This window comes from Caulobacter sp. SRI_008 (assembly GCF_057586355.1).
Genome location: NZ_JBYCZS010000014.1, coordinates 109,145 through 158,191 on the forward strand (window position 1 = coordinate 109,145; position 49,047 = coordinate 158,191).

Sequence of the window (49,047 nt, forward strand, 5' to 3'; positions counted from 1 at the left end):
CGCGGCTGAGCAGCTGGTCGCGGGCCAGGGGCGAGCTGGCCAGCTCCTCGGCGTGCAGCGACAGGCGCACGACCGCCTCGCGCGCGGGCTTGCGGGTCCAGGCGTCCTCGACCACGTCGGCCGCCGCGATCAGGGCCGCCGCCGCCGCGGTGGACAGGCCCTGGCCGGGGCTGGGGCATGGTCCGGGGTCATCGATGTTGGCGGTCATGACGTCGGGAGCCATGACATCGGGAGGAAGGGCGTCACGCGTCATTGCGCACCGCCAGGATCTCGATGGTGCGCGCGCGGCCGTCGGCCTGGGTCCATGAAAACCGCTGGCCGGGCGAAAGGCCCAGCAGCGCCGCGCCGATCGGGGCGGTGACCGACACGCGGCCCTCGTCATGGGCGGCGTGGGGCAGGGCCAGGACCACGGTGCGCACCCTGTCGCGGTCGAGGTCGCGATAGGTCGCCCGCGAGCCCAGCCGCACGCGGTCGGCGGCCGGCGCGCCCTCGACCAGGGCGGCGCGTTCCAGCTCGGCGGCCAGCAGGGCGTGGCCCGGAGCGGCGTGCGGGCCGCCGGCCACCAGCAGGGCCAGGCGGTCGTAGTCCTCGCCGCAGACGGCGATCGGCGGGCGGTCTTCAGGCTCGCGGGCGGGGATGGAAGCCGGCATGTGGGCGCTCCTTTGCGGACGCGCGGCCGCGGCCCGCCGGGCGGCCATGCGTCATCGCATGGCGCGGCCAGGGATCAGGTCGCGGCGCAGTAATCGGATGAAAGGCGCAAGATCGCGAAGCCTCGAACGTTGATGCTCGAAGTCTTGCGCAACGAAAATGTCGCGTTGATTTTCGTCCCGAGCCCGACGTCTAGGCGTCGATGGGGGCTCGGGACTAGGCTCCTGCGATGAGGTGGCCCGCCCGATGCTGGTTGCGATTGAACAATTCGATCCGATACATGGCGAGAAGCATCATAGGCGCGGCAGCGCTGCTGTCAAATCGATCAACAGGCGCCGGCTTTTCGAGCGGTGGTGGGGCGGGGGATCGGCGGAGATCCCGCACGCCATGTGCGATTTAGCACGGCGATTTCGACGGCGCCGTGCGCGTGTTTCCCCAAAATCCGGGCGAGGGGCGCATGGACGAGCTTTACAATCAATTGGGCAATGACCGGATCACGTCGCGACAGATCGATGAGTTGATAGGGCTGGCGCGCGGCGTCGCCGCCGATGGTGATCTGAACGTGGCCGAGGTCGAGTTCCTGCAGAAGTGGCTCGCGGCCAATACGGTCGTCAGCGAACAGCCGCTGATCCGCAGGCTCTACGAGCGCATCAACGAGGTGCTGGCAGACGGCGTTCTCGACAACGAGGAGAAGGCGTCGTTGCTCGACACCTTGAACAGTTTCTCCAGCCGCGATTTCGAACTGGGCGAGGTTTTGAAGTCGTCGACCCTGCCGCTCTGCGATCCGGCGCCGACGCTCTCGTTCACGGGCAAGGTCTACTGCTTCACGGGCACTTTCCTCTATGGGCAGCGGAAGTTCTGCGAACAGGCCGTCGAGGAACGCGGCGGCTCGTGCGGCGGGCTCCGACGTTCGACCGACGTGCTGGTGGTCGGCGCCTACGCCACCGACTCCTGGAAGCATTCGTCGTTCGGCAACAAGATCCTTCAGGCTTGCGAGTGGCGCGACGACGGGCGGTCGATCGCGATCGTTTCCGAGGAGCACTGGACCAGACACCTTTGATCGGAACGGAGCGGCGTGGAGGATATGAGGCGGGCGCCTTACGTGGTGGAGCGCCGCCCGCTATGAACGCCGCATAAGCTGGCGCTCAGGACCCCGCATGCCCTCTTCCCACACTCCATCCCCCCGCGGCGGCGCGCTGGTCACCGGCGCGGGACGTCGGATCGGGCGGGTGTTGGCGCTGGAGGCGGCGCGGGCGGGGTATGACGTGGCGGTGCACTACCGTTCGGCGCGGGGCGAGGCCGACGAGGTCGTGGCCGAGATCGCCGCCCTGGGCCGTCGGGCCGTCGCCGTGCAGGGCGAGCTGTCGGACCCGGACATCGGCGCGGCCCTGGTCGGGGCGGCCGCCGAGGCGGTCGGGCCGCTGACCCTGCTGGTCAATTCCGCCTCGACCTTCGAGGACGACCGCATCGGCGCCGTCACCGCCGACAGCTGGGACCGGCACATGGACGCCAACCTGCGCGCGCCGGTGCTGCTGGCCCAGGCCTTCGCCGCCGCCTTGCCGGCGGGGCTGAAGGGCCTGGTGGTCAATCTGGTCGACCAGCGGGTGCTGAAACCCAACCCGCAGTTCTTCAGCTACACCGTCTCCAAGGCCGGTCTGTGGTGGGCGACCCAGACCCTGGCCCAGGCCCTGGCGCCGGCCGTCCGCGTCAACGCCATCGGCCCCGGACCGGTGCTGGCCTCGGTGCACCAGGCCCCCGGCGAGTTCGAGGCCGAGGCCGCCGCCACCCCCCTGGGCGCGGCCGTCGATCCGGCCGAACTGGCCGCCGCCATGCGCTATCTCATTGACGCGCCGTCGGTCACGGGCCAGATGATCGCGGTCGATGGCGGCCAGCACCTGGCCTGGCGCACGCCCGACGTCCTCGGTTCCTGAAAGCCTCCGCCGTGTCCGCCTCCCCCCGCTCCGAAACGCCGTTCGCGGCTCCCGTCGCCTCAGGCGCTCCCGCCCCGATCGTGAAAGTGATCGTGACCAAGGTCTTCGTGCGCGGCCTCAAGGTCGAGGCCGAGATCGGCGTCTACGACCACGAGCACGGCCGCGTGCAGCCGCTGGTCATCGACGTTGAGCTCGACGTCGCCGCCGTGCACTGCGAGCAGCTGGGCGACACGGTGAACTACGAGACCATCCGCAACGCCGCCCAGGACATCGCCGCCGCCGGCCATATCGACCTGGTCGAGACCTTCGCCGAGCGCCTGGCCCAGGCCTGCTTCGACGACCATCGCGTCACCCGCGCCCGGGTGCGGGTGGAAAAGCCCCTGGCCCTGGCCCCGCACGCCGCCGCCGCCGGCGTCGAGATCACCGCCGTCCGGGGGTGAGCGCGCTTCTGCACAGCGCTCGCCTCGCCCCGTTCCAGCCCGAGACGGCCTGGAGCCTGGAGGGCGGGACGCTGGTGGAACGGCGCGGCGGCCGCGAACGCCGCTTCGACCTGCAAGACCTCACCCGCTACCGCCTGGCCATGCCGCGCGGCGGCGGCCGCCAGCGCGCCCTGATCCTGAGCTTTGGCCGCCGCAAGCTGGCGATCGCCTCGCAGAGTTGGCGCGGCCCCGGCCGCTTCGACGACCGGCTGGAGAGTTTCTCGCTGCTGGCCCGCGCGCTCGCCGCCGTCGGCGCCGACCTTGCGCCCCGCGCCCGCTTCGAGACCGCCGGCTTCAAGCTGGCCGACGCCGTGACCCTGGTGGCCGGCCTGCTGGCGATCGGCACGCTCGCCCTGCTGCTGCTGGCCGTGTCGTCGTCGATGCGCGGCATGGCCATCGACGTCGCCGCCCGCATGGCCTTCCTGCTCCTGCTGCTGTTCGCCGCCGTGCCGTGGCTACCGAGGGGCGAGACCCTGGATCCGCACGACCTGCCGACGCGGTGGCTGCCTTAGGAAGGCGAGCGCAGGCGCCTCGAGGCGCGCCGCTACGTCAGCCTGGGAAGACGCAGTTCCCGTGGTCGTCACACGTGCAGACGACCATGTTTCCGTTTGAGCCGGGATAGACCATGCAGGGCGTTCCGGCCGGCTTGCCCTGGCACGGGTTGCCGGCGGGCGAGGTCGCCAGGGCCGTTTCGAAGTCTGTCCGCGCCGGCGTCGCGTCCAGGTGCAGGTCGCCGGGCAGCAGCGCGGCGCTCCTCAGGGCGGCGTGCAGGTGGCCTTTCTTCTTGCTCATCGCTTGTTGCTCCCGGGTTAGGGTGTCGGCTTGCCGATCGCGTCGGCGACGGAAAGACCGATCAGGCGCGCGAAATGGGCTTGCTCGGCCTCTTGCGCCGCCTTGCCGTTTTCCACCTTGCCCAGCGTCAGCAGCAGGCCGTTGGACTTGGTCCGGCTTCCCGAGAACAGGTTGGCGGCCTGGTTGATCGAGACCGGATAGAGTTTCCAGCTCGGCGCCGCGCCCGCGCCGTTGGTGATCAAGAAGTTGATCTCATAGGTGAAGGTGTCGAAGGGGGACTTTCCGTTTTCGCCGGGAATGACCCCCTGCACGCCGGTGGCGCGCACCTTCGTCCGGATGAAGTCGCCGATCTTCAAGTCGCCCTCCAGTCGGACGCCGTCCGAAGCCGGGCATTTGCTCGCGAGATAGGTGTCGCGCTGGCTTTTGCGTGCGCGCGCGTCGTAGGGCTGTCCGGGGAATGCGGCTTTGGCCCGCGCCTCCCAGTCGTCCTCGGCGTCCTTCTTCAGGTCGGCGAAGGGAAAGTAGAAACCGATCTGTTCGGTGCGGGTGGCTTTGGCTGTGGTGCTCACCGACAGCGGCAGGGTCGATGATCTGCCGAAGGTGACGTTTCCGCCCTCGGCGAAGGTCGAAATCTTGTTGGGCCTGTTCTTGAAGAGCGTGATGCTCGGCGCGAAGACGGAGCCCTCTTCGACCTGGACCTTGAGGGTGACCCGCGATCCCCACTGTTCGAGCCAGCGCGTGCTGCGGGGCGCGGGAGCAGGCGTCTCGCCACGCGCGATCTGAGCCTGCCGATAGGCTTCGATCGTCTCTTCGTCGCGTTCCAGTTGGAAGAGAGCCTGGGTCAGTTCGCACCTGACGTGGGCCACCAGATTGCCCTGGCGGTTGACCTCGAGATCCGGATTTCCTCCGGCCTCGTAGATGTTGGGAACCTTGGTGGCGCAAGCGGCCAAGCTCACGCTCAGGCCCGCCGCGACCAGGAGCCTGCTCATTGTCCGTTTCATGCCGCGCCCCCGCCGCCTCCATCTTGGCATAACGCTGTCATGCGGGTTTGGGGCGCGCAACTTTTAATTGTGAAGCTCGCGTCGCTCCTGTCTGCGTGCTTCTTAAGAGACCTTCATTTGCATCGCCGCGCGTTTTTGGCGAGCATCCGCAAAACATCGCTTTTCAATGAAGGACGCCCGTGACCGATCCCGTGCAGGACCCCACAGTCCCTCCTGCTCTGCAGGACGACAAGACGATGCCGATAGTCGTCTACGCGCTCTATTTGGCTGGGGTGCTGTCGGCCGGCACGCTGGCGGTAATCGGCGTGATCCTGGCCTACGTGGCCAAGGGCTCGGCTCCCGAATGGCTGCGCAGCCACTACATCTTCCAGATCCGCACCTTCTGGCTGTCGCTGCTGTTCGCGGTGATCGGCTGCGCAACCCTGATTATCGGCGTCGGCGCTCTGATTCTGGTGGCCATAGGTATCTGGATCGCGGTGCGCTCGATCGTCGGCCTGTCGTGGCTGCTGAAGGGCCAAGCCTATCCCACGCCGCGCAACTGGATGCTGTGAGCCGATGAGCGACTTCATCCAGGCCGACCTCGATCCGGGCGCGGAGCGTCACTCGGAGGACAAGATCCTGCCGGGCGTGGTCTACGGCCTCTACCTGCTGGGCTTCACCAACGGCCTGACCTTCTTCATCGGCCTGATCGTCGCCTATGTGCAGCGCGGCTCGGCCGGGCCGATCAACGAGAGCCACTACACCTTCGCGATCCGCACCTTCTGGCTGTCGATCGCCTGGTTCCTGATCGGCGCGATGCTGGTGCTGTTCGGCATTCCGCTGGTGCTGGTGCTGATCGGCGTGCCGATGCTGATCGCGGGGGTGGCGATCCTGTCGGCGATCAGCCTGTGGTTCGTGATCCGCTGCATCGCCGGCATCGCCTATCTGGTGAGGGGCGAGGCCTATCCGCGTCCGCGCGCGTGGCTGATTTAGAGGCAGACTGCGCCGTGGGCGCCTGCACCGGCGTCGTACAGGTTATCGGTGTTCCCCTGACAGGCGAGCGGGCTCGACGCGACCCCCTCGCTCCTATGACTTTCCGCCCCTGGCGGACGGACGTCGTGGAGGGGGCGACATGCTGGCTCGCATCGTAGGGATCATCTTGGGGCTGATCCTGACGACGTCGGGATACGTGATTTCGGGTCTGGGCGCGCTGGGGACGTGGGCCGCGGACTGGGATCTCGGCCCGTTCGAGCCGCACCGGCCGTTCGCCGGTTGGGCGGCGATGACGATAGGGGGGATCCTTCTCGTCGCCGCCCTAACTCCTCGAAAGGGGATTCCGCGAAAAGGTGCGAGCCGCACCGAGTCGCGGACCAAGAGGAGCGCCCGTGGGGACGGGCGCTCCTCGGCCGGTCCGGCCGTGCTGGATCTGGGGGAGCCTGTCGCGACGCCGGTGGTTCTGGCCGAGTCGGTCGCCGCCGAAGCGCCCGCGCCCGTCGCGCCTGAGCCGGTCGCGCCCGAGGCTTTGGAAGCCGTCCCGCAACCGGTCTTCGAACCCGCGCCCGAGCCTGTCGCCGCCGCGTCCGTCGTCGCCGAGCCCGTGGTTCAGCCCGTCGCCGCGCCAGTCGCCCTGCCGCCGGCCGAGGCCGACTTCGAGACCCTGCGCGCCGAGCTTCTGAGCCTCACCGCCGCCGAATCCTGGAACCCGGCCGCCCGCGTGCTGGCCCGGATGGTCCGCGCCGCCCGCACCGACCGCGAGCGCGCCGTCGCTCACCGCGACCTGGGCGACTTCGCCGCTGGCCAGGGCCGCCACGACGACGCCGCCGAGGCCTATGAGGAAGCCGTCTCCTACGCCCGCTCGGTCCGCAAGGCCTCGCCGGGCGATCCGTCGGCGGACGAACTGCTGGCCGGCGCCCTGGCCGGCATCGGCGACGTCGCCGAGGCCGAAGGCCGCCTGAACGAGGCCCTGTCGGCCTTCGAGGAGGCCCTGGCCCTGCGTCGCTCGCCCGGCGGCCGCGAAGCCGTCGACCCCGGCGCTCAGCGGGCGCTGTCGGTGGCGCTGGAGCGCCTGGCCGACCTGCGCGAGGACCGCGGCCATCGGATGCGCGCGCTCGACCTCTATCGCGAAAGCTACGACGTCACCGCCCGCCTCGCCGCCGCCGACCCGGCCCGCTTCGGCCTCGACCTCGCCGCCACCCGCGCGAGGCTGGCCGAGATCGAAGCCAAGGTGGCGGGGTAATAAATCCCTCTCTCTGTGAGAGAGGGAGGGGCCCACGCCGCAGGCGTGGGAGGGTGAGAGGTGACAAACTCTCCGATCGCGCACCCACCATCGTCATCCCGGCCGCACGCCCGCGAAGGCGGGCGGAAGAGCCGGGACCCAGGGGACTGGGCGCGGCGTCTGGGTTCTCGGCCCGGCGTTGGCCGACGCATGGCCGGCGGCCCCTGGGTCCCGGCTCTACGGTCCGCTTCGCGAACCTTCGGCCGGGATGACGAGGAAATGGCGTCGGGGGTCATAGGCCGGCGGTGAAACCTCTCACCCTCCCGCCGCTTCGCGGCGGGCCCCTCCCTCTCTCTCAGAGAGAGGGAATATCATTGCGGTTCCACACGCGTGGCGACGTCTAACCCTGGTCTGGTAAACTCCCGGGGGAAAACGCGATGGTCTACATGCGCTGGCGACGGTTCGTCGAAATGGCGTCGCTGGACCGTCCTTGGCTGGGCGACCTGATGGAGAAGCGCAAGGGCGAGGCCTTTCGCGCTGCGCCGGTCGAGCGCTGGGACCAGGAATATCGCGACGGCGTCTACGACCGCCTGCACCGCTCCGACCAGCGTCATCATCACCGCCTGCTGGCCGCCATGATCGCCGACCGCTGGCCAAAGGCGCGGGTGCTCGAGATCGGGGCCGGCGAGGGGGTGTTCTTCGACGCCCTGCGCGCCCACGGCCCGGCCCGCTATGTCGGCGTCGACTTCTCCGCCCCCGCGGTGGCCAAGGGCGTCGAGCGTCTCTCGGCTGAGATCGCCGCCGGCCAGGTCGAGCTGTTGCTCGGCGACGGGCGAACCTTCGCCACCGACGAGCAGTTCGACGTGGTGGTGTTCTCCGAGTGCATCGAGCACCTGGGCGAGGTCGAGCCGCTGATCGCCCACTACCGATCGATGCTGGCCCCCGGCGGGGCGGTGGGCCTGACCATGTGGCTGTCGCTCAAGCCCCTGCGCCTGTGGCGGCGGCTGAAAGCCCTGGGCGCGGTGCTCGACGAGGCGGTGGTGAATACGCCGTGGGGCGGGGGCTGGCTGGTGGCGACGGTGGATCCCCGCTGAAGCGGGCCCCCCTCCGGCCCTCTGGGCCACCTCCCCCAGAGGGGGAGGATCTAGCAAGACAGATGCTCCCCCTCTGGGGGAGCTGTCGCGAAGCGACTGAGGGGGTCTTCCCCGGCCAAAGAAAAACCCCGGGACATCGCCCCGGGGTTCTCGATCTCAAAGCTCGCGACCCAGCCTTACGCCGGCACGACCTCTTCGCGGCGCACGAGGGCCGCATACGCGTCCATCAGGCTCAGCGACAGCTTGCCGGGCGTGAAGGTGAACTCGCCGATCTCGGCGACCGGGGTCACCTCGGCGGCGGTGCCGACGATGAAGCACTCGGTGAAGCCCGAGAGCTCCTGCTTCTCGATGTGGCGCTCGACCACCTCGATCCCCTTGCCCTTGGCGATGTCGATCACCGTGCGGCGGGTGATGCCGTCCAGGAAGCAGTCGGGCTTGGGCGTGTGCAGCACGCCGTCCTTGACGAAGAACACGTTGGCGCCGGTCGCCTCGGCCACGTAGCCGCGGTAGTCCAGCATCATCGCGTCGGTATAGCCGTCCTTCTCCGCGGCGTGCTTGGAGATGGTGCAGATCATGTAGAGACCGGCGGCCTTGGCGGCGACGGGGGCCGTCTTCGGATCCGGGCGGTTGTACTTGGCCCAGGTCAGGCGGATGCCCTTGGCCTTCAGCGCCGGGTCGAAATAGCTGGGCCAGTCCCACACGGCGATGGCCACGTGGATCTTGGTCGCTTGCGCCGAGACGCCGATCATCTCGCTGCCGCGCCAGGCGATCGGGCGCACATAGCAGTCCGACAGGCCGTTCTTGGCGGCCGTCGCCTTGCAGGCCTCGTCGATCTCGGCCACCGTGTAGGGGATTTCGAAGTCGAGGATTTCGGCCGACTTGAACAGGCGCTCGGTATGCTCGGTCAGCTTGAAGATCTCGCCGCCGTACATGCGTTCGCCCTCGAACACCGACGAGGCGTAGTGCAGGCCGTGCGTCAATACGTGCACCTTCGCCTCGCGCCAGGGAACGAACTGGCCGTCCAGCCAGATCCATCCGTCGCGATCATCGAAGGGAACGAGAGACATCGGTCCAAGACCTCCTTATTTGGAACCCGGTCCTTAGACGCCCGAGGAGCCGGAAGGTCAAACAAAATGGACGCGCCCGCATGACGCCGCACGCCGATCCCCGCCTGATCCTGCGCGAGGAGGAGCTCGATGGAGGCCTGGAGTTGATTCTCCTGGCCGAGGCGGCGCTGTGGGCGGCGGTCGACGGGGTGCTGGAGACCGAAGGGCCGGGCCTGGGGCGCTCGCACTGGCGCGCGGCCTTCCTGCTGCGCCGGCGTCCGGGCATCGGCGTGCAGGACCTTTCCAAGCTGACCAGCCTGTCGAAACAGGCCGCCAGCAAGACCTTGAGCGACCTGCAGAAGCTGGGCTTGGCCGAGAAGGCCGCCGGCGATCTGGACGCCCGCCGCCGGCCCGCCGTGCTGACCGAGGCCGGCAAGGCCTTCGAGGCCCGGGTCAGCGAGCGGTTGCGCGCGCTCTTGGGTCGTGCGTACCGCACGGGGGGGCTCGATGGCGTGCCCGGCGCGCGGCGGATCCTGGCGGCCCTGGCCGGTCCGCGCCAGGGCGTCGGCGTCAATCGGAGGGAGGCCCTGTGAGCCCCGAGGAAAGACGCGAGCGCCACCTGCTGGTGGTCGACGACGACGACCGCATCCGCGACCTGCTCAAGCAGTTCCTCAGCCGCGCCGGCTTCCGGGTCAGCGCCGCGGCCGACGCCGCCCATGCCGACCGGCTGGTGGCGGTGATGGACTTCGACCTGCTGGTGCTCGACGTGATGATGCCCGGCGAGGACGGGTTTTCGTTCACGAAACGCCTGCGGGCCAAGGGCGGCGAGATCGGCAAGGTGCCGATCCTGATGCTGACCGCCCGCGACCAGACCGGCGACCGCATCGAGGGCCTGACCCACGGCGCCGACGACTACCTGGCCAAGCCGTTCGAGCCGCAGGAACTGCTGCTGCGCATCGAGTCGATCCTGCGCCGGGCCGCGCCCAAGCCGATCGGCCCGCGCGAGATCGTCATGGGCGACTGCGCCTTCGCCCCCGATCGCGGCGAGCTGACCAGGGCCGGCGTCCCCGTGCGCCTGACCGAGGCCGAGGTCGCCCTGCTGCGCCGCCTGGCCCGCGCCCTGCACGAACCCGTCGACCGCCTGGAACTGGCCCGCGACACCGCCGACGCCACCGGCCGCGCGGTCGACGTCCAGGTCACCCGCCTGCGCCGCAAGATCGAGCCCGACCCCAAGAACCCCCGCTACCTGCAGACCGTGCGCGGGGTGGGCTATCGGCTGGCGCCGGATTGATGGGGACGCGTCAAGGAACCTCCCCCCCTGGGGGAGGCGGCCGTAGGCCGGTGGGGGGGCGTTTTCAGCCTCCGCAGCGCTTGGCCGATCTCGCAAGAACTCCCCCCACCGATCGCTGCGCGATCGCCTCCCCCATAGGGGGAGGTTCCTTGTTTACGACCCTCCCCCTGGAGGGGGAGGTGGCGCGAAGCGCCGGAGGGGGAAGTATCTGCGAGGTTGGGGAATTCACTCCCCCCTCCGTCGGCTGCGCCGCCACCTCCCCCTTCAGGGGGAGGATCTAGGTCATGCGCCTGCGCACCCGCCTGTTCATTCCGCGCCAGATCAAGCGCTGGCTGCCGACCTCGCTGTTCGGCCGGTCCCTGCTGATCATCGTCCTGCCCGTGGCCGTGATGCAGATCGCCGTCACCTGGGGGTTCTTCGACGCCCATTGGGAGACGGTGAACAGCCGCCTGTCCGAGGGCCTGGCCGGAGACATCGCCTGGGCCGTGGCCACCTATCAGGACGATCCCAGCCCCGCCGCCGTGGCCCGCATGGCCGATCGGGCCGAGCAGACCATGGACCTGTCGATCGCCCTGCTGAAGGGCCGCGAGCTGCCGACGGGCAAGCGGCCGGCCATGTTCGCCTCGCTCGACCGCTCGATGCAGCGGGCGCTGGAGGAGCGGCTGGACGAGCCCTTCTGGTTCGACGCCTCCAACCGCTACGCCGCCCACGTCGAGATCCGGGTGAAGGTGCGCGAAGGCACCCTGCGGATCTTCGCCCCGCGCGACCGCGCCTTCGCCACCCAGGGCCACATCTTCATCCTGTGGATGGTGGTGGCGACCATGCTGCTGACGGCGATCGCGATCCTGTTCATCCGCAACCAGGTGCGGGCCATCGAGCGCCTGGCCGACGCCGCCGACGCCTTCGGGCGCGGGGCCGAGCACGAGTTCAAGCCGCACGGCGCGCGCGAGGTGCGCCAGGCGGCCCAGGCCTTCCTGTCCATGAAGGCCCGCATCCAGCGCCACATCGAGCAGCGCACGGCCCTGCTGGCCAGCGTCAGCCACGACCTGCGCACCCCGCTCACCCGCCTGAAGCTGGAGATGGCCCTGGCCGAGCCCGGCCCGCAGGTCGAGGCCATCAAGCGCGATCTCTCCGAGATGGAGCACATGATCGACGAGTACCTGGCCTTCGCCCGGGGGGAGGGCGGCGAGGCCCTGCAGGCCGTCGAGCTGGCGCCGCTGATCGCCGGGGTCTGCGCCGGGGCCGAGCGCGGCGGGGCCAGAGTCGAGACGGTGCTGGAGCAGGGGCTGAGCGCCAACCTGCGCCCCAGCGCCTTCAAGCGGGCCCTGACCAACCTGGTGGACAACGCCGCCGCCCACGGCGAGGCCGTCCGCGTCACCCTGGAGCCGCGCCTGACCGGCGGGGTGCTGATCATGGTCGACGACGACGGCCCCGGCATCCCCGAGGACCGCTACGAAGAGGCCTTCAAGCCCTTCAACCGCCTCGACGAGTCGCGGAACCAGAACGAGAAGGGCGTCGGCCTGGGCCTGGCGCTCGCCCGCGACATGGCTCGCGGCCTCGGCGGCGACCTCGTCCTGGAGCGCTCGCCGATGGGCGGCCTGCGGGCGGTGATGCGGCTGCCGGGGTAGGGCGCGGACTTCCGGGGCCTCGCATGGTCCTTGCGCCATCGGGACCCTCTTCACCGAGCATCCCCGCGAAGGCGGGGACCCAAGCCGAATCCGCGGATCGCCCGCAGACGCGCCTCATCCTGAAAGTCAGCTTGGGTCCCCGCCTTCGCGGGGAAGGACGGATTGGGGAAGGGGGATCCGGCTGGGGGGCGCGACCGCTTCCGACGCAGCGGCGATGTAAGGATTACGGGCAATCCGTGAAATACACTCCATGATTGACTCATGGCGCGGCTTGTCGTTCGGATAACGCCGCTACGCGACGGAGTTGCGGTCATGAAAATCAAGGACATCCAGCAGCAGCTGGCGGCGCGCGGCTATACGCCCGGGCCGATCGACGGGGTGTGGGGACGGGCCACGGTGGCCGCCGTCCGCCGCTTCCAGCTCAAGCACGGGCTCGAGCCCGACGGGGTGGTCGGCCCCCTGACCCTGGCGGCCCTGTTCCAGGGCGCCCCGGCGGTCAACGCCCCGACGCCCCTGACCCTGGCCGATTTCGACGATCCGAGCCTGGTCTGGTTCCAGGAGGCCCGCCGGCTGATCGGCACCCGGGAGAAGCCCGGCCGGGGCGACAATCCCGAGATCATCGACTGGGCCTCCGACCAGGGCCTCAAGAGCATCTACACCGGCGACGACGTGCCCTGGTGCGGCCTCTTCGTCGGCCACTGCGTCTCGGCCACCCTCGACCGCGAGCCGACCCCGGCCGGCCTGCTGTCGGCCCGCGCCTGGGAGCGTTTCGGCATCCCCACCGCTCCGACGCCGGGCGCGGTGATGGTGTTCTGGCGCGACGGCCGTGGCAGCGGCAAGGGCCATGTCGGCTTCTACGCCGGCGAGGACGACGGGGCCTATCGCATCCTCGGCGGCAACCAGTCCGACAGCGTCTCCCTGGCCTGGCTGACCAAGGAACGCTTCGTCGCCGCCCGCTGGCCCGCCACCGTGCCGCCCCCCGTCGCCCGCGCGATCAAGGTGGCCCGCAACAGCAGCCTGTCGTGGAACGAGGCCTAGGGGGAGCGAGGCTTGAAGGAGAGGCTTAGGCAGGATCGACATTCACCGGCCTGAGCTCATTTTTCACCGAGCCTCCCCGCGAAGGCGGGGATCCAAGCTGAGGTTGCGGTCGATCCACGGCCGAGCCTCATCCTGAAATCCAGCTTGGATCCCGCCTTCGCGGGGATGCGCGGATTTGAGGGTCGCAAATAGCTGAATGTCGATCCGACCTAGGCCGCGACCAGCGGCTGGATCGCTTCCAGGTCGGCGCGGCGTTCGATCACCGTCCGCGACAGGTCGTGCTGGGCCTGCAGGTTCATCCAGAACCGCGCGTCCATGGAGAACACCCGCTCCAGCCGTAGGGCCGTGTCGGGGGTCACGGGCTGGGTCTCGCGGGTCAGGCGCTCGATCCGCGTGCGGTCCTTCAGCCCCATGGCCTTGGCCAGCGCGCCGGCCGTCAGGCCCATCGGCGCCATGAAGTCCTCGCGCAGAATCTCGCCGGGGTGCGGCAGCGGCGAGACGAAGTCGAGATCGAGGAAGGTGTCGCTCATCGCGGATCTCCGGTCGATCAGAGTGTAGCGTATTGCGCTACATCAAGCGAGCGGTTACCTGCACCCGGGCGTCTCTCAGAACCCCGCGCCGACCTTGCCCAGCTGCTCGGCCATCTGTTTCAGGCGCTTGTCGAGTTCGGCCATGGTGCGGTTCAGGGCGCCTTCGTCGTCGCGCCAGACCTGCAGGGTGCGGGCCCAGACGGCGGTCATGGCGGCCAGGCGCACCGGCGTGGCGTCGATGCTCGCCGCCTCGAGGATCGCCCGGGCGGTCTTGGGGAAGCGGGCGGCCGAGCGGGGCAGGCCTTCGGCCTTGGCGATGGCGATCAGGGCGTGGCGGTGCGGCTCCATGGCCTCGATGCGGGCCATGGCGGCGTCGAACAGGCGGTCGTGGGTTGCCGCGCCTTCACCGGCGTCGGCGTTCAGCGCCGCCTGGTCGAAGCGGCGCGACAGGTGGCTGAGCACCTTGGCCTTGCTGTCGGCCCGCGCATAGAGTTCGGCGAACGGCGCGCCGGCGGCGACGGCGATGTCGCGCAGGGCGATCTGCGGCCAGGGACGGTCGGCGGCCAGCGACAGGGCCGCGGCGGCCGCGCGGTCGAGCAGGTCTTCGGCGGGCGTGGTCATGATCAAAGAGATGGCCGCGTGAGGCGGGCATGGCAAGGGCGGGCCTTGCCCCGCGCGGCGCGGCGAGGGAAAGGAGCGGCCATGAGCCTTTCCCACTACCGCTGCGACTGGACCCACGACCACGCCGACGAGCCCGTCACCCTGTTCTACGAGGTCGACGAGGACGGCCGCGTGCTGCGCATGGTCGATGTCTTCCGCGACGGCCGCCGTGAGCGCGACAGCGTCGCGAACTATTTTGGCCCCGAGGCTGACAACCTCACCGACGGCGACTTCTACGAGAGCACCGAGAACCTGCGGGCCGGCTACGAGGCCGTCGAGGGCGACGAGCGGATGTCGCTGATCCAGATCGAGGCGGCCGCGTTCGAGGCCGCCTGGCGGCCGGACGCCTGAGGGGGTCTTTCTCAGCGCCCTTCCACCGTCATCCCGGAAAGCCCGCAGGGCTTATCCGGGACCCAGGGGACTGGGCACGGCGGCTGGTCTGGCCGCCATGAGCGTTGGCCGCCGCATTGCCGCCCGCCCCTGGGTCCCGGCTCTTCGCTTCGCGGAGTTTACCCTCGGGCGCGCCTCGCGCGACCCGGGGGGCCGGGATGACGGGCTTGGGGGGCTACCCCAGCAGCCACCGCAGCCCGCCGGCCGCGACGATGCCGATCGGCACCACGGCCAGCATCGGCAGGCGCAGGGCCGCGACGAAGGTGATCGCCAGGGCCAGCAGGTCGGCGGGGCGGGGCGAGACGAAGTGCGGGGCGATCACCGCGATCAGCACGCAGCCGGGCGCGGCCTCCATCACCGCCGTGGCGCGCGGCCCCAGCGTGCGGTTGCGCAGCACCAGATAGCCGCCGATCCGGGTCAGGTAGGTGACGCCGGCCATGGCCAGGATGGTCGCAAGGACGGGCAGGGAGATCATGCCGCCGCGCCTTCTTCTTCCGGCTGCTCGCCGCCGGCCCACAGCCAGGCGCTCAGCAGTCCCGCCAGGGCGCCGGCCGCCACGGTCCAGGCCCCCGGCGCCAGCAGGTGGCCGGTCGCGGCGACCGCCAGGCTGACCAGCCAGGGCCGGGCGGCCGAAAAGCTCTTCCACATGCCGCGCAGCAGCACGAGGAAGATCGCCGGAAAGGCCATGTCGAAGCCCAGGGTCTCGACGTTTCCCAGCACTGGCCCCACCATCGCGCCCAGGGCGGTGAAGGCGATCCAGGCCAGCCACATCGGCAGGGCCACGCCCATGTAGTGGGCCAGGCTGAAGGTCCCGCGCGCTTTCGCATCTGCCAGCGCCATCGCCCAGCTCTCGTCGCACATCAGGAACAGGGCCGGCAGCACCCGGCGCTTGGGGAGTTCCTTCAAAAAGGGCGTCAGCGCCGCGCCCATCAATAGGTGGCGGCTGTTGATCATCAGCGTCACGGCGGTGATCAGCAGCAGATGCGGCGGCGAGGTCCACAGGCCGATGGCCGCGAACTCCGAGCCGCCGGCGAAGTTGAGGCCCGTCATCAGCGGCGTCTCGGCGACGCTCAGCCCCTTCTGGGCGGCCTGGGCGCCCAGCACCAGGGCGAACGGTACGAAGCCGGCCGTCACCGGCAGCGAGGCGACGACGCCCCGCCGGAACTCGGGCCAGAGTTCAGAACGCAGTTCGGAGGGCCCGTCGCCAGGCATGGCGGCGGGAGCGCAGGTTTCGATTGTCATGGGCGACCGGGGGGAGGAGCGGTTGCGGGAAGGATTGGCAGCCTAGCGCAAACCTCGCGCAATCGGGTTGCGATCATGCTCTCATATGATCAATGATTGGCATCCAGGTGATGCTGATCGCCAAATGCTGGCAGCAGATTCCATGAAGCTCGACGACATCGACCGCCGCATCCTGCGCGAACTGCAGAAGGACGGCCGCATCCAGAACGCCGAGCTGGCCAAGCGCGTCGGCCTGTCGCCCTCGCCCTGCCTGCGGCGGGTGCGGATCCTCGAGGAGACGGGGATCATCGAGCGCTATGTGGCGGTGATCGACGCGGCCAAGGTGGGCCGGGGCCAGACCTTCTTCACCCGCATCTGGCTGAACTCGCAGAACGAGGACGCCGTCGAGCACTTCGTCGCCGAGATCGACAAGATGCCCGAGGTGGTCGAGTGCTACGTCATGCTCGGCGACTGCGACCTGCTGCTGCGGGTGGTCGCCGCCGACATCGCCGCCTATCGCCGCTTCCAGGCCGACCACCTGACCCGCATCCGCGGCGTGCTCAACGTCAAGACCGACATCCCGGCCCAGACCATGAAACAGACCTTCGCGGTGCCGCTGTAACTCACCTCTCCCGTCCCCGAGGTCGTCATCCCGGCCGAAGCGCGTAGCGCGTAGAGCCGGGACCCAGGGGCTAGCGACGTGACGGCGGCGGCTGAAGGCGTCAGCCAAACCGCGATGCGCCGGCCCCTGGGTCCCGGATAAGCCCTGCGGGCTTTCCGGGATGACGAGGTTTGGGGTGGGAGAAGGGGTAGCTACTCAGCCGCCTCCGCCAGCTCCGTAGCCGGACGATACTTGTCCAGCCAGTGCGCATAGGGCGCGGGCAGGGTTGCCCAGGTCGGGCGCGGAACGCCCAGTTCCTGGGCCAGCTCGTAGGCGTAGTGCGGATTGGCCAGGTGGGCGCGGCCGATCATCACCAGGTCCATCTGCTCCTCGGCGACCAGGCGCTCGGCCAGGCGCGGGGCGTCCAGGCCCCAGGACGAGGCCACCGGCAGGCCGGCCTCCTCGCGCACCCGCCGGGCGATCGGCCCCAGGAACGGCGTGCCCCACGGGATATTGGTGTTGGGAATGGTGAAGCCGACGCTGACGTTCAACAAGTCGAGGCCCCCGGCCTTCATCCGGCGGGTCAGGTCGATCGACTCGACCAGGGTCTCCTCGTCGTGGCCGTCATATTCCAGCACGCCGAAGCGGGCGGTAAGCGGCAGGTTTTCCGGCCACTCGGCGCGGACGGCCGCCAGGGTCTCTTCCATGAACCGGCCGCGCGCCTTGGCGTCACCACCGTACTGGTCGGTGCGGTGGTTGGAGTGACGCGAGAAGAAGCTCTGGGCCAGATAGCCGTGGGCGAAGTGCAGCTCCAGCCACTCGAAACCGGCCTCGCGGGCGCGGCGGGCGGCGGCGGCGAAGTCGGCCTTGACCCGCTCGATGTCGGCCAGGGTCATCTCGCGCGGAACCTTGGGCAGGCCCTGGCCATAGGCGATGGCCGACGGGGCGATCGTCTGCCAGCCGCGCGGATCGCCGCCCTCGATGTGATCATCGCCCTCCCACGGACGGTTGGCGCTGGCCTTGCGGCCGGCGTGGGCGATCTGGATGCCGGGCACGGCGCCCGCCGCCTTGATGGCCGCGGCGATCTTGGCGAGACCCTCGGCCTGCTCGTCGCTCCAGATGCCGGTGCAGCCGGGCGAGATGCGGCCCTCGGGCGACACCGCCGTCGCCTCGACGATCACCAGCCCCGCCCCGCCGCGCGCCAGGCCCGCATAGTGCGGCAGGTGCCAGTCGGTCGTGACGCCGTCCTCGGCGCTGTACTGGCACATCGGCGGGATGGCGATGCGGTTGCGAAGGGCGGCGTCCTTCAGGCGGAAGGGCGTGAACAGGGCGGACATGAAGGGCGTGCTCTTTCGGCGGGGAGGAAGGGCGCAGATGAGGGCGCGGGCGGGGCGGCTCAAGGGCGATGGTGGAAAAGCAGCTGTGCCTTGGGGGCACAGGTCTTCCCCTTTCCCCTTTCCCCTTCTCCCGTCATTCCCGCCCTTGTGGCGGGAACCCCTCTGTTAGCCGCAAGGGCGGGAGGGGCGGACCGCTAGCGGTCCGCCTGCGCTTCACGTGTCAGCGGAACCAGGGGTTCCCGCCACAAGGGCGGGAATGACGGGAAGAAAAGGGAGGGCGCTGAACTCCGCACCGCTTTCGCCAGGCCGTCCATCCACCGTCACACCGAAGTGCAGTTGTCTCGGCTGCTGAATTCCTACTCGGTCAATCCGCCTGATCGGGCGGGGTCCTACGACCGAGCGCACCATTCGGCTTCTTGCCAGGTGGCGGCCTCCGGCCCTCGTCGCGCCCCCAGATGAGTTGCACGAAATCAACCGGCGCGTTTTCCGGATTGGCGGCGTGCTGAGAAACAATCGCGCGGATGATACGCAGTCGTTCATATTCCAAATGCCAGCGACGGATAATGCGTGCGAGAATGCACAGCGTCGCGATTGCAGTTGCCAGGACGTGCAAAGGGCCTAAATCAGAGGTCATAAGCGCGTTCATCGCAGTTCCTCGGTTGGGCAACCGCGAAGTTGAAATTGCCCGTGTGGGCACAACGAGTGAGCTGAGCTCCAGTTCCATCACTTACTATTGTGTTGCCAGAATGCCGGCCCCAGCTCCAAGCTAGCTCAGCTTAGTTGTGCCTGACGCAGGCGGCATGTCCCCGCGTGAAGACGCAGGCTCCATGGCGAAGCTCATGGTTGGCTGGATCGCAGAACGAAAAAGGCGGCCTCCTCGCGGGGGCCGCCTTCCGATCTTTCCGGATGGGGAGGGGCGCTTTACGCCACCTTCACCCGGGCGGCGCTTTCCGGCAGGTCCTGGCCGAAGGCGCGCTGGTAGAACTCGGCGACGGTCGGGCGTTCCAGCTCGTCGCACTTGTTGAGGAAGGTCAGGCGGAAGGCCAGGCCGATGTCGCCGTCGAAGATCTCGGCGTTCTGGGCCCAGGTGATCACCGTGCGCGGGCTCATGACCGTCGAGATGTCGCCGTTCATGAAGGCGTTGCGGGTCATGTCGGCGACGCGGACCATGGCCGCCAGGGTGCGCTTGCCCTCGGCGTTGTCGTAGGACGGGTTCTTGGCCAGCACGATGGCCGCCTCGACGTCGTGCTCGAGGTAGTTCAGCGTGGTGACGATCGACCAGCGGTCCATCTGGCCTTGGTTGATCTGCTGGGTGCCGTGATAGAGCCCGGTAGTGTCGCCCAGACCGATCGTGTTCGTCGTCGAGAACAGACGGAAATACGGGTTGGCGCGGATCACCCGGTTCTGGTCGAGCAGGGTCAGCTTGCCGCCGGCCTCCAGCACGCGCTGGATGACGAACATCACGTCCGGACGGCCGGCGTCGTATTCGTCGAACACCAGGGCGATCGGGCGCTGCAGCGACCAGGGCAGGATCCCTTCGCGGAATTCGGTGACCTGCTTGCCGTCCTTCAGGACGATGGCGTCCTTGCCGACCAGATCGATCCGGCTGACGTGGCTGTCGAGGTTCACGCGCACCAGCGGCCAGTTCAGGCGCGCGGCGATCTGCTCGATGTGGGTCGACTTGCCGGTGCCGTGATAGCCCTGGACCATCACCCGGCGGTCCTTGGCGAAGCCCGCGCAGATGGCCTTGGTCGTCTGCGGATCGAAGCGGTAGGCGCTGTCGATCTCCGGCACGTGGCTGTCGCGATGGCTGAAGGCGGGAACCTTCATGTCGCTGTCCACGCCGAAGGCGTCGCGAAGCGTCACCCACTTGTCCGGGGCCAGGGTGATCAGGGGATCGGCGGCGTGGCTGTCGGTCAGTTCGGGCATGTTTTCCGATTAGCGCTTCGACCCCCGGGAGGGGAAGGGGGAAAAAGAACCCTTCTCCCCTTGCGGGAGAAGGTGTCGGCGATAGCCGACGGATGAGGGGTCTCTCAAACCCATCCGCTCCGCTTCTCCTCTCCCCGTTTCTCGGGGGAGGCGTAAACGCCGAACGCCGCGACGGCTTTGCAGCTGTCGCGGCGTCCAAGGTCGGTGCGACCCCTCACCCGACCCCCTGGCGGGGGCCACCCTCTCCCGCAAGGGGAGAGGGATCGGTGGAGGCCTTAGTGGTTGGCGATGATCACCGAGGCGATCAGGCCGGTGGCGACGGCGGCCAGGACGTACTGGTCGTTGACGCGCTGCCAGCGGTAGCCGCGCGGCGGCTGGCGCAGGCCGTGACGGCGGTAGTCCTTCACGTAGTAGCCGTCGCCGCGATAGTGGGCGTCCAGGCGCTGGCCCTTGGCCCAGCGGCGGGCTTCGCGGCGATCGTCGCGACGGTCGTCACGGCGTTCCTGGCGGGCCTGGTCCTTGCGGCCCTGCTCGTAGGCGCGCTGCTGCTGATAGCGGTCGTCGTGACGTGGCTGGGCCATGGCCGTACCCGACAGGGCGGTCCCGGCCAGCAGGGAGGCGGCGACGGCGGTAATGATGAGACGCTTCATGGCGTAGTCCTTTCGTTCGATGTCCCCACCTTAGACAGGTCGTTTTGGACTGGTGATGAACGGCGAAGATCAGGAACGGTTCATGTTTCATTCATGAAATATTGTAGCAATACCTGCGCTATTCGAGTTGCACCGATCGGCGATTTCGCGCGTTGAGGGCGCATGACCCTGAAGCTTCGCCTCAACCCCCGCCGCGACCTGCCCGTGCTGTTCAAGGCCGCCCGGCGCGAACTGGCCGCCACCGCCGCCCTGCTGGTGGCGGGCCTGGGCCTGCTGGCTTTCCTGAACATCGCCGACGAGGTGGTCGAGGGCGACACCCGCCGGCTCGACCTGCAGGTCCTGCAGTCCTTGCGCCTGCCCGGCCAGCCGCACCAGCTGATCGGCCCCGAATGGCTGCACACCGCCGCCGCCGACGTCACCGCCCTGGGCTCGGTGACCGTGCTGACCCTGCTGGTGATCCTGGCCCTGGCGGTCCTGGCCAGCCTGCGCCGCTGGGCCGAGGCGCTGGTGGTGCTGGTCGGGGCGGCCGGCGGGGTGGCGATCAGCCAGGGCCTCAAGCACCTGTTCCTGCGCGAGCGGCCCGACCTCGTCTACCGCGCCGTCGAGGCGGCCAATCCGAGCTTCCCCTCCGGCCACGCCATGCTGTCGGCGGTGGTGTTCCTGACCCTCGGGGCGCTGGCCGCGCGGTTTTCGCTGAAACGCCGGCTGAAGGCCCTGGCGCTCGGGGCGGCGGTGTTCTTCTCGGTGCTGGTGGGCCTCAGCCGGATCTATCTCGGCGTCCACTGGGCCAGCGACGTCCTGGCCGGCTGGTGCGTCGGCGCCGCCTGGGCCATGGCCTGCTGGCTGGCCGCGTGGGGGTGGTCCAGGTTCTTTCCTTCTCCCCTTGCGGGAGAAGGTGGCGGCGAAGCCGACGGATGAGGGGTCGAAAGACCTCTCCGCAACCTTCTGAGAGACCCCTCACCCGACCCCCGCCTTCGCGGGGGCCACCCTCTCCCGCAAGGGGAGAGGGAACAGGTTACGCCGCCGCCACGGCCCCGGTCTTGCGCCGCATGCGCCAGAAGCGGATCGTCCGCAGGGCGCTCTCGCGGGGCAGGGCGGCGTAGAGTTCGCCGTACGCCTTGGCCTTGCCCATCACCTCGTCCGACGGATCCAGGATCAGCAGGGCGAAGGTCAGGAACAGGGCGCGGTCGAAGTCGGCCGCCTTGCAGACCACGGCCAGGCCGTCGAGCTCCTTGCGCTCGAGGATCTTGCGGGCGGTGTGGAAGTCGATGTCGGCCATGTCCGACAGGGCGCCGAGGAACAGGGTGGTCTGCTTGGCGCGCAGCATGCCGGCCAGGGCCTGGGGCGTGACGCCGCCGCGGGCCTTGATCTTGGCGAACTCGGCCATGGCCGCGTCGTAGTCGGCCGGCAGGGCGCCGTCGCGGGTGGCCAGGCGGTTGCGGCCGGCGGCCAGGGCCGCTTCCAGCACCGCCGGGTCCAGCGCCTCGTTGCGGGCCATGATCCGGTCGCGCAGCCGGGCCTCGGCCACGAAGTACATCTCGTTGAGCAGGTCGACCGGCAGACTCTGGCGGTCGATCACCGCCTCGTGCAGGGCCGGATTGGCCTGGGCGCGGTCGACCACGGTCTCGTGCGCCGCGCGCGACAGTTCCGCGCCCTCGTTGCGGATCAGCACGCCCAGGGTGTCGTCGTCGCCGCGCGCCACGATGGCGTCGGAGACGGCGCTCGACACGCGGGCCCGGCTGGAGATCGCCCGCAGGTGCTCCTGGCCCTGCGTCTGGGCCACGTGCAGCAGGTCGGCGTCCGACAGCGTCGCGGCGCCCGACAGGATCGGGCTGGCGACGGCGATGCTGTCGCTGATCAGGTTGCGGGTCAGGGCCGGCGGCGGGCTGGCGGACTGGCCCAGGCGCTCGGCCAGCTCGACCCGGACGGCCTCCTCCATCTCGCCGGCCAGCTGGCCCATGACCTGGTCGAACAGGCCCATCTCGACGGCCCCGTGGTCGTCGGCGGTGAAGAACAGGTCGGTCACCCCGCGCAGCAGGTCGCGGCGGCGGGCGCTGGACGGCTCGTCGGCGAGGGCGATCAGGTCGTGCAGCCGCGATTGCAGCATCAGAGGTCGCTCTCCTCGGCGGTCTTTTTCTTCTTGGTCGGCGCGTCGCGGCCGGCCTCCTGGGCGGCCTCCGCCAGCCACGCGGCCGAGCCGTGGTCGGCCTCGCCATCATCGGCGGGCGCGGTGGCGACGGCGGCCGGGTCGACGGCCATCAGCACGGTGTTGGGCGGGCCGGGGGCCTCGATGCGGTCGGGCGTCAGGCCGAACATCCGCCCGACCGAATAGGTGCGCGGGGCCAGGCCGTCCGGGGCGCGGGCGTTGGCGGCGTAGGTGGTGGTCTGGGCCTGCGGCAGTGGCGTCTGGGCGGGCGGACCGCCGGCCAGCTCGCGCGGCGCGGCGGGGGCGATCGGGGCCGAGGCCACGGGCGGCGAATAGAGGCTGGTCGGCAGGGCGCCCTGCTGGGGCGCTTGCTGGACGGCCTGCGGAACGGGCGGGGCGTAGACCGGCGCGGGAACGGTCCGCTGCGGGACGGGCGCGGCGTTGGCGTAGCCGGCCCAGGCGGCGACCGGAGCCGGACGGCCGTTGGCGCGGGGGTCCTGGGCGTCGGGCGCCGGAGCGGCGGCCTTGCCGGCCCAGCTCAGGGTCGGACCGGTGTAGTCGGCGCGGGCGGCGGTCTCCACGCGCTGGCTGCGCGGCCCGTAGCGGCTTTCACGCGCGTCCTCTGCGCGCGCCGGAAGGGCGACGCTGGCGAGCAGCAGCAGGGACAGAACGAGGCGCATGCCGGTCCGGACGTGGGTATTGCAGTCTGCAACCCTTAGCCGACGCCGCTTAATCGCCGCCTAACGGCGAGGCTCCAGCGTCGGGCGTGCGACATTTTGGGTGGAGCGGTCCGGCGCCTCTTCCTCCGCCGCCATCCCTTTATGTCCCGTCATTCCCGCCCTTGTGGCGGGAAGCCTTGGTTCCGCTCGCAGGTGAAGCGCCAGCGACGTGCTGAGCACGTCGCCACTACCGCTCTTGCGGCTGACATAGGGCTTCCCGCCACAAGGGCGGGAATGACGGGAGTTATAGGTGGGGGAAGGGAGCGCTCTACCGCCCCCGCCACCACGCCAGCAGCCGCCGCTCGGCCACCGCCAGGGCCGCGTGCAGAGCAACGCCCAGCAGGGCCAGCACCGCCAGGGCCGCGAAGCCGCGCGCGGTCTGCAGGCGGTTGAAGCTTTCCAGCATCCGCCAGGCCAGGCCCTGGCTCGAGCCCGAGCCGGCCACGAACTCGGCCGCCACCGCGCCCACCAGGGCCAGGCCCGCCGCCACCTTGAGCCCCTCCAGGATCGCCGGCAGGGCCGAGGGCAGGCGCAGTCTCAGCAGCCGCTGCCAGGCGCTCGCGCCATAGAGGTCGAACAGCCGCGACAGGTCCGGATCGGCCGCCTTCAGGCCCGCCACGGCGCCCGAATAGATCGGGAAGAAGGCGATCACGGCGGCCAGCGCCGTCACCGCCCGGCCCGGATGGTCGATACCGGCCCAGATCGTCACCAGCGGCGCGATGGCGATCACCGGCGTCACCTGCAGGATGGCGGCCACGGGGCGGAACGCGTCCTCGACCACCGGCCGCAGGGCCGCGGCGAACGCGAGAGCAAGAGCGACGAGGGCGGCCAGCACGAGGCCAGCCAGCGCGGTGGAAAGCGTGCCCCAGGCGCTCAGCGCCAGCAGGGGACCGGCCTCGACCAGGGCCTTGGCGATCTCCGACGGGGCCGGCAGCAGGTAGGCCGGCACGTGCAGGAGGCGGCAGGCGCCTTCCCAGGCGGCCAGCAGGAAGGCGATGAACAGGACGGGGGCGAGGAGGCGGGTCATGGCGCGGACCCCCTCCGGCCCTCCGGGCCACCTCCCCCAGAGGGGGAGGATCCGGAGACGCCGGCGTCAAGATGCTCCCCCTCTGGGGGAGCTGTCGGCGAAGCCGACTGAGGGGGCCGCGCGAGCAGCGCGGAAACCGCCTCCACCGTCTCGCGAAACTGAGCGGTCGTCCGAAACCCCGCCGGCCTTGCCAGCGGTCCCTCGACCACGACCTCGCCCGCCACCACCCCCGGACCGCGCGTCAGCACCACCACGCGGCCGGCCATGTAGACGGCCTCCTCGACATTGTGGGTGACGAACACCACGGCCGGCGACAGGTCGGCGCACAGGGCCAGCACGTCGTCGGCCAGGGCGCGGCGGGTGATCTCGTCCAGGGCCGCGAACGGCTCGTCCAGCAGCAGCAGGCGCGGCCGGGTGACCAGCGCCCGGGCCAGCGAAGCCCGCATGGCCATGCCGCCCGACAGCTGGGCCGGCCGGGCGTCCTGCGCCCCGTCGAGGCCGACCTGCGCCAGGGCCTCGCGCGCTCTGCTCCGCGCCTCCCGCGCCGGAACGCCCGCCAGCTCCAGCGGCAGGGCCACATTGGCCGCCGCGCTCATCCACGGCGCCAGGGTCGGGGCCTGGAACACCACCGAGGTCTCGCCCTTGCCGGCCGCCCGGGCGACGCTCCCCCGCGTCGGGTTTTCAAGCCCCGCCAGCAACCGCAACGCGGTCGACTTCCCACACCCCGACGGCCCCACCAGCGCCACCACCTCGCCGGCGGAAAGCGCCAGGTCGACCGGCCCGAGGGCGCGACCGCGCGGGTAGTCGACTTCGACGGCTGAAAGAGAGGCGATCACGCTCACTTCTCCTCCCCCTCGATGGGGGAAGGGCAGGGGTGGGGGTGACTACGGCGGTCGATGGAAATCACGCCGCGTCCGGTCTGGCCGCCGCGCCACCCCCATCCCCGACCCTTCCCCCATCGAGGGGGAAGGGAGTCGCTCCGAGCCCCGCACATCACTTCGGCAGGAAGCCCAGGCTGTAGGCCTTCTTGTAGTCCAGGCCCTTGTCGTAGACCCCCTGGTCGGCCGCCACCTGGAAGAACTCGGCCCAGCGGGCGTCGGTCATGGCGCCGATCCCGTCCTTGGGCACGATGCCGTAGCTGCGCATCTTGTCCCGGGCCTGGTCGAGCAGGTCCTGGGTCATTTCGGGGTTGTCCTTGAGGATCAAGGCGTCACCCGGCTTGGCGTCGCCGTAGAGATAGCTCTTCCAGCCCGCCGCCAGGGCGTCGCTGATCGCCTGCACCTGGGCGGGCTTGGCCTGGATCATCGCGTCGCTCACCAGGGCGAAGCTGGCGTAGGCCGGGTAGCCGTCGTCGGCCAGCAGGAACACCGCCGGCTTTTCCCCGCCGGCCTTCTCGATCAGATAGGGCTCCGACGTCGCATAACCCTGCTGGATCAGGCTTTTGTCGGCCAGGAACGGGGCGACCGAGTAGTTGTACTTGCGCACCTGGGCGTCGGTGAAGCCGTGCTTGGCCTTCAGCCACACCCAGAAGGCCGTCACCGAGGCGTCCGACAGCAGGATCGGCTTGCCCTTCATGTCGGCGATGCTGGCGACGCCCGCTCCCGGATGGGCGATCAGCACCTGCGGATCCTTGTCCATGTAGGCGGCGACGGCTTTGACCGGCACGTTCTCCTTGGCCAGGTTCAGCACGATGAAGCTGTTGGAGCCGACGCCGATGTCCACCGCCCCGGTGGCCAAGAGCTGCGGCACGTTCACCCCCGGCCCGCCCTGGACGATGCTGACGTCCAGCCCGCGCTTGGTGAACTCCCCCGTCGCCACGGCCTGGTAGTAGCCGCCCAGCTCCGCCTGCGCCCGCCAGTCGGTGGCCAGCTTCAGCTTGGTCAGGCCGGGCGCGGCGTCCTTCCTGGCGGGCGAACAGGCGGCGGCGAGCGCGGCGAGGCCGGCTGCGGTCACGGCGCGGCGCGAAAAGGTCATGGCGGATCCCCCGGTACGATGCGGCGCGGAGGTTAGCGGGGGCTGTCCCGCAGGCAAAGCCTTTCAAAACGCCCCGTCATTCCCGCCCTTGTGGCGGGAACCCCTCTGTCAGCCGCAAGGGCAGGAGTGGCGACGTGCTCAGCACGTCGCTTGCGTCTCACGTGTCAGCGGTACCAGGGTTTCCCGCCACAAGGGCGGGAATGACGGGAGGAAAAGGGAGACGCCGTTGCGTGAAGCCTCGCCGCCGCCCGCCCCGCTCTAATCCCCCGCCTCCAGCCAGCGCCCGATCTTGGCGTACAGCACCTCGCGCTGCACGGGCTTGGCGATGTGGTCGACCATGCCGGCGGCGAAGCAGCGTTCCACCTGCTGGGGCAGGGCGTCGGCGCTCATGGCGATGATCGGGACCTTGCCTGCCGCGCCTTCCAGGCCGCGGATGGCCCGGGTGGCGGCCAGGCCGTCCATTTCGGGCATGTGGATGTCCATCAGGATGATGTCGAAATGGCCGCGCGCCGCCGCCGCCAGGGCCTGGCGGCCGTTCTCGGCGGTCTCGACATGGCAGCCGGCCAGGCGCAGCAAACCAACCCCGATCTCGCGGTTCATCGGATGGTCGTCGACCAGCAGGATCCGCGCCGCCCGGGGATCGCGGGCGGCCTCGGGCGGCGGCGCGGCCAGGGGCTCGGCCTCGGCGGCCGGCAGTTCGAACCAGAAGCACGAGCCGTGCCCCGGCGCGCTGTCGGCCCCGATCCGCCCGCCCATCAGCTCGACCAGCGACTTGCTGATCGCCAGCCCCAGCCCCGCGCCGCCGTAGGCCCGGGTCGCGCCGCTGTCGAGCTGCACGAACCGCTGGAAGAGGCGCGCCTGGTCCTCGATCGGCACGCCCACCCCGGTGTCGATCACCTCGAAGCGCAGGCGGTCCTCGACCTCGCCGGGCTCGATGACCAGCCGGGCGACGATCTTGCCGCGCTCGGTGAACTTCACGGCGTTGTTGAGCAGGTTCAGCAGCACCTGGCGCAGGCGCAGGGCGTCCAGGTCGTGCAGGCCCTCGACCGGATCGACGACGTCGATCTCGACGCTGAGGTTCTTGCCCTCGGCCTCCGACTGCACGATGCCGACCGCGTCGTGCAGCACCGCGCTGGCCGAGGCCGGCTGCAGCAGCAGCTCGACCTGGCCGGAATCCACCCGCGAGACGTCGAGGATGTCGCTGACCACGGTCAGCAGGGCCGCGCCGGCGGTGTCGATCATGCCCACCTGCCGCTGGGCGTCGGCCGGCAGGTCCTCGCGCCCGGCCAGCAGCTGGGCGAAGCCGAGGATGGAGTTCAGCGGCGTGCGGATCTCGTGGCTCATCGTGGCCAGGAACTCGGTCTTGGCCTCGGCGGCGGCCAGCGCCCGGGCCCGGGCCGAGCGGGTCAGCTGCTCGCGCCGCACCAGCAGGCGCCGCAGCCGCTCCTGCTGGGCCAAGGCCAGGCCCGCCGCCAGGGCGGTGACGAACACCACAGTGACGAAGCACTGGATCAGCCGGGTCATCTGCGGCGGGTTCCACGGCGCCAGCAGGTGGCCCTGCCAGATGTTCCACACCCCCAGCGGCAGGGAGACGACGGCGATGGTCAGGGCCGCCTCGGCCGCCCCGCGCGGACCCAGCCGGAAGGCGCACAGGATGGCGGCGGGGAACAGCACGAAAGGCAGGGGCGCGCGGGTGTCGTGGAACACCGCCGCCGTCAGCACCGCCATCAGCAGGAAGAGGCCCGCCCGTTCGCCGGCCGAGCGGTGGAAGGTGCGCCGGTGCTCGGAATCGATCAGCACCAGCACCGCCGGCACGATCAGCGCCATGCCCAGCGCCCCGCTGACGAACCAGTCGCGCCACACCCCCAGGAACGGCTGGCGCTCCAGCAGGCTCAGCAGCCCGGCGGCGACCCCGGCCGTGACCGCCACCACCGGGGCGATCACCGTCACCAGCAGGGCCAGCTGGCGCATGGTCCGCACCCTGGGCGGCCCGCCGAACGCCCGCCGCACGGCCTCGCGCGCGCCCCAGGCCTCGGCCAGGTTGACGAGGGTGAAGATCAGGGCCCGCTCCGGCGCGTCGCCCAGGGCCAGGCAGATGGCGATATGGGCGACCCCGACCACCCCCGTCAGGATCAGCCGCCGGGGCGGCCCCAGGGCCATCAGGCCGACGGCCAGCAGGGCGGTGCAGGGCCACAGGGCGGCGACGCCGTTGGGGCCGCGGGTCAGGGCGTCGCTGAACAGCTGGGTCGCGACGAAGGCGAGCGCCAGCACGACCAGCAGCGTCGTCTGTCGCCCCGTTTCCTGTAAGGCGGCGCTTCGCGTCATCCCGTTCCCGTTCCCCCGGACGGAAAACTTACGCCGAACGGCGGTTTCAGTTTCGGCAGCAATGCATTCTGTGACGCTATGCCGCAATCCATTTCAGTAGCGTCGACTACCCGACGGAGGGGTGGCGAGGCGCCGAAAGCGCCGCGCTGGAGTGGGGGCGCGCCCAGCCGGCCAGCTGGGCAGGGTGCTGCGGGTATGCCATCAAGGATTGACTATTGTGAGATGCAATCGCCAAGATTGAGGTACGAAAATCGGCTCGGGGGAGGCGATGACCAGCAAGGCGAACAAGCAGGCGCCCGCGGGGGGCGGCAAGGCCGAGCAGGTGCCTCAGAGCCAGATCCCGCGTCACGAAATTTTCGGCTGGCGCGACTTTCACGACCGCGTCGATCCATTCCTGGACGGGCGGTTTCTGTTTCGGGGACTCAGCAACGCGCGCTGGACCCTCAAGCCGTCCGTCGGGCGTCTCATCGAACGGCCGGGAGACTTGCCCGAGCGAACCTTCTTCGAGAGTTTCAAGCGCGCCTCCGTGCCCCTGCTTTCCGGTCGACCGGCCAGCGATTGGCAATGGCTGGCTCTGGCGCAACACTATGGCACGCCGACCCGTCTGCTGGATTGGTCCGAGACGCCCCTGGTCGCGCTCTACTTCGCGGTCTGGGAGAACGACGAACTGGACGGCGTGGTCCACGTCGTCCCCCGTCCGCCAGACAGGCCGCTGGACGCCTCCGTTGGTCCTTTTGAAGTAACCGAGACGGTCTTCTTCTACCCCGAGCACGTGTCGCCCCGCATCGTGGCCCAGCGGGGCTTGTTTACGGTCCATCCGGATCCCACACAGGTCTATTCGCCCGAGGGCGGCGAGCAGATCATCATCAATAAAGCGGCGAAGCCGGAGCTTCGGCGGAAGCTCGACGCGGTGGGCTTCCACCATGCATTCATCGAGGCCGACCTCGACGGTCTCTCGCGGCGTATCAGGGCGCTGCATCAATTCGAGCAAATCGTGTCGCTCGATCCGACGGCGCCGCTAGGCGATGCGTCTCAAGTGAAGCTCTCCGCCGAACTGAAGCCCAAAGGAAAGCGTAATCCCCTGGACCCCCAGAAGGGCCAATGGGGCGGCTCTTCTCAGGTTGGGCCTTGGCGGCTGAGCGCAACCGTCGAAGAAGCCAGGCCCAACTGGTTCGAGATCGTCCTGGAGGTGTCGTCGGTGAAGGCGAACTCCGTGCTCAAGGGCGACGTCGTCTTCCATCTGCATGATACATTCGACGAGCCGGTTCTGCGCGTCAGAGCACGCGGCGGTAAGGCGACCATTCCGCTCGGAGCGGTGGGGGCTTTCACGGTTGGCGCCGTCGTGACGAGTGACGGCACGGAGCTGGAACTCGATCTCGCCGAACTCGAGTCGGCGCCCATGACGTTCAGATTGAGGTGAGAGGGCCTGACCCGTCCCGCCCTTAAGCCGCCGCCGTCTCCCGGCCGATCCACTGGTTCAACGCCGTGATCAGCGCATCCCGCTGGATCGGCTTGGCGACGTGGTCGACCATGCCGGCCTGGCGGCAGCGTTCGATCTGGTGGGGCATGACGTCGGCCGAGAGGGCGATGATCGGGACGCGGGCGGCGGGGCCGTCGAGGGCCTTGATGGCGCGGGCGGCGGCCAGGCCGTCCATGCGCGGCATGTGGATGTCCATCAGTATGACGTCGAAGCCGCCGTCGGCGGCGATGCGCACGGCTTCGTCGCCGTCCTCGGCGGTCTGCACCGCGCAGCCGGCCAGGGTCAGCATGGCCGCGCCCAGTTCGCGGTTCATCGGATGGTCGTCGACCAGCAGCACCCGGGCGGCGGCCTCCTGCTCGACCCGGGCGGCGTCGGCGGCGCGCGCGGCGACGGCGGGGACGGTGAACCAGAAGGTCGCGCCCTGGCCCAGGGCGCTGTCGATGCCGATCTCGCCGCCCATGCGGGTGACCAGGGTCTTGCTGATCGCCAGGCCCAGGCCCGCCCCGCCGAACGCCCGGCTGATCGAGCCGTCGGCCTGGCTGAACCGCTGGAAGAGCCGGTCCTGCACCTCGGGCGCGATGCCGATGCCGGTGTCGGCGATGGTGAAGCGCAGGCGCTCGGCGCCGTCGGCGCCGCGCTCCAGAGCGACCGTGGCCCGCACCCCGCCGCTGGCGGTGAACTTCACGGCGTTGTTGAGCAGGTTCAGCAGCACCTGGCGCAGGCGGGCCGGATCCAGGGCGTAGTCGCCGGCCCCGTCCAGCTCGGCCTCGACCGACAGCGACAGGCCCTTGGACTGGGCCGACAGGGCGATGATCGAGGCGGCGTCGGCCAGCAGGGCGGCGGGGTCCACGGCCTCGGGCCTAAGCTCCACGCGGCCGGCCTCCAGCCGCGAGAAGTCCAGAATGTCGTCGACGATGGTGGCCAGCGAGCCGCCGGCCTGGGCGATCAGTTCGAGCTTGCGGCGGCCGGCGGGGGAGAGGCCGTCCTCGGTTTCCGCCAGCAGGCCCGCGAAGCCCAGCACGCTGTTCAGCGGGGTGCGGATCTCGTGGCTCATGGTCGCCAGGAAGTCGGTGCGGGCGCGGCCGGCGGCCTGGGCGCGGGCCCGGGCGGCGCGGGCGGCGGCGCTGCGGCGGGCCATCAGGGTCTTCAGCCGCGCCTCCTTGTAGAGCGACAGGGCCGCGGCCAGCGAGGTGAAGAACACCGTGGTCACGAAGGCCTGCACCATGCGGATGCGGTCGACCTCGTCCCAGCGCGGGGCGATCCGCGCCACGCCTTCGCTGCCGATGGTCAGGGGGGCGGTGACGGCGATGATCACCACGGCGCTCCAGGCGGCGCCCCGCGGGCCCAGCTGGAAGGCCGCCAGCATGGCCGCGGGAAAGATCAGGAACGGCATCGGCGTGCGGGTCTTCAGGAAGGCGAAGGCGGTGACCGCCGCCACCAGGCCGTACAGCGCCAGCCGCACCGGCAGCGGCCGGCGGAAGGCCAGGTCCGGCGTGCGGTCCAGGATGATCAGGGCGGCGGGCAGGGTGATGATCATGCCCATGCCGTTGGCCGAGGCCCAGCCGGCGAAGAAGCTGGCCAGGTTCGCCCCGACCAGCGGCGCGGTCAGGCTGGCCCCCACGGCCGCGGCGGTCAGGGTGATGGGCAGGATGGCCGCCACCAGCACCAGGGCGTGGCGGACGCTGCGGATCGAGGCCCGGGGGCCGCGCAGGCGGCGGATGACGACCACCGCGCCCAGGGTCTCGGCCATGTCGCAGGCGGCGTAGATGACGATGACCAGCCACGGGTCGCCGGCCAGGTGGTGGACCACGGCGTTGGTGGCCAGGGCTAGGCCCAGCATGATCCGCCGCTGCACCGGCCCCAGGTGCAGCAGGGCCGCCGCCAGTATGGCGTTCATCGGCCACAGCGAGGGCATGCCGTTGGAGTCGCGGGTCAGGAGGTCGCTGAACGCGAACGAGATCACGAACGCCGCGGCGAGTCCGGCCAGCCGCAGCCACGGCGCGGCGGCGCTCTCACGTCCTGGTTCGACTGTTGCGTCCAAGGCCCCGTATTCCCCCTCCGGCCGCGCGGGCGGCCGGGTATCCCCATCGATCACGCCGAACCGGAAAAAGGGTTAAGGCAGAACGCTTTTTCCGTATGCGGCCAAGTTCTGCGACGTTCCGTCGCGCTCCGGTTGCTCCGGCGCCCAACGCTCGCCCTCGCGGGCCGCTTTCGGCCCCTCGGCCAGGGCGCGCGACACGGCGGCCATCAGCTCCTCGCGGCGGATCGGCTTGGGCACGTGGCCGTCCATGCCGGCGGCGCGGCAGCGGGCCACCTGCTCGGGCAGGACGTCGGCGCTCAGCGCCAGGATCGGGGTGGCGGCGGCCGGTCCGTCGAAGGCGCGGATGGCGCGGGCGGCGGCCAGGCCGTCCATGCCCGGCATGTGCACGTCCATCAGGATCAGGTCGAAGCCGCCGCTGCGGGCGGCCTCCACGGCCTGGAAGCCGTCCTCGGCGGTGAACACCTGGCAGCCGGCCAGGGTCAGCAAGGCGTCGCCCAACTCGCGGTTCATCGGGTGGTCGTCGACCAGCAGCACGCGGGCGGCGGCCGGGGCGGGCAGGGCCTCGTCCACGGTCTCGGCGGCGGCGGCCGGCTCGGCGGTCAGGGCGATGTGGAAGGCCGCGCCGGCCCCAAGCGCGCTCTCCACCCAGATCGTCCCGCCCATCTGGCCGACCAGCGCCTTGCTGATCGCCAGGCCCAGGCCCGTGCCGCCATAGGCGCGGCTGATCGAGCTGTCGGCCTGGCTGAAACGCTGGAACAGGCGCGCCTGCACCTGCGGGGCGATGCCGATGCCGGTGTCGGTCACCGAAAACCGCAGGGCGCCGGTCTCGGGCCCCACCACCAGCCGGGCGGCGACCTGGCCCTGGGTCGTGAACTTCACGGCGTTGTTGAGCAGGTTCAGCAGCACCTGGCGCAGGCGGGTCTCGTCGAGGGCGAACAGCGCCTCGGGATCCTGCTCGTCCAGCGCCTCCACCGAGACGGTGACGGCCAGGCCCTTTGCCTGCGCCTCGGGGGCGATGATGGCGGCGGCGTCGCGCAGCAGGGCGGCGGGCGAGGTGGGCTCCAGCGCCAGTTCCAGGCGGCCGGCCTCGACCTTGGCGAAGTCCAGCAGGTCGCCGACGATCTCGGCCAGCGAGCGGCCGGCGCGGCCGACCAGATCCAGGCGCCGGCGGTTCTCGGGCGACAGGGCGGCGTCGTCGGCCACCAGGCCGGTGAAGCCGAGGATGCTGTTGAGCGGGGTGCGGATCTCGTGGCTGATCGTGGCCAGGAACTCCGACTTGGCGGCGTTGGCGGCCTGGGCGCGGGCCTGCGCGGCGCGGGCGGCGGCCTGGCGGCGCACCAGCAGGGCCGAAAGCCGCGCCTGGCGGCTGAGGGCCAGGGCGGCGGCCATGCTCACCGCATAGAGCACGACGTGGAATAGCAGCAGGTGGCGCATCGGCTCGGCGGCGGCCTTGGCGTCCAGCCCGACGATCGACAGCACCGCCGGAATGGCCGTGGCCAGGGCGATCATCACCGACAGGGCCGCCGCGCGCGGACCGCCTCGGAAGGCGGCCAGCACCACCGGCGCGAACACCAGCACCCGCAGCTGCGGCGGGCCGGTGAACACCAGCCAGGATATGACGCCGATCGCCGCCAGGCCGAAGGTCGGCTCCAGCCAGCCGCGCACCGGGAAGGCCTCGGCGTGGCGGCGGTCCATCAGGATCAGTATGGTCGGCAGGGCCACGGCCACGCCCAGCACGTTGCTGGTGGTCCAGCCGCTCCAGCCGGTCCAGAAGCCGCCGCCCTCGGCCAGCGAGGCCAGGCCGTTGACGCCGATCGAGGTCACGGCCGTGAACACCGCCGACACCAGGGTCAGCACCAGCAGGCCGCGCATCCCCCGCACCCGTCCGGGCAGGCGCAGCAGCCGCAGGGCCACGGCGGTGGCGGTGATCTGCACGGCGTCCAGCGCTGTCACCGCCACGGCGAAGGCCGACGACTTGCTGGTCAGCAGGCTGAGCACGAGGTGCAGCAGGGTGCAAACCACCAGCAGCCCGACGCCCCGGCGGCGGTCCAGCACCAGCAGCCCGGCGATCAGCACGGCGTTGGCCGTCCAGATGGTGGCGATTTCCTGGGCGGCGCCGGTCAGGAACAGGCTGTAGGCCATCGACGCCAGATAGGCGATCGTCAGCCCCACGGGCCGGCGCCAGCGGCGCAGAGCCCATCGGCGCGCATCGGCGCGATCGATCGCGATGTCGAGGCGGTCGGTCCCCACGATATTCCCCAGCGCGCCCGGGGCCGAAGAGGGGGCCAGGGGCGCGGTCTGGCCGTACAATGCGGACGAAACGTCGGTTTTTGGTTAAGTGCGCCGACGCGGGGGAGGTTGCGAGGCGTCGGAAGCGGCCCTTCCTTCCGTCGTCATCCCGGCCGAAGCGCAGCGTAGAGCCGGGACCCAGGGGGACTGGGCTCGGCGCTCAGGTTCGCCGCCCGCCCGCTCGCCGCGTCATTGCGCTTGGCCCCTGGGTCCCGGATAGCCTCTTCGAGGCTTCCGGGATGACGAGGAGAGGATGGCCCTAACCCCGCACGAACAGGTTCCGGATCCACTGCGAGCCGGCCTTGGCCGCCTGGCCCCAGTCCTCGTCGTCCTCGACCGCGTCTTGAGCATAACCCCAAGGGTTGAACACCTTCAGCCGGGCGACCTTGAAGGCGGCGACGTCGCGGGTGACCAGGGTCAGGCCGTGCTCCAGGGCGGTGGCGGCCAGCAGGGCGTCGCGCGGGTCGGCCAGGGGCACGCGCGAGCGGGTCCGCGCCACGGCGGCGTCGACGGGCAGGATGCGTCCCTCGAAGGCTGGCCCCACCTGCTCGTCCAGCCAGGTCCGCAGGGCCTTGCCGGCGATCTTGTCGCGCCGCTCGGCCTGGGCGACCTCGGCCTCCAGCTCCAGCAGGGTGATCGCCGAGATGAACAGGCCCGAGCGCGCCACGCCCGCGGCCCAGCGCGCCAGGCCCGGATCGGTGCGCCCGGCCCTGGCCCCGCGCAGTTCCAGCACGATCTCGGTGTCGAGCAGGTGCATCAGCCGCGTCCCGGTTTCGCGGGCGGCCGGCCCCAGGCGGCCGACGACCTGGCGGGCTTGGCCTCGCCCCCTGGCGACTTGGGCGTCACGGGCTCGTCCATGGCCAGCAGGTCGACGATGGTCTCGGCCTGGCCGGCCAGCTTGCGATAGGCCTCGACGCTCATCAGCACGTGGGTGGCCCGGCCCCGGTCGGTGACGAACACCGGCTCGATTCTCGCCGCGCGCTTGGCCGCGCTGACATCCTGATTGAGCTCGCGGCTGGTGACGACCTTCATGGCTTCAACCTGGAATGACAGGGCTGTCGTATAGGTACGTACCTACATAGTGGCGTTCGGGCAACGGATAATTCGCCAGCGAAAACAATCGAAAGCCGCGCGGCCGCGATCAACCTCCGACGCATTGCGCATTGGTCAGATCTCTGCGCGGCATGGGGCCCAAGGCAGAGGCGAAAAACCGGCTTGCCGCAAAGAACGATCCTAGGGGGAACGAACCGGTGTCAGACCTACTCGCGCAGACCATCGCCACGGCGACGGACCTGCTCAACGCCCACGGCCCGGCCACCAAGGCCGCCGCCAAGAGCTTCACGCCCACCGATTTCAGCGTGCACTTCTTCCTGCAGCTGGCCGTCATCGTGCTGGCCTGCCGCGTCGTCGGCTGGCTGGGCCAGAAGCTGCTCAAGCAGCCCCAGGTGGTCGGCGAGATGATCGCCGGCGTGGTGCTTGGCCCGTCGCTGCTGGGCCTGCTGTTCCCCGACTTCCAGCTGGCCCTGTTCCCCAAGGAGACCAAGAACGTCCTGTACGTCGGCGCCCAGCTGGGCGTGGGCCTCTACATGTTCATGGTCGGCACCAGCTTCCAGGCCGGCCACTTCAAGGCCAAGGCCAAGAGCGCGATGAGCGTGTCGTTCGCCGGCATCGCCGCGCCGTTCCTGATCGCCGCCGCCATCACCCCGTTCCTGCTGAAGGTTCCCGGCCTCTTCGCCCCGACCATCGGCCAGGGGCCGGCCACCCTGTTCATGGGCGCCTGCATCGCCCTGACCGCCTTCCCGATGCTGGCCCGAATCATCAACGAGCGGGGCCTGGCCAACACCTCGCTGGGCACCCTGTCGCTGACCGCCGGCGCCTTCGACGACGCCGTCTCCTGGTGCGTGCTGGCGGTGGTGCTGGCCACCTTCGGCGGCGGCCCGGGCGTGGCCCTGCTGGCCATCGGCGGCGGCCTGGCCTGGGTGGCCTTCGTCGTCCTGCTGGGTCCGAAGATCCTGGCCCCGCTGGGCCGCATCGTCGAGCGCGAGGGCGAGATGAGCACGGGCGTCCTGGCCCTGGTCATCCTGGCCTTCTGCATCTCGGCCTTCCTGATGGACGCCGTCGGCATCCACGCCATCTTCGGCGGCTTCATCCTCGGCGTCGTCATGCCGCGCGGCAAGCTGGTCGAGGAGCTGAAGAAGAAGGTCGAGCCGCTGGCCGTCGTGCTGCTGCTGCCGATGTTCTTCACCTATTCGGGCCTCAACACCCGGATGGACATGGTCAACTCGCCGACCCTGCTGCTGATCGCCCTGGGCATCCTGGCCGCCTCGATCCTGGCCAAGTGGGGCGCCTGCTACGTCGCCGCCCGCGCCACCGGCGAGAACCACGCCACGGCCATGGGCATCGGCGCCCTGATGAACTCGCGCGGCCTGATGGAGCTGATCATCATCAACATCGGCCTGCAGAAGGGCATCATCGGTCCGACCCTGTTCTCGATGCTGGTGCTGATGGCGATCGTCACCACGGTGATGGCCAGCCCGCTGTTCGAGGTCGTCTACGGCAAGAAGGCCCGCGAAAGCGGCGAGCTGGACGCCGTCGACGCCCGGGTGCCGAACGCGGCCTAGCCTTCCTGACCCTCTCTCTGTGAGAGAGGGAGGGGCCCGCGCCGCAAGGCGTGGGAGGGTGAGAGGTAACAAAGCCGGCCGGTCGGCGCGAGGCTAAACACACCTGCCTCCCTAGGCCTTGTGCCTAGGGCCCAGGGTTCCGCCGCCGAGATCTCGGGCCGTTCGCGGCCACGCTGGCGGCGCCCAGGCCGGGATCGCCGAACCTGGCCCGGCCATGGGTCCTCGCCACAGGGGCGAGGAAGGCGGATTTGAAGACAAGGGCCGTCTCGAAAGGGGCGGCCCTTTTTCGTGGGTAGGACGGCCAGCGGTGAACCCTCTCACCCTCCCACCGCTGCGCGGCGGGCCCCTCCCTCTCTCCATGAGAGAGGGAAAGTTACGCCGGCTCGAGCGGCCGGTCGAAACCGAAGCGGTTGATCTGCGAGATCAGGTCGCGGTGGCTGGGCAGGTCGTGGGTGGCGCGTTCGCCGAAGGCGCGGATGCGGGCGAACTGGCGGGCGGCCGACTGCACGTCGGGGAACTCGCCCCGGCCCGGCGACAGGTCGGTTTTGAAGCCCATGCCGTAGAGAATGTACTGGTAGTTGAAGAAGGCGAAGGTCTCGAGATCGAGGATGAAGTCGTAGCGGCTGGGCGGGCGGTGACGCCACTGCTCCAGCAGCTCGGCCAGCCGCTCGGGGATCGAGGCGGGGTCGGCGTTGTCGCGCCAGAACGGCTCGGTGCGCCGGCTCAGGCAATAGTGCAGCTTCAGGAAGGCGATGATGTTGTCGTAGCGGGCGGTCATCAGCTGGTTGAAGCGCCGGGCCGGGGCGTCGATCGGGCCGTTGTGCGGGAAAAGCTCGGCGATGATCGCCACCGCCGCCTCGATCAGCACCACGCCGGTCGATTCCAGCGGCTCCAGGAAGCCCGCCGACAGGCCCACGGCCACGCAGTTTTTCACCCACTGCCGCTCGCGATAGCCGGCCTCGAAGCTGATCGCCTTGGGGGTGATCTCGACGTCGCCGCCGATGTGGGCGCGCAGGATCGCCTCGGCGCGAGCATCGTCCATGTGGTCGCTGGAATAGACGCAGCCGACGCCGCGCGCGCCGGCCAGGCCGATGTCCCAGATCCAGCCGGCCTCGTGGGCCGTGGCGACGGTGAAGCTCTGGATCGGCGCGTCGGGCCGATCGTAGGCAACCCGGCAGGCCAGGGCGCGGTCGGTGAACAGCACCGGCCGGGTCGACTTGAACGGCGCCTTCAGGGCCTGGCCGATCAGCTCGGCCCGAAAGCCCGTGCAGTCGATATAGAGGTCGGCCTCCAGCCGGCCGTGCTCGGCGCAGGTGATGTGGTCGATGGCCCCGTCAGCGTCCAGCGCGACGTCGGTCAGCAGCCCCTCCAGCCGTTCCACGCCCAGCTCCCGGGCCCGGTCGGCCAGCACCTGGGCCAGCTTGGCGGCGTCGAAGTGGTAGGCGTAGTTCAGCGGCCCGGCGAAATTGCCCTCGTGCGGCCGCTTGGGCGCGCGCTGGGCGCCGGCCACCCGCGCCTGGATGGTCATGGCCTCGGCGAACGGCGGCCGCGTCGCCTCGTCCTGCAACAGCCAGTAGGGGGCCAGACTGGCCCCGTCGGCCGAAAACGGCGCCTCGAACGGGTGGAAATACTGGTGGCGTCGGCCGTCTTCCGGCGCGTGCCCCCAGTCGACGAAGCGGATGCCCTGCTTGAAGGTGGCCGAGGTCTCGCGGATGAACCGCGTCTCGTCGATCCCTAAGAACTGCAAGGTCGTGCGGATGGTGGGGAAGGTCGCCTCGCCCACGCCGATGATGCCGATGTCGGGCGACTCCAGCACCGTGATGCGCAGATGGTCCTGCTCGGCGATGCGCAGGCTCTTGGCCAGATAGGCGGCCGTCAGCCACCCGGCCGTCCCGCCGCCCACGATGAGGATGCTGCGCCCACGCTCCATGGGTCCGTGCATAGCGCGTTTGCGCGGCAGGGGCATCCGTTTCGGGGGAGGGGGCAGAGCTTGGCCCTTCGCCATTTAGATCCGAGTATCCCCGCGAAGGCGGGGACCCAAGCTGACTTTCGGGGTGTGGCGAGGCCGTGGATCACCCGCCGCCTCGGCTTGGATCCCCGCCTTCGCGGGGATGCTCGGAGTTTGGGGGGGGGGGGCGTAGGAGAAGGGTCCTGCTACCCCAACCGCAGCAACGCCGCCCCGTGCGGAGCCACCACCCGCTCCACCCGGCCCGACACGCGGCCCAGGTCCTCGCCGCTCCACAGATCCCGCGCGGTCACGGCCCCCGAAAGCCCCAGGTCCCGCAGCGGCAGGCCCACGGCCTTCGGCTTCTCGGTGGTGTTGAACAGCGCCAGGTAGCGGGCGTTCTGCGCCCCCTCCGGCCGCGCCGACCAGATCCGCATGCCGTCGGCGATGAAGTGCGGCTGGTTGCCGGTGCTGGCCTGGTTCACCGCCAGCACGGCGCGGTTCGTCAGCAGGCTGAGCGTCGGCGCATCCAGGTGGCGCAGGTCGCCGCCCATGATCAGGGGCGAGCGGGCGATGGCCCACAGGGTCATCAGGGTGCGCTGCTCGTCGGGCGTGAACTTGGTGTCGCGCTTGCCGAGCGCCAGCCGCCCCAGCGGCAGCATGTCGGCGTCGGGCCAGCCGCCGACGACGCGGTGCTCGTTCCAGTTCTCCAGCCGGGTGAACTGGGCCTCCAGCATGGACCACTCGTCCCAGAAGTCGTCCGAGATCCGCCACATCTGGGCGTAGCGGCGCACGTGGCCGGCCCGCGCCACCGGCGTCTCGCCCGGCGACAGCGACAGCACGATCGGCCGCCCGGTGGCCGCGATCGCCTTGTGCGCCGCCTCGATCTCGGGCGCATGGGCGTCATAGGGTCGGCTCATGTCGTCCATCTTGACGAAGTCGACGCCCCAGTCGGCCAGCAGCCGGAACACGCTGTCGTAATAGGCCTGGGCGCCGGGCTTGCTCATGTCGACGCCGTACATGTCCGGGTTCCAGGTGCAGATGCTGGAGGTGTCGGCGATGTCGGCGGCGCGGACCTTGGTCCCCAGGATCGGCAGGTTGGCCTTCACCGCCGCGCGGGGAATGCCGCGCATCAGGTGCACACCGAACTTCAGGCCCAGGGCGTGGACCTGGTCGGCCAGGGCCTTGAAGCCCTTGCCCCCGGCGCTGGACGGAAAGCGGTTGGGCGCGGGGATCAGCCGCCCGAAGCCGTCCATCGCCGGCTGGGGATTGCGGTTGTACTCGTAGCTGGCCGCCTCGGGCTCGTACCACTGGATGTCGACCGTGAAGACGTCGTAGCCGAACGGCAGCAGCTTGGCCGCCATGATCCTGGCCGTCTCCAGCGACTGGGCTTCGGTGATCGTCGTGGCGAAGCTGTTCCAGCTGTTCCAGCCCATGGGCGGCCGCGGCGCGAGCAGGGCGGGCGCCTTCTTGGGCTTGGCGGCCGGCTTGGTCGCGGCGGCCGAAGCGGTGGTCGAGGCCGCGCCGGCCATAAGTCCGGCGGCCAGCAGGCCGCGCCGGTGCATGTCCAGGGTCACTCGCATCCTCCCGTGTTTTTGCTCTTGTCAGACAATATGGCGGGTCTGGCAAGCGGGTGGAGCGGGATCGCACCCCAACCCGTAAAATCCCCGCGAAAGCGGGGGACCCAGGCTTTTTCCGCCACCCGCCGCGCTCGAAGATAAAACACCTGGGTCCCCGCTTTCGCGGGGATTTTACGGAAGGAGGGAGGGCCGCCGACTTGAGCCCCGCCACCCATCATGCTCTCTTGCCCACAATAGTCAGACAAATGCCCCAGGGAAGAACGCCATGGATCCGCACAAGCCGAGCCGCCGCGCCTTCCTGCTGGCCACCAGCGCCCTGGCGTTCGCCGCGACCGCCGCCGCCGCCAAGCCGGTCGAGCAAAGCCCCCGGATCGTCGCCACCCCCGTGCCGGCCCGGCACATCGTCCTGAAGGCCTCGTATCACCAGCGCGCCGCCGACGCGAACCGCGCCTACCTCCTGTCGCTGTCGCCCGACCGGCTGCTACACAACTTCCACCAGGGCGCGGGCCTGCCGGTGAAGGCCCCGGTCTATGGCGGCTGGGAGGCCCAGAGCATCGCCGGCCACACCCTGGGCCACTGGCTGACCGCGTGCTCGCTGCAGGTGGCCCACACCGGCGATCCGCAGCTGCGCGAGCGCCTGGCCTACACCGTTTCCGAACTGGCCCGCGTGCAGGCCGCCCACGGCGACGGCTATGTCGGCGGAACCACCCGCTGGGGCCAGTCCGACGCGGCGGCCGGCAAGCAGGTGTTCGAGGAACTGCGCCGGGGCGACATCCGGTCCTCGCGCTTCAGCCTCAACGACGGCTGGGTGCCGGTCTACACTTGGCACAAGGTGCATGCCGGCCTGCTCGACGCCCACCGCCTGGCCGCCACGCCGGGCGCCCTCGACGTCGCCACGGGCCTGGCCGGCTATTTCGCCACGATCATCGAGGGCCTGAGCGACGAGCAGGTGCAGAAGATCCTGGTTGCCGAGCACGGCGGCCTCAACGAGGCCTATGCCGAGACCTACGCCCTGACCGGCGACGCGCGCTGGCTGAAGGTCGCCCGCCGCCTGCGCCACAAGGCCGTGCTCGACCCGATCGCCGCCCAGCGCGACGAGCTGGCCGGCCTGCACGCCAACACCCAGATCCCCAAGGTCATCGGCCTGGCGCGTCTCTACGAGGTCGGCGGCGATCCGGCCGAGGCGACGGCGGCGCGGTTCTTCCACACGGCCGTCACCCGCGACCACAGCTATGTCATCGGCGGCAATTCCGACCGCGAGCACTTCGGCAAGCCGCGCCAGATCGCCCGCCACATGGCCGAGACCACCTGCGAGGCCTGCAACAGCTACAACATGCTGAAGCTGACCCGGCATCTGTGGAGCTGGAAGCCCGACGGCGCCCTATTCGACTATTACGAACGCACCCAGCTCAACCACATCCTGGCCCACCAGAACCCGGCCGACGGCCGCTTCGTCTATTTCATGCCGATGGCCGCCGGCGGCCGGCGCAGCTACTCCACCTATGAGGACAGCTTCTGGTGCTGCGTCGGCAGCGGCATGGAAAGCCACGCCAAGCACGCCGACAGCATCTGGTGGCGGTCTAGCGATCAGGGGGGCGATCAGGGGCGCGACACCCTGTGGCTGAACCTCTTCATCGCCTCGAAGCTCGACCTGGGCGAGGGCGACTTCGCCATCGATCTGGACACCCAGTATCCGAGGCAGGATCAGGTGCTGCTGACCATCGTCCGCGCCCCCAAGGGCGAGGGACAGGGCGAGCGCGAGATCGCCGTGCGCCTGCCGGCCTGGTGCGCCAAGCCGGTCGTATCGGTGAACGGCAAGCCCGCTGGACGGGCCGGCCGCGACGGCTACGCCCGCCTGTCGCGCCGCTGGAAGGCCGGCGACCGGATCGAGCTTTCCCTGCCGATGACGCTTCGGGCCGAGCCGACGCCGGACGACCCCAACCTCACAGCCTTCGTCTCCGGCCCGCTGGTGCTCGCCGCCGACGTGGGCCTGGCCGACCGGCCGTTCGAGAAGGCCGCGCCGGCCCTGGTCGGCGACGGGCCGCCCGAAACCCTGCTGCGCCAGGTGGGCAAGCTGCCTCACACCTATGCCGGCCGCACCGCCCCAGGCGAGGGGGAGGGCGAGGCCGTGGTGTTCGGCCCGTTCTTCAACCAGTACGCCAACCGCACGGCCGTCTATGCGCCGACCTTCACCAAGGCCCGCTGGGCGGCCGAGGGGCCGGCCTATCTGGCCGCCGAGAAGCAGCGCATCGACACCGTCGCCCGCACCGTCGACGCCGTCTATCTGGGCGAGCAGCAGCCCGAGGTCGACCACGCGGTGAAGGCCGGGGCCGGCGAGATCATCCAGCTCAACGGCCGCAGCGGCCGCCGCATCGCCCCCGGCGGCTGGCTGGAGATGACGCTCAAGCGCCGCTCCGGTCCGCTGACCCTGCAGCTCGTCTACTGGGGCCAGGACATCGGCCAGTCGGCCAAGGTGCTGGCCGACGGCGCCGAGGCCGGCCGCTTCGCGACCCCGACCGACCGCCGCGACGGCTTCTTCACCGCCGACGTCCCGCTGCCGGCGGGCGAGGGGCCGGCGAGGGTGCGGATCGAGGCGGGGGAGAGGCCGGTGACGATCTACGAGGTGAGGGTGCTGGCGGCGGAGGCGGCGGCTACGGCGTAGGGGTCAACTCGCGCCGCCTGCCCCCTAAACCGAGTATCCCCGCGAAGGCGGGGACCCAAGCTGACTTCCAGGATGGGGCGCAGCCGTGGATCATCCGCCGACCCCGCTTGGATCCCCGCCTTCGCGGGGATGCTCGGTGAAAAAGGACGCCCGAGGGCGGTCCCCGTTCCGGCGTTGGCGTGGCCTCCAACACCCGCCCCCCACAACGCGCTAAAGCCCGCGTTAATCCTCTGGCAAGATGGTGCGCGCAACCGACCAACCGGCAGGAGAGCCATGGCTTCGCGACACAACCGCCCCGCTCCCGCCCGGTCCGCCCCCTCCAAGGCCGCGCCCAAGCCCGTCTCGGCCGGCGCCCTGGCCCTGGGCCAGGAGGCCGCGCCCGCCGCCGCCTATGTCGGCTTCAAGGCGGCTCCAGTCGGCGACTCCGCCTCCAAGGAGGCCCTGGCCCGGCTGAAGCAGGCCACCCAGGGGCTGCGCGACCACGCCCAGAGCCGCCTGCTCGACCAGGCCATCCTGGCCGTGCGCCGCCACGACTACGCCAAGGCCGAGCAACTGGCCCAGAAGGCCCTGGCGCAAGACCAGGGGCTGGGCGTGGCCTGGCACGTGCTGGCCGTGGCCCGCGAGAAGCTGGGCGACTTCGCCGCCTCGATGCATTGCTACGAGGCCGCCCTGAAGCTGCTGCCCAACCAGGACGCCGTCGCCGCCGACGTCGGCCGCCTGGCCTATCGCATGGGCATGCCCGACATCGCCGCCAAGCTCTTCCGCCTGCACCTGGCCCACCAGCCGGGCGACGTGGCCGGCCTCAACAACCTGGCCAGCGCCCTGCGCGACCTCAACGCCGAGTCCGAGGCGATCGAGGTGCTGAAACCCGCCATCGGGGCCCATCCCGAGCAGCCGATCCTGTGGAACACCCTGGGCACGGTGATGTGCAGCCTGGGCGACGGCGCCACCGCCCTGACCTTCTTCGACGAGGCCATCCGGCTCGATCCCGCCTTCGCCAAGGCCTATCACAACCGCGCCTACGCCCGGCTCGACCTGGGCGACGCCGAAGGGGCGCTGGCTGACTGCGACCAGGCCATCGGCCACAGCGTCGCCCGCGAGGACGTCGCCACCATCCAGTTCGCCCGCTCGACCATCCTGCTGGCCCTGGGCCGCGTCGCCGAGGGCTGGGCCGCCTACGAGGCGCGCACCTCGCCCGACCTGCCCGACGCCCCGCGCTTCGTGCTGGAAGGCCGCCAGCTGGCCGCCGGCGAGCCCCTGGCCGGCAAGCGCCTGCTGGTCATGGCCGAGCAGGGCCTGGGCGACGAGGTGATGTTCGCCGGCCTGCTGCCCGACGTGCGCGAGGCCCTGGGCCCCGACGGCAAGCTCTCCCTCGTGGTCGAGCGCCGCCTCGTCCCGCTCTTCGCCCGCAGCTTCCCGGGCGCCGACGTCACCCGCCACCGCACCGTCGCCCTCGAAGGCCGCGTCTACCGCACCGCCCCCGAGATCGAGCGCTGGGACCAGTTCGACGCCTGGACGCCGATCGCCTCGCTGCTCCAGACCCTGCGCCCGAGCGCCGACAGCTTCCCCGCCCGCGAGCGCTTCCTGACCCCCGACCCCGACCGCGTCGCCCACTGGCGGGGCGTGCTGGCCGACCGGCCGGGCCTGAAGGTCGGCGTGCTGTGGAAGAGCCTCAAGCTCGACGGCGAGCGCGCCCGCCTGTTCTCGCCCTTCCGCCTGTGGGAGCCGGTGCTGCGCACCCCCGGCGTCAGCTTCGTCAACATCCAGTACGGCGACTGCGACGAGGAGATCCGCATCGCCCGCGAGGAGTTCGGCGTCGATCTGTGGACCCCGCCGGGCATCGACCTGAAGGAAGACCTCGACGACATCGCCGCCCTGACCAGCGCGCTCGACCTGACGGTCGGCTTCTCCAACGCCACCATCAACCTGGCCGGGGCCTGCGGCGCGCCGATCTGGATCGTCACCGCCGCCGCGGCCTGGACCCGCCTGGGCACCGACCGCTACCCCTGGTACCCGCAGGCCCGGGCCTTCGTGACCGAGAACCTCCAGACCTGGGCCGGGGTGATGGACGAGGTGGCGACCGCGCTCGCTGAGAAGGCCCTGGCCGAGAAGGCCGCACGATGATCGCCGCCGTCCTCCAGGCCCGGATGAGCTCCACCCGCCTGCCGGGCAAGGTGCTGGCCGACGTGGTCGGCGCCCCGATGATCCTGCGCCAGATCGAGCGCCTGCGCCGCATCCCATCGCTCGACCGCCTGATCGTCGCCACCTCCGACGACGCCAGCGACGACGTCCTGGCCGAGACGCTGGAGGCCGCCGGGATCGAGGCGTTCCGTGGCCCGCTCGACGACGTCCTGGCCCGCTTCGCCGGCGCCGTGGCGGGCCTGGCCGACGACGACCTCGTCCTGCGCCTGACCGCCGACTGCCCCCTGGCCGACCCCGCGCTGATCGAGCGCCTTCTGGTCCACCACCAGGCCGTCGGCGCCGACTACTCGGCCACCACCCACCCGGCGCGCACCTACCCCATCGGCCTCGACGCCGAACTGACCAGCGCCGGCCTCCTGCGCCTGGCCGCCCGTGAAGCCGTCGACCCCTACGAACGCGAACACGTCACCCCGTTCTTCTACCGCAACCCGCAGCGGTTCGTGCTCGACGGCGTGATGCAGGCGGTCGACGAAAGCGCGGTCCGCTGGACCGTCGACCTGCCCTCCGACCTGGCCTTCGTGCGCGAGGTCTACGGGGCGCTGTATGCGGGCAACCCGACGTTCACGTCGGACGCCGTGCGGGCGCTGGTGTCGGGGCGGGAGGATCTGCGGGCGTTGGGGGATTTGAGGCGGGGGTAGAGTAAGGCGTCTGGTGACTCATGAGGGACGTTGAGAGGGTCCGCTACTTACCGAGAGGATGGGTGGTTAATGAGGGCTCAAAGGTCCACCAAGTCTGCATGGGGACCTGCATAGTTGAGGTCCTGTATGGTGGGATCAGAAGTCATAACTTCTAATTCGAAGCAGCGGATAGGCAGTACTAACACGCGCCACGCTTGCGGAAGCGATGGCGCGTAACTAGTCGTTGGGCCATGTTGGGGGCGGCCAGATGGGGGGACCCGGTCTCTCAATCTCAAACGCGCCTTCTCGAATTGCCCGCCGAATTCTGGTCGTCGAGTGACATGGGCGTCAGGCAAGAAGGTTAGAGGGAATGGTTAAAGCTCGATCCAGGATCAAGGTGGCTAAAAATAATACTGTGAGAGAATCTCATATTAGAGACAGTTTGGCGACATGTTTGGAGAAAATCGAGCTTGGTCTAACGTTCGTAGATAAAGAAGCGAAGATACCCTCTTCGATTGGAACGACTGGATTTTTGGATTTACTCGCCATCGATCGTGGTGGGCGCTATGTCGTTGTCGAAGTGAAGCGGACAGATGCCGCTACGCGCGAAGCAGCGCACGAAATTCTTAAATACATCGAGGGTGTTAAGGCGCATCTTGGCCTTCGAGAGCACGAACTGAGGGTGATTGTCGCTTCTGTTGAGTGGCGCGAATTGATCGTTCCGTTCTCGTCATTTGTGCATCGCACCGACTGCCAAGTTGAGGGCTTCAGGTTGGATGTCGACGATGCGGGATCGGTGCTTTCTGCCCACCTAGTGGAGCCTCTTCCAATCCAATCCGATCGTGTGGTGGCTCCGTGGCACGAACTGCGCTTCTATAAGGACGAGGGCGCGTTGGCGACAGGTGTTGCGGCTCACGAGCGGTGCTGCGCTGCCAAAAACATCTCTTCTTATTTTCTAGTCATTCTCGACGCACCGGCAGGACACTCTGACGGCTACCCATCGATCAAACAGATTACGAACCGCGGCTTAATCGCCGAGATGGCGGCTAAGATGGGGGGGGCTGCGAAGGAGATCCCGGACGATCTGTATAAGTCCGCTATCTACTTCGTTATGCAGCAGCTCACTAGACAGGAGTATGTCGATAGGTTGCCTCCTGACGCGGAGGCTACGGCGGATACGCTGGAGTACATCGCGGAGATGGAGGAGGAAGAAGCCTTGCTGAGTCTGCACGAAGCGGTTCTGGACTTGAACCCTCGGCCCGACAGCTCATTCTTCGAAATTGGCTACCCTGCGAAGTTTCAAAGCAGATTGCTGGAGGAAGAGGGGTGGCGAGTACGAAAGATAATCCGCCACGGTGCGTTTGAACGTAACACCATCCTCGCGGATGAAACGATCCTTGAGGAAATCGCCGGGGCGCAAGGAAACGCTCAGCAGAGCATGAAGCTCGCGTTTCGGCCGAGTCAAAAGGCAGAGGTTGCCGAAGCGAGGCGACGCATTAATGCCTGCTTACGTGACAATGATCCCTGGCGAGCACAAATCAACTTTGTACTGGACGGGCTGGCAAATAGCAGTGAGGAGCGAGAGTGCTACTTGCAGGTTATGAACCCGTCGAGCGCGCTCACGACCGTTTATCTCGTTGCGAGCCGAGATAACGGCCCGATGTATGTGCCGACCTATCAACTTCGAGTTCCATCCGAAGATACCGAAAAAATATATTTCGGAGTTCTTCAGCATAATGGAAGTCGACCGTATTCTTTATCTCATGTCGTTAATGAGTTCTACGAAGGTGATAAATATCGCCTCCTATTTACGCTGCAATGGGGTGGCTATGAAGGGCGTGATGTTAAAATAGTTCGGAAGCTCGGGCTTCGCTATAAGACCTATCAATGTGAAATAGTCGGCGCTGAGCGAGCCTTCATGGAACTCGACAATCATGAGTGGGAGCCGTGTGACCCGATCAATCACCTCGATGCATATTACTCATTTCTCAGAGGCCAAGCAGAGCTCGTGCGTGAGGTGTGCAATTTTTACGCATCTCATTGGGACGGTCGAATGGTGGTTTATAATCGGGAAGATTAGTGCGGTCGCGAATGTGGCATAGTAAATTCGCCAAATATTTTAATTTGTGTTTTCGTTTATCTGCCGGACGCTTGTTACGCAATCGCCATAACAGTAGCGATGCCATTTTCTAAGTGGCTGACTTTGCTGGAGCCGGGGCGTTTCCACTCGGCTCCAGTCCCGGCTGCGCTCCATAGTCCACAACTGGCGCTTCTGTCCTCAAACCCCAAACCCCTTCGCCGCCAGCTTCCCCCGCGCCGTCTCCCGCTCCCCGGCCTCCCAGTCGGCCCGCAGCAGCCCCAGGCCCACCACGTTCAGCGCCACCCCGCCCTTGATCACGTGGGCGCGGTAGAGGGCTTCGCGCTGGAAGCCGAAGGTCATGTGGAGGCGCCAGACGGGTTCGTTGTCTTCGAGGACTTCGCACCAGAGCTTTTCCAGGCCCAGGTCGTTGAAGACGTGCTCGATGACCCAGTATTCGACGAAGCTGCCTACGCCCAGGCCACGCACGGCCGGGTCGGCGAGGTAGTAGGCCCAGGTGCAGCGGCGGTTGCGGGGGTCGATATCGACGACGTTGGCCAGGCCCACGGGCAGGCCGTCCAGCGCGATGATCCAGTAGCGGTGCGAGGGATCCTCGCCGATGCGGGCGAACCAGGCGGCGTGCTCGGCCGGGGTGATGGCGTGGTCGCTGTACATGTAGGGGGCGACGGAGGGCGAGTTGCGCCAAGCTAGCAGCCGGTCGTGATCCTGCGCCGCCACGGGGCGAAGCCTGACGTCGGGCATGTTCGAGCCTCCCCGGATGATCTCACCCCCTCTGGCTAGCGCCGCCCGGGGGTGAGCTCAAGGGTTCAGCATCGCCAGGAACCGCTCGGCCACCCGCGCCGCGCCCCGCCCGTCGCAGAC

General features: G+C 69.6%; 46 protein-coding genes and 3 pseudogenes (1 of these 49 running past the window's edge). 23 read left to right on the forward strand and 26 right to left on the reverse strand.

All coding sequences use genetic code 11. The features are described 5' to 3' along the window. Both AC2YHT_RS14290 and AC2YHT_RS14295 read right to left on the reverse strand, forming a co-directional pair. Positions 1 to 223 carry the 5' end (the start) of a hypothetical protein gene (locus AC2YHT_RS14290; RefSeq protein ID WP_487290451.1) on the reverse strand. 365 nt of this gene lie to the left of the window's left edge, so only the first 223 of its 588 coding nucleotides appear in the window; its start codon is at positions 221 to 223; the stop codon falls past the left edge of the window. Positions 224 to 242: 19 nt separating this feature from the next. Continuing rightward, positions 243 to 650, reverse strand: a complete 408-nt coding sequence (locus AC2YHT_RS14295) for a GreA/GreB family elongation factor (protein WP_487290452.1) — start codon at positions 648 to 650, stop codon at positions 243 to 245. A 455-nt stretch (positions 651 to 1,105) separates the two neighbouring features. Here AC2YHT_RS14295 and AC2YHT_RS14300 point away from each other — a divergent pair, with 455 nt between their 5' ends. From AC2YHT_RS14300 to AC2YHT_RS14315, 4 genes are all read left to right on the forward strand, one after another. Beyond that, complete coding sequence (locus AC2YHT_RS14300; protein WP_487290453.1) at positions 1,106 to 1,708, forward strand: BRCT domain-containing protein; 603 nt, start codon at positions 1,106 to 1,108, stop codon at positions 1,706 to 1,708. Between the two features lie 97 nt (positions 1,709 to 1,805). Then, positions 1,806 to 2,579, forward strand: a complete 774-nt coding sequence (locus AC2YHT_RS14305; RefSeq protein WP_487290454.1) for an SDR family oxidoreductase — start codon at positions 1,806 to 1,808, stop codon at positions 2,577 to 2,579. A gap of 11 nt (positions 2,580 to 2,590) precedes the next feature. Further along, complete coding sequence (gene folB / locus AC2YHT_RS14310; protein ID WP_487290455.1) at positions 2,591 to 3,019, forward strand: dihydroneopterin aldolase; 429 nt, start codon at positions 2,591 to 2,593, stop codon at positions 3,017 to 3,019. Continuing rightward, positions 3,016 to 3,570: a hypothetical protein gene (locus AC2YHT_RS14315; protein WP_487290456.1), complete on the forward strand. Its 555-nt coding sequence runs from the start codon at positions 3,016 to 3,018 to the stop codon at positions 3,568 to 3,570. Before folB ends, AC2YHT_RS14315 begins: the two co-directional genes overlap by 4 nt. Before the next feature lie 37 nt (positions 3,571 to 3,607). Here the strand turns inward: AC2YHT_RS14315 and AC2YHT_RS14320 are convergent, their stop codons facing one another. Beyond that, positions 3,608 to 3,850, reverse strand: a complete 243-nt coding sequence (locus AC2YHT_RS14320; RefSeq protein WP_487290457.1) for a hypothetical protein — start codon at positions 3,848 to 3,850, stop codon at positions 3,608 to 3,610. Between the two features lie 17 nt (positions 3,851 to 3,867). After that, entirely contained in the window at positions 3,868 to 4,839 is a 972-nt protein-coding gene (locus tag AC2YHT_RS14325) for a hypothetical protein (protein WP_487290458.1), read from the reverse strand. A gap of 248 nt (positions 4,840 to 5,087) precedes the next feature. On the opposite strand from AC2YHT_RS14325, the gene AC2YHT_RS14330 reads away from it, so the two are divergent. The 4 genes from AC2YHT_RS14330 (at position 5,088) to AC2YHT_RS14345 (ending at position 8,139) form a co-directional block, all read left to right on the forward strand. Next, on the forward strand, positions 5,088 to 5,402 hold the full coding sequence (locus tag AC2YHT_RS14330; RefSeq protein ID WP_487290459.1) for a DUF4870 family protein: 315 nt from the start codon (positions 5,088 to 5,090) through the stop codon (positions 5,400 to 5,402). A gap of 4 nt (positions 5,403 to 5,406) precedes the next feature. Then, entirely contained in the window at positions 5,407 to 5,823 is a 417-nt protein-coding gene (locus AC2YHT_RS14335; protein ID WP_487290460.1) for a DUF4870 family protein, read from the forward strand. Between the two features lie 424 nt (positions 5,824 to 6,247). Beyond that, a complete protein-coding gene (locus AC2YHT_RS14340) occupies positions 6,248 to 7,066 on the forward strand; it encodes a tetratricopeptide repeat protein (protein ID WP_487290461.1) in 819 nt (272 codons plus the stop codon). A gap of 416 nt (positions 7,067 to 7,482) precedes the next feature. Further along, on the forward strand, positions 7,483 to 8,139 hold the full coding sequence (locus AC2YHT_RS14345) for an SAM-dependent methyltransferase (RefSeq protein WP_487290462.1): 657 nt from the start codon (positions 7,483 to 7,485) through the stop codon (positions 8,137 to 8,139). A gap of 176 nt (positions 8,140 to 8,315) precedes the next feature. On the opposite strand, the gene AC2YHT_RS14350 is transcribed toward AC2YHT_RS14345, so the two are convergent. Beyond that, the gene (locus AC2YHT_RS14350) at positions 8,316 to 9,206 is read right to left on the reverse strand and encodes a branched-chain amino acid aminotransferase (RefSeq protein WP_487290463.1); all 891 of its coding nucleotides are present in this window, start codon (positions 9,204 to 9,206) and stop codon (positions 8,316 to 8,318) included. 80 nt (positions 9,207 to 9,286) lie between these two features. Here AC2YHT_RS14350 and AC2YHT_RS14355 point away from each other — a divergent pair, with 80 nt between their 5' ends. The 4 genes from AC2YHT_RS14355 (at position 9,287) to AC2YHT_RS14370 (ending at position 13,142) form a co-directional block, all read left to right on the forward strand. Next, positions 9,287 to 9,778, forward strand: coding sequence for a MarR family winged helix-turn-helix transcriptional regulator (locus tag AC2YHT_RS14355; RefSeq protein WP_058349175.1), 492 nt, complete (start codon positions 9,287 to 9,289; stop codon positions 9,776 to 9,778). Next, positions 9,775 to 10,476 (forward strand): response regulator, encoded by a 702-nt coding sequence (locus AC2YHT_RS14360; RefSeq protein ID WP_110120606.1) that lies wholly within the window; start codon positions 9,775 to 9,777, stop codon positions 10,474 to 10,476. Before AC2YHT_RS14355 ends, AC2YHT_RS14360 begins: the two co-directional genes overlap by 4 nt. 284 nt (positions 10,477 to 10,760) lie before the next feature. Further along, positions 10,761 to 12,104 carry an ATP-binding protein gene (locus AC2YHT_RS14365; RefSeq protein ID WP_487290464.1) on the forward strand — a complete coding sequence of 448 codons (1,344 nt, stop codon included), beginning with the start codon at positions 10,761 to 10,763 and terminating at the stop codon, positions 12,102 to 12,104. A 312-nt stretch (positions 12,105 to 12,416) separates the two neighbouring features. Continuing rightward, positions 12,417 to 13,142, forward strand: coding sequence for an NlpC/P60 family protein (locus tag AC2YHT_RS14370; protein ID WP_487290465.1), 726 nt, complete (start codon positions 12,417 to 12,419; stop codon positions 13,140 to 13,142). A 209-nt stretch (positions 13,143 to 13,351) separates the two neighbouring features. On the opposite strand, the gene AC2YHT_RS14375 is transcribed toward AC2YHT_RS14370, so the two are convergent. Together AC2YHT_RS14375 and AC2YHT_RS14380 are read right to left on the reverse strand one after the other, a co-directional pair. Beyond that, positions 13,352 to 13,672: a HigA family addiction module antitoxin gene (locus AC2YHT_RS14375; protein ID WP_110120603.1), complete on the reverse strand. Its 321-nt coding sequence runs from the start codon at positions 13,670 to 13,672 to the stop codon at positions 13,352 to 13,354. 75 nt (positions 13,673 to 13,747) lie between these two features. Further along, positions 13,748 to 14,293, reverse strand: a complete 546-nt coding sequence (locus AC2YHT_RS14380; protein WP_487290466.1) for a TetR family transcriptional regulator — start codon at positions 14,291 to 14,293, stop codon at positions 13,748 to 13,750. Between the two features lie 81 nt (positions 14,294 to 14,374). On the opposite strand from AC2YHT_RS14380, the gene AC2YHT_RS14385 reads away from it, so the two are divergent. Beyond that, the gene (locus AC2YHT_RS14385; RefSeq protein WP_487290467.1) at positions 14,375 to 14,683 is read left to right on the forward strand and encodes a DUF6881 domain-containing protein; all 309 of its coding nucleotides are present in this window, start codon (positions 14,375 to 14,377) and stop codon (positions 14,681 to 14,683) included. Positions 14,684 to 14,897: 214 nt separating this feature from the next. On the opposite strand, the gene AC2YHT_RS14390 is transcribed toward AC2YHT_RS14385, so the two are convergent. Next, positions 14,898 to 15,197 (reverse strand): AzlD family protein, encoded by a 300-nt coding sequence (locus AC2YHT_RS14390; RefSeq protein ID WP_487290468.1) that lies wholly within the window; start codon positions 15,195 to 15,197, stop codon positions 14,898 to 14,900. After that, positions 15,194 to 15,964, reverse strand: a complete 771-nt coding sequence (locus AC2YHT_RS14395) for an AzlC family ABC transporter permease (protein ID WP_487290469.1) — start codon at positions 15,962 to 15,964, stop codon at positions 15,194 to 15,196. Before AC2YHT_RS14395 ends, AC2YHT_RS14390 begins: the two co-directional genes overlap by 4 nt. A gap of 142 nt (positions 15,965 to 16,106) precedes the next feature. Between AC2YHT_RS14395 and AC2YHT_RS14400 the strand changes: the two genes are divergently transcribed. Together AC2YHT_RS14400 and AC2YHT_RS14405 are read left to right on the forward strand one after the other, a co-directional pair. Beyond that, entirely contained in the window at positions 16,107 to 16,565 is a 459-nt protein-coding gene (locus tag AC2YHT_RS14400; RefSeq protein WP_487290470.1) for an Lrp/AsnC family transcriptional regulator, read from the forward strand. A gap of 54 nt (positions 16,566 to 16,619) precedes the next feature. Further along, positions 16,620 to 16,706: pseudogene (locus AC2YHT_RS14405) on the forward strand (hypothetical protein); the annotation flags it as partial. A 50-nt stretch (positions 16,707 to 16,756) separates the two neighbouring features. Here AC2YHT_RS14405 and AC2YHT_RS14410 read toward each other — a convergent pair. Next, complete coding sequence (locus AC2YHT_RS14410) at positions 16,757 to 17,881, reverse strand: NADH:flavin oxidoreductase/NADH oxidase (protein WP_487290471.1); 1,125 nt, start codon at positions 17,879 to 17,881, stop codon at positions 16,757 to 16,759. An 85-nt stretch (positions 17,882 to 17,966) separates the two neighbouring features. Between AC2YHT_RS14410 and AC2YHT_RS14415 the strand changes: the two are divergent. Then, positions 17,967 to 18,146, forward strand: a pseudogene (locus AC2YHT_RS14415) (hypothetical protein); the annotation flags it as partial. A gap of 99 nt (positions 18,147 to 18,245) precedes the next feature. On the opposite strand, the gene AC2YHT_RS14420 reads toward AC2YHT_RS14415, so the two are convergent. From AC2YHT_RS14420 to AC2YHT_RS14430, 3 genes are all read right to left on the reverse strand, one after another. After that, positions 18,246 to 18,527 carry a hypothetical protein gene (locus AC2YHT_RS14420; protein ID WP_487290472.1) on the reverse strand — a complete coding sequence of 94 codons (282 nt, stop codon included), beginning with the start codon at positions 18,525 to 18,527 and terminating at the stop codon, positions 18,246 to 18,248. Positions 18,528 to 18,802: 275 nt separating this feature from the next. Next, positions 18,803 to 19,810, reverse strand: coding sequence for a cobaltochelatase subunit CobS (gene cobS, locus AC2YHT_RS14425; RefSeq protein ID WP_487290473.1), 1,008 nt, complete (start codon positions 19,808 to 19,810; stop codon positions 18,803 to 18,805). A gap of 275 nt (positions 19,811 to 20,085) precedes the next feature. Beyond that, positions 20,086 to 20,460: an RcnB family protein gene (locus tag AC2YHT_RS14430; RefSeq protein ID WP_487290474.1), complete on the reverse strand. Its 375-nt coding sequence runs from the start codon at positions 20,458 to 20,460 to the stop codon at positions 20,086 to 20,088. 162 nt (positions 20,461 to 20,622) lie between these two features. Here AC2YHT_RS14430 and AC2YHT_RS14435 point away from each other — a divergent pair, with 162 nt between their 5' ends. Continuing rightward, positions 20,623 to 21,378, forward strand: coding sequence for a phosphatase PAP2 family protein (locus tag AC2YHT_RS14435; RefSeq protein ID WP_487290475.1), 756 nt, complete (start codon positions 20,623 to 20,625; stop codon positions 21,376 to 21,378). A 97-nt stretch (positions 21,379 to 21,475) separates the two neighbouring features. Here the strand turns inward: AC2YHT_RS14435 and AC2YHT_RS14440 are convergent, their stop codons facing one another. From AC2YHT_RS14440 to AC2YHT_RS14465, 6 genes and pseudogenes are all read right to left on the reverse strand, one after another. Continuing rightward, complete coding sequence (locus AC2YHT_RS14440; protein WP_487290476.1) at positions 21,476 to 22,567, reverse strand: DUF2336 domain-containing protein; 1,092 nt, start codon at positions 22,565 to 22,567, stop codon at positions 21,476 to 21,478. Then, a complete protein-coding gene (locus AC2YHT_RS14445) occupies positions 22,567 to 23,286 on the reverse strand; it encodes a hypothetical protein (protein ID WP_487290477.1) in 720 nt (239 codons plus the stop codon). Before AC2YHT_RS14445 ends, AC2YHT_RS14440 begins: the two co-directional genes overlap by 1 nt. Positions 23,287 to 23,593: 307 nt before the next feature. Beyond that, on the reverse strand, positions 23,594 to 24,352 hold the full coding sequence (locus tag AC2YHT_RS14450; protein WP_487290478.1) for an ABC transporter permease: 759 nt from the start codon (positions 24,350 to 24,352) through the stop codon (positions 23,594 to 23,596). Positions 24,353 to 24,450: 98 nt separating this feature from the next. Continuing rightward, positions 24,451 to 25,194 (reverse strand): annotated as a pseudogene (locus AC2YHT_RS14455) (ABC transporter ATP-binding protein); the annotation flags it as partial. A gap of 151 nt (positions 25,195 to 25,345) precedes the next feature. Then, complete coding sequence (locus AC2YHT_RS14460; protein ID WP_487290479.1) at positions 25,346 to 26,326, reverse strand: ABC transporter substrate-binding protein; 981 nt, start codon at positions 26,324 to 26,326, stop codon at positions 25,346 to 25,348. A 258-nt stretch (positions 26,327 to 26,584) separates the two neighbouring features. After that, the gene (locus AC2YHT_RS14465) at positions 26,585 to 28,651 is read right to left on the reverse strand and encodes an ATP-binding protein (protein WP_487290480.1); all 2,067 of its coding nucleotides are present in this window, start codon (positions 28,649 to 28,651) and stop codon (positions 26,585 to 26,587) included. Between the two features lie 268 nt (positions 28,652 to 28,919). Between AC2YHT_RS14465 and AC2YHT_RS14470 the strand changes: the two genes are divergently transcribed. After that, complete coding sequence (locus AC2YHT_RS14470) at positions 28,920 to 30,071, forward strand: FRG domain-containing protein (RefSeq protein ID WP_487290481.1); 1,152 nt, start codon at positions 28,920 to 28,922, stop codon at positions 30,069 to 30,071. A gap of 22 nt (positions 30,072 to 30,093) precedes the next feature. Here AC2YHT_RS14470 and AC2YHT_RS14475 read toward each other — a convergent pair whose 3' ends face one another. The 4 genes from AC2YHT_RS14475 to AC2YHT_RS14490 all read right to left on the reverse strand — a co-directional run bounded on the left by AC2YHT_RS14475 (position 30,094) and on the right by AC2YHT_RS14490 (position 35,493). Beyond that, positions 30,094 to 32,172, reverse strand: coding sequence for an ATP-binding protein (locus AC2YHT_RS14475; protein WP_487290482.1), 2,079 nt, complete (start codon positions 32,170 to 32,172; stop codon positions 30,094 to 30,096). A 72-nt stretch (positions 32,173 to 32,244) separates the two neighbouring features. Next, the gene (locus AC2YHT_RS14480; protein WP_487290483.1) at positions 32,245 to 34,422 is read right to left on the reverse strand and encodes an ATP-binding protein; all 2,178 of its coding nucleotides are present in this window, start codon (positions 34,420 to 34,422) and stop codon (positions 32,245 to 32,247) included. Positions 34,423 to 34,720: 298 nt separating this feature from the next. Beyond that, positions 34,721 to 35,218 (reverse strand): PIN domain-containing protein, encoded by a 498-nt coding sequence (locus tag AC2YHT_RS14485; RefSeq protein WP_487290484.1) that lies wholly within the window; start codon positions 35,216 to 35,218, stop codon positions 34,721 to 34,723. Beyond that, the gene (locus tag AC2YHT_RS14490; RefSeq protein WP_487290485.1) at positions 35,218 to 35,493 is read right to left on the reverse strand and encodes a type II toxin-antitoxin system Phd/YefM family antitoxin; all 276 of its coding nucleotides are present in this window, start codon (positions 35,491 to 35,493) and stop codon (positions 35,218 to 35,220) included. Before AC2YHT_RS14490 ends, AC2YHT_RS14485 begins: the two co-directional genes overlap by 1 nt. A gap of 218 nt (positions 35,494 to 35,711) precedes the next feature. Between AC2YHT_RS14490 and AC2YHT_RS14495 the strand changes: the two genes are divergently transcribed. Beyond that, positions 35,712 to 37,082, forward strand: a complete 1,371-nt coding sequence (locus AC2YHT_RS14495) for a cation:proton antiporter (protein WP_487290486.1) — start codon at positions 35,712 to 35,714, stop codon at positions 37,080 to 37,082. A gap of 373 nt (positions 37,083 to 37,455) precedes the next feature. On the opposite strand, the gene AC2YHT_RS14500 is transcribed toward AC2YHT_RS14495, so the two are convergent. Beyond that, entirely contained in the window at positions 37,456 to 39,024 is a 1,569-nt protein-coding gene (locus AC2YHT_RS14500) for a tryptophan halogenase family protein (RefSeq protein ID WP_487290487.1), read from the reverse strand. Positions 39,025 to 39,236: 212 nt separating this feature from the next. Continuing rightward, complete coding sequence (locus AC2YHT_RS14505; RefSeq protein ID WP_487290488.1) at positions 39,237 to 40,610, reverse strand: glycoside hydrolase family 27 protein; 1,374 nt, start codon at positions 40,608 to 40,610, stop codon at positions 39,237 to 39,239. A 262-nt stretch (positions 40,611 to 40,872) separates the two neighbouring features. Here AC2YHT_RS14505 and AC2YHT_RS14510 point away from each other — a divergent pair, with 262 nt between their 5' ends. The 4 genes from AC2YHT_RS14510 (at position 40,873) to AC2YHT_RS14525 (ending at position 48,168) form a co-directional block, all read left to right on the forward strand. After that, positions 40,873 to 43,269, forward strand: coding sequence for a beta-L-arabinofuranosidase domain-containing protein (locus AC2YHT_RS14510; RefSeq protein WP_487290489.1), 2,397 nt, complete (start codon positions 40,873 to 40,875; stop codon positions 43,267 to 43,269). Between the two features lie 273 nt (positions 43,270 to 43,542). Further along, positions 43,543 to 45,393, forward strand: a complete 1,851-nt coding sequence (locus tag AC2YHT_RS14515; RefSeq protein ID WP_487290490.1) for a tetratricopeptide repeat protein — start codon at positions 43,543 to 43,545, stop codon at positions 45,391 to 45,393. Continuing rightward, positions 45,390 to 46,109 carry a cytidylyltransferase domain-containing protein gene (locus AC2YHT_RS14520; protein WP_487290491.1) on the forward strand — a complete coding sequence of 240 codons (720 nt, stop codon included), beginning with the start codon at positions 45,390 to 45,392 and terminating at the stop codon, positions 46,107 to 46,109. The genes AC2YHT_RS14515 and AC2YHT_RS14520 overlap by 4 nt, the downstream gene beginning before the upstream one ends. Positions 46,110 to 46,458: 349 nt before the next feature. Then, entirely contained in the window at positions 46,459 to 48,168 is a 1,710-nt protein-coding gene (locus tag AC2YHT_RS14525; RefSeq protein WP_487290492.1) for an endonuclease NucS domain-containing protein, read from the forward strand. A 198-nt stretch (positions 48,169 to 48,366) separates the two neighbouring features. Here AC2YHT_RS14525 and pseH read toward each other — a convergent pair whose 3' ends face one another. Next, positions 48,367 to 48,927, reverse strand: coding sequence for a UDP-4-amino-4,6-dideoxy-N-acetyl-beta-L-altrosamine N-acetyltransferase (pseH, locus tag AC2YHT_RS14530; protein WP_487290493.1), 561 nt, complete (start codon positions 48,925 to 48,927; stop codon positions 48,367 to 48,369). Between the last annotated feature and the right edge of the window lie 120 nt (positions 48,928 to 49,047).

Excerpts from the sequence above, each read along its gene's own strand:
- AC2YHT_RS14295 (WP_487290452.1), bottom strand. The coding sequence starts at position 650 with ATGCCGGCTTCCATCCCCGCCCGCGAGCCTGAAGACCGCCCGCCGATC.
- AC2YHT_RS14300 (WP_487290453.1), top strand. The coding sequence starts at position 1,106 with ATGGACGAGCTTTACAATCAATTGGGCAATGACCGGATCACGTCGCGA.
- AC2YHT_RS14305 (WP_487290454.1), top strand. The coding sequence starts at position 1,806 with ATGCCCTCTTCCCACACTCCATCCCCCCGCGGCGGCGCGCTGGTCACC.
- AC2YHT_RS14320 (WP_487290457.1), bottom strand. The coding sequence starts at position 3,850 with ATGAGCAAGAAGAAAGGCCACCTGCACGCCGCCCTGAGGAGCGCCGCG.
- AC2YHT_RS14325 (WP_487290458.1), bottom strand. The coding sequence starts at position 4,839 with ATGAGCAGGCTCCTGGTCGCGGCGGGCCTGAGCGTGAGCTTGGCCGCT.
- AC2YHT_RS14330 (WP_487290459.1), top strand. The coding sequence starts at position 5,088 with ATGCCGATAGTCGTCTACGCGCTCTATTTGGCTGGGGTGCTGTCGGCC.
- AC2YHT_RS14335 (WP_487290460.1), top strand. The coding sequence starts at position 5,407 with ATGAGCGACTTCATCCAGGCCGACCTCGATCCGGGCGCGGAGCGTCAC.
- AC2YHT_RS14345 (WP_487290462.1), top strand. The coding sequence starts at position 7,483 with ATGGTCTACATGCGCTGGCGACGGTTCGTCGAAATGGCGTCGCTGGAC.
- AC2YHT_RS14350 (WP_487290463.1), bottom strand. The coding sequence starts at position 9,206 with ATGTCTCTCGTTCCCTTCGATGATCGCGACGGATGGATCTGGCTGGAC.
- AC2YHT_RS14355 (WP_058349175.1), top strand. The coding sequence starts at position 9,287 with ATGACGCCGCACGCCGATCCCCGCCTGATCCTGCGCGAGGAGGAGCTC.
- AC2YHT_RS14365 (WP_487290464.1), top strand. The coding sequence starts at position 10,761 with ATGCGCCTGCGCACCCGCCTGTTCATTCCGCGCCAGATCAAGCGCTGG.
- AC2YHT_RS14370 (WP_487290465.1), top strand. The coding sequence starts at position 12,417 with ATGAAAATCAAGGACATCCAGCAGCAGCTGGCGGCGCGCGGCTATACG.
- AC2YHT_RS14375 (WP_110120603.1), bottom strand. The coding sequence starts at position 13,672 with ATGAGCGACACCTTCCTCGATCTCGACTTCGTCTCGCCGCTGCCGCAC.
- AC2YHT_RS14380 (WP_487290466.1), bottom strand. The coding sequence starts at position 14,293 with ATGACCACGCCCGCCGAAGACCTGCTCGACCGCGCGGCCGCCGCGGCC.
- AC2YHT_RS14385 (WP_487290467.1), top strand. The coding sequence starts at position 14,375 with ATGAGCCTTTCCCACTACCGCTGCGACTGGACCCACGACCACGCCGAC.
- AC2YHT_RS14390 (WP_487290468.1), bottom strand. The coding sequence starts at position 15,197 with ATGATCTCCCTGCCCGTCCTTGCGACCATCCTGGCCATGGCCGGCGTC.
- AC2YHT_RS14395 (WP_487290469.1), bottom strand. The coding sequence starts at position 15,964 with ATGACAATCGAAACCTGCGCTCCCGCCGCCATGCCTGGCGACGGGCCC.
- AC2YHT_RS14400 (WP_487290470.1), top strand. The coding sequence starts at position 16,107 with ATGAAGCTCGACGACATCGACCGCCGCATCCTGCGCGAACTGCAGAAG.
- AC2YHT_RS14410 (WP_487290471.1), bottom strand. The coding sequence starts at position 17,881 with ATGTCCGCCCTGTTCACGCCCTTCCGCCTGAAGGACGCCGCCCTTCGC.
- AC2YHT_RS14420 (WP_487290472.1), bottom strand. The coding sequence starts at position 18,527 with ATGAACGCGCTTATGACCTCTGATTTAGGCCCTTTGCACGTCCTGGCA.
- cobS (WP_487290473.1), bottom strand. The coding sequence starts at position 19,810 with ATGCCCGAACTGACCGACAGCCACGCCGCCGATCCCCTGATCACCCTG.
- AC2YHT_RS14430 (WP_487290474.1), bottom strand. The coding sequence starts at position 20,460 with ATGAAGCGTCTCATCATTACCGCCGTCGCCGCCTCCCTGCTGGCCGGG.
- AC2YHT_RS14435 (WP_487290475.1), top strand. The coding sequence starts at position 20,623 with ATGACCCTGAAGCTTCGCCTCAACCCCCGCCGCGACCTGCCCGTGCTG.
- AC2YHT_RS14440 (WP_487290476.1), bottom strand. The coding sequence starts at position 22,567 with ATGCTGCAATCGCGGCTGCACGACCTGATCGCCCTCGCCGACGAGCCG.
- AC2YHT_RS14445 (WP_487290477.1), bottom strand. The coding sequence starts at position 23,286 with ATGCGCCTCGTTCTGTCCCTGCTGCTGCTCGCCAGCGTCGCCCTTCCG.
- AC2YHT_RS14450 (WP_487290478.1), bottom strand. The coding sequence starts at position 24,352 with ATGACCCGCCTCCTCGCCCCCGTCCTGTTCATCGCCTTCCTGCTGGCC.
- AC2YHT_RS14460 (WP_487290479.1), bottom strand. The coding sequence starts at position 26,326 with ATGACCTTTTCGCGCCGCGCCGTGACCGCAGCCGGCCTCGCCGCGCTC.
- AC2YHT_RS14465 (WP_487290480.1), bottom strand. The coding sequence starts at position 28,651 with ATGACGCGAAGCGCCGCCTTACAGGAAACGGGGCGACAGACGACGCTG.
- AC2YHT_RS14470 (WP_487290481.1), top strand. The coding sequence starts at position 28,920 with ATGACCAGCAAGGCGAACAAGCAGGCGCCCGCGGGGGGCGGCAAGGCC.
- AC2YHT_RS14485 (WP_487290484.1), bottom strand. The coding sequence starts at position 35,218 with ATGCACCTGCTCGACACCGAGATCGTGCTGGAACTGCGCGGGGCCAGG.
- AC2YHT_RS14490 (WP_487290485.1), bottom strand. The coding sequence starts at position 35,493 with ATGAAGGTCGTCACCAGCCGCGAGCTCAATCAGGATGTCAGCGCGGCC.
- AC2YHT_RS14500 (WP_487290487.1), bottom strand. The coding sequence starts at position 39,024 with ATGCACGGACCCATGGAGCGTGGGCGCAGCATCCTCATCGTGGGCGGC.
- AC2YHT_RS14505 (WP_487290488.1), bottom strand. The coding sequence starts at position 40,610 with ATGCGAGTGACCCTGGACATGCACCGGCGCGGCCTGCTGGCCGCCGGA.
- AC2YHT_RS14510 (WP_487290489.1), top strand. The coding sequence starts at position 40,873 with ATGGATCCGCACAAGCCGAGCCGCCGCGCCTTCCTGCTGGCCACCAGC.
- AC2YHT_RS14515 (WP_487290490.1), top strand. The coding sequence starts at position 43,543 with ATGGCTTCGCGACACAACCGCCCCGCTCCCGCCCGGTCCGCCCCCTCC.
- AC2YHT_RS14520 (WP_487290491.1), top strand. The coding sequence starts at position 45,390 with ATGATCGCCGCCGTCCTCCAGGCCCGGATGAGCTCCACCCGCCTGCCG.
- AC2YHT_RS14525 (WP_487290492.1), top strand. The coding sequence starts at position 46,459 with ATGGTTAAAGCTCGATCCAGGATCAAGGTGGCTAAAAATAATACTGTG.
- pseH (WP_487290493.1), bottom strand. The coding sequence starts at position 48,927 with ATGCCCGACGTCAGGCTTCGCCCCGTGGCGGCGCAGGATCACGACCGG.